This window comes from Aliivibrio sp. A6 (assembly GCF_028765505.1).
GTDB classification, from domain to species: domain Bacteria; phylum Pseudomonadota; class Gammaproteobacteria; order Enterobacterales; family Vibrionaceae; genus Aliivibrio; species Aliivibrio finisterrensis_A.
The window spans coordinates 1-57,671 of record NZ_JARACR010000023.1; the positions used below are offsets into that span (position 1 = coordinate 1).

Annotated in this window: 45 protein-coding genes, 6 tRNA genes and 1 rRNA gene (1 of these 52 running past the window's edge); 28 read left to right on the plus strand and 24 right to left on the minus strand. The window is 39.8% G+C overall.

The annotated features are described in order from the left end of the window. Window positions 1–54 precede the first annotated feature (54 nt). Together PVK70_RS13445 and rrf are read left to right on the plus strand one after the other, a co-directional pair. A tRNA-Thr gene (locus tag PVK70_RS13445) sits at window positions 55–131 on the plus strand. A 17-nt stretch (window positions 132–148) separates the two neighbouring features. Next, window positions 149–264, plus strand: a 5S ribosomal RNA gene (rrf, locus tag PVK70_RS13450). A 49-nt stretch (window positions 265–313) separates the two neighbouring features. Here the strand turns inward: rrf and ilvY are convergent. Then, complete coding sequence (ilvY, locus tag PVK70_RS13455; protein WP_130045637.1) at window positions 314–1,198, minus strand: HTH-type transcriptional activator IlvY; 885 nt, start codon at window positions 1,196–1,198, stop codon at window positions 314–316. A 127-nt stretch (window positions 1,199–1,325) separates the two neighbouring features. Here ilvY and ilvC point away from each other — a divergent pair, with 127 nt between their 5' ends. After that, window positions 1,326–2,810 (plus strand): ketol-acid reductoisomerase, encoded by a 1,485-nt coding sequence (gene ilvC / locus PVK70_RS13460; protein ID WP_130048601.1) that lies wholly within the window; start codon window positions 1,326–1,328, stop codon window positions 2,808–2,810. Window positions 2,811–2,892: 82 nt separating this feature from the next. Here the strand turns inward: ilvC and ubiK are convergent, their stop codons facing one another. The 4 genes from ubiK to PVK70_RS13480 form a co-directional block, all read right to left on the minus strand. Then, window positions 2,893–3,144, minus strand: coding sequence for a ubiquinone biosynthesis accessory factor UbiK (gene ubiK / locus PVK70_RS13465; RefSeq protein WP_130048600.1), 252 nt, complete (start codon window positions 3,142–3,144; stop codon window positions 2,893–2,895). Between the two features lie 110 nt (window positions 3,145–3,254). Continuing rightward, entirely contained in the window at window positions 3,255–6,326 is a 3,072-nt protein-coding gene (locus tag PVK70_RS13470) for a multidrug efflux RND transporter permease subunit (protein ID WP_130048599.1), read from the minus strand. An 11-nt stretch (window positions 6,327–6,337) separates the two neighbouring features. Continuing rightward, window positions 6,338–7,444, minus strand: a complete 1,107-nt coding sequence (locus PVK70_RS13475; protein WP_130045641.1) for an efflux RND transporter periplasmic adaptor subunit — start codon at window positions 7,442–7,444, stop codon at window positions 6,338–6,340. An 18-nt stretch (window positions 7,445–7,462) separates the two neighbouring features. Beyond that, window positions 7,463–8,029: a TetR/AcrR family transcriptional regulator gene (locus PVK70_RS13480; RefSeq protein WP_130048598.1), complete on the minus strand. Its 567-nt coding sequence runs from the start codon at window positions 8,027–8,029 to the stop codon at window positions 7,463–7,465. Window positions 8,030–8,215: 186 nt separating this feature from the next. Here PVK70_RS13480 and rep point away from each other — a divergent pair, with 186 nt between their 5' ends. Further along, the gene (rep, locus tag PVK70_RS13485; RefSeq protein ID WP_130048597.1) at window positions 8,216–10,231 is read left to right on the plus strand and encodes a DNA helicase Rep; all 2,016 of its coding nucleotides are present in this window, start codon (window positions 8,216–8,218) and stop codon (window positions 10,229–10,231) included. A 74-nt stretch (window positions 10,232–10,305) separates the two neighbouring features. Here the strand turns inward: rep and PVK70_RS13490 are convergent, their stop codons facing one another. Further along, the gene (locus PVK70_RS13490) at window positions 10,306–10,713 is read right to left on the minus strand and encodes a c-type cytochrome (protein WP_130048596.1); all 408 of its coding nucleotides are present in this window, start codon (window positions 10,711–10,713) and stop codon (window positions 10,306–10,308) included. A gap of 280 nt (window positions 10,714–10,993) precedes the next feature. Here PVK70_RS13490 and PVK70_RS13495 point away from each other — a divergent pair. The 10 genes from PVK70_RS13495 (at window position 10,994) to PVK70_RS13540 (ending at window position 19,438) form a co-directional block, all read left to right on the plus strand. Beyond that, window positions 10,994–11,070 (plus strand) — tRNA-Arg (locus tag PVK70_RS13495). Between the two features lie 34 nt (window positions 11,071–11,104). Next, window positions 11,105–11,180: transfer RNA gene (locus tag PVK70_RS13500), tRNA-His, on the plus strand. Window positions 11,181–11,252: 72 nt separating this feature from the next. After that, window positions 11,253–11,329, plus strand: a tRNA-Pro gene (locus PVK70_RS13505). 43 nt (window positions 11,330–11,372) lie between these two features. Beyond that, window positions 11,373–11,448, plus strand: a tRNA-His gene (locus PVK70_RS13510). Window positions 11,449–11,519: 71 nt separating this feature from the next. After that, window positions 11,520–11,596 (plus strand) — tRNA-Pro (locus PVK70_RS13515). 560 nt (window positions 11,597–12,156) lie between these two features. Continuing rightward, the gene (locus PVK70_RS13520; protein ID WP_165367208.1) at window positions 12,157–13,872 is read left to right on the plus strand and encodes a dipeptide ABC transporter ATP-binding protein; all 1,716 of its coding nucleotides are present in this window, start codon (window positions 12,157–12,159) and stop codon (window positions 13,870–13,872) included. Between the two features lie 64 nt (window positions 13,873–13,936). After that, entirely contained in the window at window positions 13,937–15,550 is a 1,614-nt protein-coding gene (locus PVK70_RS13525) for an ABC transporter substrate-binding protein (RefSeq protein WP_130048594.1), read from the plus strand. Between the two features lie 142 nt (window positions 15,551–15,692). After that, on the plus strand, window positions 15,693–16,670 hold the full coding sequence (locus PVK70_RS13530) for an ABC transporter permease (RefSeq protein WP_130045646.1): 978 nt from the start codon (window positions 15,693–15,695) through the stop codon (window positions 16,668–16,670). A gap of 2 nt (window positions 16,671–16,672) precedes the next feature. Beyond that, window positions 16,673–17,614 carry an ABC transporter permease gene (locus PVK70_RS13535; protein ID WP_130048593.1) on the plus strand — a complete coding sequence of 314 codons (942 nt, stop codon included), beginning with the start codon at window positions 16,673–16,675 and terminating at the stop codon, window positions 17,612–17,614. Between the two features lie 237 nt (window positions 17,615–17,851). Beyond that, the gene (locus PVK70_RS13540; protein WP_130048592.1) at window positions 17,852–19,438 is read left to right on the plus strand and encodes a BCCT family transporter; all 1,587 of its coding nucleotides are present in this window, start codon (window positions 17,852–17,854) and stop codon (window positions 19,436–19,438) included. A gap of 58 nt (window positions 19,439–19,496) precedes the next feature. On the opposite strand, the gene PVK70_RS13545 is transcribed toward PVK70_RS13540, so the two are convergent. Then, the gene (locus PVK70_RS13545) at window positions 19,497–20,213 is read right to left on the minus strand and encodes a 3'-5' exonuclease (RefSeq protein WP_130048606.1); all 717 of its coding nucleotides are present in this window, start codon (window positions 20,211–20,213) and stop codon (window positions 19,497–19,499) included. 9 nt (window positions 20,214–20,222) lie between these two features. Next, the gene (locus PVK70_RS13550; RefSeq protein ID WP_130048591.1) at window positions 20,223–22,103 is read right to left on the minus strand and encodes a DUF294 nucleotidyltransferase-like domain-containing protein; all 1,881 of its coding nucleotides are present in this window, start codon (window positions 22,101–22,103) and stop codon (window positions 20,223–20,225) included. 190 nt (window positions 22,104–22,293) lie between these two features. On the opposite strand from PVK70_RS13550, the gene PVK70_RS13555 reads away from it, so the two are divergent. Together PVK70_RS13555 and PVK70_RS13560 are read left to right on the plus strand one after the other, a co-directional pair. Further along, the gene (locus PVK70_RS13555; protein ID WP_130048590.1) at window positions 22,294–23,172 is read left to right on the plus strand and encodes an SPOR domain-containing protein; all 879 of its coding nucleotides are present in this window, start codon (window positions 22,294–22,296) and stop codon (window positions 23,170–23,172) included. Next, a complete protein-coding gene (locus PVK70_RS13560; protein ID WP_151655712.1) occupies window positions 23,156–23,419 on the plus strand; it encodes a hypothetical protein in 264 nt (87 codons plus the stop codon). Before PVK70_RS13555 ends, PVK70_RS13560 begins: the two co-directional genes overlap by 17 nt. Window positions 23,420–23,509: 90 nt before the next feature. Here PVK70_RS13560 and PVK70_RS13565 read toward each other — a convergent pair whose 3' ends face one another. The 7 genes from PVK70_RS13565 to PVK70_RS13595 form a co-directional block, all read right to left on the minus strand. After that, window positions 23,510–25,294, minus strand: a complete 1,785-nt coding sequence (locus PVK70_RS13565; protein WP_130048589.1) for a hypothetical protein — start codon at window positions 25,292–25,294, stop codon at window positions 23,510–23,512. A 279-nt stretch (window positions 25,295–25,573) separates the two neighbouring features. Then, a complete protein-coding gene (locus PVK70_RS13570; RefSeq protein WP_130048588.1) occupies window positions 25,574–27,778 on the minus strand; it encodes a hypothetical protein in 2,205 nt (734 codons plus the stop codon). 20 nt (window positions 27,779–27,798) lie between these two features. Next, window positions 27,799–29,322, minus strand: coding sequence for a hypothetical protein (locus tag PVK70_RS13575; RefSeq protein ID WP_130048587.1), 1,524 nt, complete (start codon window positions 29,320–29,322; stop codon window positions 27,799–27,801). A 128-nt stretch (window positions 29,323–29,450) separates the two neighbouring features. Then, window positions 29,451–30,017, minus strand: coding sequence for an ECF-type sigma factor (locus PVK70_RS13580; RefSeq protein ID WP_130048586.1), 567 nt, complete (start codon window positions 30,015–30,017; stop codon window positions 29,451–29,453). Then, entirely contained in the window at window positions 30,017–31,453 is a 1,437-nt protein-coding gene (locus PVK70_RS13585) for a chromosome partitioning protein ParA (protein WP_242504798.1), read from the minus strand. Before PVK70_RS13585 ends, PVK70_RS13580 begins: the two co-directional genes overlap by 1 nt. Before the next feature lie 3 nt (window positions 31,454–31,456). Beyond that, on the minus strand, window positions 31,457–32,797 hold the full coding sequence (locus tag PVK70_RS13590; protein WP_130048585.1) for a serine/threonine protein kinase: 1,341 nt from the start codon (window positions 32,795–32,797) through the stop codon (window positions 31,457–31,459). A gap of 22 nt (window positions 32,798–32,819) precedes the next feature. Next, window positions 32,820–33,383: an outer membrane beta-barrel protein gene (locus PVK70_RS13595; protein ID WP_130048584.1), complete on the minus strand. Its 564-nt coding sequence runs from the start codon at window positions 33,381–33,383 to the stop codon at window positions 32,820–32,822. A 238-nt stretch (window positions 33,384–33,621) separates the two neighbouring features. Between PVK70_RS13595 and PVK70_RS13600 the strand changes: the two genes are divergently transcribed. Further along, the gene (locus PVK70_RS13600) at window positions 33,622–34,212 is read left to right on the plus strand and encodes a hypothetical protein (RefSeq protein WP_130048583.1); all 591 of its coding nucleotides are present in this window, start codon (window positions 33,622–33,624) and stop codon (window positions 34,210–34,212) included. Window positions 34,213–34,298: 86 nt separating this feature from the next. Here PVK70_RS13600 and gorA read toward each other — a convergent pair whose 3' ends face one another. Then, entirely contained in the window at window positions 34,299–35,654 is a 1,356-nt protein-coding gene (gorA, locus tag PVK70_RS13605) for a glutathione-disulfide reductase (protein ID WP_130045662.1), read from the minus strand. Window positions 35,655–35,867: 213 nt separating this feature from the next. Next, window positions 35,868–36,707, minus strand: coding sequence for a 23S rRNA (adenine(2030)-N(6))-methyltransferase RlmJ (locus tag PVK70_RS13610; RefSeq protein WP_130048582.1), 840 nt, complete (start codon window positions 36,705–36,707; stop codon window positions 35,868–35,870). Window positions 36,708–36,859: 152 nt separating this feature from the next. Between PVK70_RS13610 and prlC the strand changes: the two genes are divergently transcribed. After that, window positions 36,860–38,902: an oligopeptidase A gene (gene prlC, locus PVK70_RS13615; protein WP_130048581.1), complete on the plus strand. Its 2,043-nt coding sequence runs from the start codon at window positions 36,860–36,862 to the stop codon at window positions 38,900–38,902. A gap of 134 nt (window positions 38,903–39,036) precedes the next feature. Here the strand turns inward: prlC and cyaY are convergent, their stop codons facing one another. Continuing rightward, window positions 39,037–39,351, minus strand: coding sequence for an iron donor protein CyaY (gene cyaY / locus PVK70_RS13620; protein ID WP_130048580.1), 315 nt, complete (start codon window positions 39,349–39,351; stop codon window positions 39,037–39,039). An 81-nt stretch (window positions 39,352–39,432) separates the two neighbouring features. Here cyaY and lptM point away from each other — a divergent pair, with 81 nt between their 5' ends. From lptM to xerC, 5 genes are all read left to right on the plus strand, one after another. Continuing rightward, window positions 39,433–39,552: an LPS translocon maturation chaperone LptM gene (gene lptM, locus PVK70_RS13625; protein ID WP_130045666.1), complete on the plus strand. Its 120-nt coding sequence runs from the start codon at window positions 39,433–39,435 to the stop codon at window positions 39,550–39,552. A gap of 69 nt (window positions 39,553–39,621) precedes the next feature. After that, entirely contained in the window at window positions 39,622–40,875 is a 1,254-nt protein-coding gene (gene lysA / locus PVK70_RS13630; RefSeq protein WP_130048579.1) for a diaminopimelate decarboxylase, read from the plus strand. Window positions 40,876–40,955: 80 nt separating this feature from the next. Continuing rightward, a complete protein-coding gene (gene dapF / locus PVK70_RS13635) occupies window positions 40,956–41,786 on the plus strand; it encodes a diaminopimelate epimerase (RefSeq protein WP_130048578.1) in 831 nt (276 codons plus the stop codon). Continuing rightward, window positions 41,783–42,484, plus strand: coding sequence for a DUF484 family protein (locus PVK70_RS13640; protein WP_130048577.1), 702 nt, complete (start codon window positions 41,783–41,785; stop codon window positions 42,482–42,484). The genes dapF and PVK70_RS13640 overlap by 4 nt, the downstream gene beginning before the upstream one ends. After that, a complete protein-coding gene (gene xerC / locus PVK70_RS13645) occupies window positions 42,477–43,388 on the plus strand; it encodes a tyrosine recombinase XerC (protein ID WP_130048576.1) in 912 nt (303 codons plus the stop codon). The genes PVK70_RS13640 and xerC overlap by 8 nt, the downstream gene beginning before the upstream one ends. A 54-nt stretch (window positions 43,389–43,442) precedes the next feature. Here xerC and PVK70_RS13650 read toward each other — a convergent pair whose 3' ends face one another. Then, window positions 43,443–44,240, minus strand: coding sequence for a Cof-type HAD-IIB family hydrolase (locus tag PVK70_RS13650; protein WP_130048575.1), 798 nt, complete (start codon window positions 44,238–44,240; stop codon window positions 43,443–43,445). A 120-nt stretch (window positions 44,241–44,360) separates the two neighbouring features. Next, window positions 44,361–45,338, minus strand: coding sequence for an alpha/beta fold hydrolase (locus PVK70_RS13655; RefSeq protein WP_130048574.1), 978 nt, complete (start codon window positions 45,336–45,338; stop codon window positions 44,361–44,363). Between the two features lie 340 nt (window positions 45,339–45,678). On the opposite strand from PVK70_RS13655, the gene PVK70_RS13660 reads away from it, so the two are divergent. Next, window positions 45,679–46,902, plus strand: coding sequence for an EAL and HDOD domain-containing protein (locus tag PVK70_RS13660; protein ID WP_130048573.1), 1,224 nt, complete (start codon window positions 45,679–45,681; stop codon window positions 46,900–46,902). Window positions 46,903–47,034: 132 nt separating this feature from the next. On the opposite strand, the gene PVK70_RS13665 is transcribed toward PVK70_RS13660, so the two are convergent. From PVK70_RS13665 to hslR, 4 genes are all read right to left on the minus strand, one after another. Then, window positions 47,035–49,008, minus strand: a complete 1,974-nt coding sequence (locus PVK70_RS13665) for an AsmA family protein (protein ID WP_130048572.1) — start codon at window positions 49,006–49,008, stop codon at window positions 47,035–47,037. 179 nt (window positions 49,009–49,187) lie between these two features. Beyond that, a complete protein-coding gene (pckA, locus tag PVK70_RS13670) occupies window positions 49,188–50,813 on the minus strand; it encodes a phosphoenolpyruvate carboxykinase (ATP) (RefSeq protein WP_130048571.1) in 1,626 nt (541 codons plus the stop codon). A gap of 341 nt (window positions 50,814–51,154) precedes the next feature. Then, complete coding sequence (hslO, locus tag PVK70_RS13675; RefSeq protein ID WP_130048570.1) at window positions 51,155–52,030, minus strand: Hsp33 family molecular chaperone HslO; 876 nt, start codon at window positions 52,028–52,030, stop codon at window positions 51,155–51,157. A 51-nt stretch (window positions 52,031–52,081) separates the two neighbouring features. Then, window positions 52,082–52,483, minus strand: a complete 402-nt coding sequence (gene hslR / locus PVK70_RS13680) for a ribosome-associated heat shock protein Hsp15 (RefSeq protein WP_130048569.1) — start codon at window positions 52,481–52,483, stop codon at window positions 52,082–52,084. A 276-nt stretch (window positions 52,484–52,759) separates the two neighbouring features. Here hslR and gspC point away from each other — a divergent pair, with 276 nt between their 5' ends. The 4 genes in view from gspC to gspF are tightly spaced (at most 31 nt apart) and all read left to right on the plus strand, a layout consistent with a single transcriptional unit that may run on beyond the window. Continuing rightward, window positions 52,760–53,668, plus strand: a complete 909-nt coding sequence (gene gspC, locus PVK70_RS13685; RefSeq protein WP_130048568.1) for a type II secretion system protein GspC — start codon at window positions 52,760–52,762, stop codon at window positions 53,666–53,668. A gap of 31 nt (window positions 53,669–53,699) precedes the next feature. After that, window positions 53,700–55,733: a type II secretion system secretin GspD gene (gene gspD, locus PVK70_RS13690; protein WP_165367207.1), complete on the plus strand. Its 2,034-nt coding sequence runs from the start codon at window positions 53,700–53,702 to the stop codon at window positions 55,731–55,733. Beyond that, entirely contained in the window at window positions 55,733–57,232 is a 1,500-nt protein-coding gene (gene gspE / locus PVK70_RS13695; protein ID WP_130048567.1) for a type II secretion system ATPase GspE, read from the plus strand. Before gspD ends, gspE begins: the two co-directional genes overlap by 1 nt. Beyond that, window positions 57,233–57,671, plus strand: the beginning of a protein-coding gene (gspF, locus tag PVK70_RS13700; protein ID WP_130045679.1) for a type II secretion system inner membrane protein GspF. The gene runs 779 nt beyond the window's last position; 439 of the gene's 1,218 nt are visible here — the first part of the coding sequence; the start codon lies at window positions 57,233–57,235; its stop codon lies off the right edge, out of view. It abuts the gene before it with no gap.

Below are 57,671 nucleotides of genomic sequence, written 5' to 3' on the forward strand. Positions count from 1 at the left end.
TAAAAAAGCCATCCTTTGGATGGCTTTTTTTCGATTACATAAGTAAATAGTATTGCTGATATAGCTCAGCCCGGTAGAGCGCACCCTTGGTAAGGGTGAGGTCCCCAGTTCGAGTCTGGGTATCAGCACCATTTACTAACAGATTTTGCTTAGCGACCATAGCGTTATGGACCCACCTGATCCCATGCCGAACTCAGAAGTGAAACGTAATAGCGCCGATGGTAGTGTGGGGTTTCCCCATGTGAGAGTAGGACATCGCTAGGCTCAAATTCTTAAAGGCTTCCCATTGGGAAGCCTTTTTTCGTTTTAACCATCAAATAAATGTATTTTCGGCTACTTGCCATAGCGCCTGAATGACTGAGTCATTTAATTTTGACTTCTTACAGCATAAGCCCAATTTAAAAGGCGCTATGGGTGATATGTTTAAACGCTGAACCTTATCTTTTACTGGACTGTTATTTATTACTACGTCTGGTGCTATACCAATTCCACATCCTAATGCGACCATACTAACAATTGCTTCGTGTCCTGATACTTGTGCATAAATAGTTGGTTTAATCTTTTGATCTTTAAACCATTGATTTGCTCTATTTCTTGCAGTCCCTGATTCTGGAAGGATAAATGGTAATGATTTCCAGTTTGTTGTTTCTTTATTAATTTCACTAATAAAATGATTATTGCCTATTGGAGCGATGATGGAGAGTGGAATTTCACTAATAATTTCAAAAGCGAGTTTGTTTGATAATTTTTCAGGTAGTGCAGAAATAGCAATATCAACCTCAGAGGATTCAATTTTATCAATTGCTTGAGCAGGATCTCCAGTAGATAGCTTAATATCAATGTGCGGATAGTTAACTTTAAAATCATTTAATAATTGAGGGAGGTGACTGTAGCTAGCTGTCACTGAACAGAATAAATTGAGTTGTCCCTTGAGGGTATTATTTACAATATTGGAACTTGCTTTGTAGCCACTCCATTCTGAACAGATATTCAAAGCTACTGGAATAAGTTGTTTTGCCGCAGTGGTTAATTCAACACTTCGATTATCTCTAATAAATAACGGGTGTCCAATTTCATCTTCTAGCTTTTGAACTTGCCGGCTTAATGCTGATGGACTCAGATGCATTGCTTTTGATGTCTGAGTAAAGCTATGACTTTCGCAAAGATGTAGGAATGTTTGTAAAAGTTTTATATTCATTTTGTGTTGTCAATTTTGCAATCATGTGTTGCTAATATATCACTTTTGACAATGTTAATCTTTCGTTATTATCTTTTTATACACAAGATCATCCTAATGGATTAAATGATATTTATGGAGTTTTATCATGGCTAACTACTTTAATACGCTAAATTTACGTGAACAACTGGATCAGCTAGGTCGTTGTCGCTTTATGGACCGCGAAGAATTTGCAACAGAGGCTGATTACCTTAAAGGTAAAAAGGTGGTTATTGTAGGTTGTGGTGCACAAGGTCTTAACCAAGGTCTTAATATGCGAGATTCAGGTTTAGATGTAGCTTATGCATTGCGTCAAGCTGCAATTGATGAGCAGCGCCAGTCATATAAAAACGCGAAAGAAAATAATTTTGTAGTAGATAGCTATGAAAATTTAATTCCTCAAGCCGATCTTGTTGTTAACCTAACTCCAGATAAGCAACATACAAATGTTGTTGAAACGGTTATGCCTTTAATGAAGGAAGGTGCAGCGCTAGGTTATTCTCACGGCTTTAATGTTGTTGAGGAGGGTATGCAAATCCGTAAAGACTTAACAGTAGTTATGGTTGCTCCTAAGTGTCCTGGTACAGAAGTACGTGAAGAATATAAGCGTGGCTTTGGTGTTCCAACACTAATCGCTGTTCATCCTGAAAATGACCCTAAAGGTGAAGGCTGGGATATAGCGAAAGCTTGGGCTGCTGGTACTGGTGGTCACCGTGCTGGTTGTCTTGAGTCTTCTTTTGTTGCTGAAGTTAAGTCAGACTTAATGGGTGAGCAAACTATCCTGTGTGGTATGTTACAAGCTGGCTCTATTGTATCTTATGAAAAAATGATCGCTGATGGCATTGAACCAGGCTATGCCGGTAAACTTCTTCAGTACGGTTGGGAAACAATCACTGAAGCACTAAAGTTTGGTGGCGTAACTCATATGATGGATCGTTTATCAAACCCTGCAAAAGTAAAAGCATTTGAGCTTTCAGAAGAACTAAAAGACTTAATGCGTCCTCTTTATAATAAACACATGGATGACATCATCCAAGGTGAATTTTCTCGTACAATGATGGCTGATTGGGCTAATGATGACGTAAATCTATTAGGTTGGCGTGAAGAAACAGGCCAAACAGCATTTGAAAATTACCCAGAATCGGATGTAGAAATCTCAGAGCAGGAATACTTTGATAATGGTATTCTTTTAGTTGCGATGGTTCGCGCTGGTGTTGAGCTTGCATTCGAAGCAATGACGGCTTCTGGTATCATTGATGAATCGGCTTATTATGAATCTCTACATGAGTTGCCGCTGATTGCAAATACAGTTGCACGTAAGCGTCTATATGAAATGAATGTTGTTATTTCTGATACGGCTGAATATGGTAACTATCTGTTCGCTAATGTAGCAACACCATTACTTCGTGAGAAGTTTATGCCTTCAGTTGAAACAGACGTTATTGGTCGTGGTTTAGGTGAAATATCAAACCAGGTAGATAATGCAACTCTGATTGCTGTTAACGAAGCAATTCGTAACCACCCAGTTGAATATATTGGTGAAGAGCTACGCAGCTATATGAGTGATATGAAACGCATTGCAGTTGGCGGTTAATTAGTACCAAATGAACATAAAAATGGCTTAACCTATGATGGTTAAGCCATTTTTTTATGTGTAAATTATGAACATATCAAAACTACTTTTCTGACAGTTTTTCTTCTAACTCAGCAAGCTTTTGTTCCATTACTGTTAGTTTTTGACGAGTGCGTAGTAGGACTTGAGTTTGAACATCAAATTCCTCTCTACTTACCACATCAAATTTGTTTAGTTGCCCTTGGATAACCTGACGTACTTTTTGCTCAACATCGCTGCCTAACTCTTTAACTGGTTGAGGCATTGAGTCATGAATTTGTTTTGCAACTTGCTCTAATTTTTTTGGATCAAACATCATTTACCCTTAATTGAATACTTTTCTTTATTTTAAGTAAAGCCTTGCCAATTGTCGCTAGTCAAATAAAAAAAAGGCTACCGAAGTAGCCTTTAATTTTTAAATCGTCATTAAGACTCTTTAATCTCTTTACCTTCTTCAAAAACAGGTAATGGTTTATGTTCACTTGCTAAGTAGCTGTAGATGACAGGTAGTACGAATAATGTAAATAACGTACCAATTGCTAAGCCAGCAACGATAACAATACCGATACTGAAACGTTGAGCAGCACCTGCACCTGAGGCATACATCAGTGGGATTAGACCTGCAATCATTGCCGCAGTCGTCATTAGGATTGGACGTAGACGAACTTTAGCAGCTTCAGTTACGGCTTCCATACGATTCTTGAGGTGATGGAGTTGCTCTTCTTTTGCCACTTCACAAATAAGAATACCATGCTTAGTAATCAAGCCTACAAGCGTAATCAAACCAACTTGAGAGTAGATATTCATTGTCGCGGCACCCCATGCAAGAGCGATTAAAGCACCACAAATAGCGAGTGGAACAGAAACCATGATTACCAATGGATCTCGTACTGATTCAAATTGAATAGCAAGAACCAAGAAGATGATAGCTAGTGCCAAGCCAAACGTAGCGTATAGTGCGCTACCTTCAGTTACGTATTGACGAGCTTCACCCATATAGTCATGGTTATAGCCACTTGGTAGTGTGCTAGCCGCCAAATCTTCAAACCATACAATCGCATCACCCATAGCGATACCTGGAGAGGGTACTGCACCAATAGTCGCTGAGTTTAATTGGTTGAAGTGAGGCAGTGACCTTGGTTCAGCAACAACATCAATAGAGATTAAACTGCCAAGAGGAACGGCTTCACCGCTGGTTGAACGAACATAGTAGTTGTTCATTGATTCAGGGTTAAGGCGGTATTTACGCTCTACTTGAGGGATAACCTCATACGAACGTCCGCTAAGATCGATTCGGTTAACGTAACCATCTGCCATCATTGTACTTAGTGTAATACCAATATCTTGCATGGTAATACCGTAAGCGCCAGCTTTATCTTTATCTATGTTGATCTTCATTGTTGCTGAATCAAAATTCAAATCAAGATCAGAGTAAACAAACAGTGGGCTACCTTTAACGCTTGTTAGTACTTCAGTGGCGATTTGGAATAAGCTTTCAAAACTATTTGGTGTTGTAATAACAAATTGAATTGGAAGACCAGAACCTGCACCTGGTAGTTCAGGCATTTGGAAGGCTGTTACTGCCATTCCAGGAATATCCTGTACTAACTCACCAACACGTTTAGCTACTTCAGCCTGGCTTGTTGTTCGCTCACTCCAAGGAACCATTGATGCGATACCAAACGCTTGGTTTGCATTAGGCACACCTGTAAATACTTGAGCAAAGGCAACCTCTGGTTGATTTGACAAAATTTTATTTACATCATTCATCGTATTCTGCATGTAATCAAGGTTTGCTGTTGAAGGAGCTGTACCCATCAACATGATTACCCCTTTATCTTCCGATGGTGCCAGTTCACTTGGAATGAACTTAAATAACAACGGAAGGGTAGCAAAAACAATAACAGCAAAACCAATAATTACAGGGCGGCGAGTCATGATTGTGTTTAGCATTACCTCATAACGATCACTCATCCCATCTAAAATATGATGTACTTTTTTCTCAAAGCGATTTGGCTCTTCATTTGCCACTAGCATTTTAGAACACATCATCGGAGACAGTGTTAATGCTACGATACCGGAAACAAATACCGAACCTGCTAGCGTTAGTGCAAACTCTTTAAATAGAGAGCCTGTAATACCACCCATCATTGCGATTGGAGCATATACCGCACCAAGCGTTAATGTCATTGCAATAACCGGAACCGCAATTTCACGAGTACCGATAATTGCCGCTCGGAAAGGGGTTTCGCCTAACTTGATATGACGGTCGACGTTTTCTAAAACAACGATAGCATCATCTACCACCAAGCCGATTGCAAGAACCATTGCTAATAGAGTCATCAAGTTCCAAGAGAATCCCATAGCTTGCATTACCATTGCCACACCAATAAGTGATAATGGGATGGTTACAATCGGGATAATAACTGCTCGGAAAGAACCTAAGAATAACGTAATAACGATCAGTACGATTAATGCAGCTTCAATGATGGTTTTAATTACTTCATGAATAGACTCATTAATTGCAATCGTAGAGTCATACATGATGTTCATTTTGATATTACTTGGTAAGTTCTTCTCTAATTGAGGAAGAAGCTCAAGTACATCAGCGGCAATGTTAATCGGGTTAGCACTTGGAGCGGCATTTATCGCAGCAACAACGGCTTCTTGTCCGTTAGCACTTGCACGATAAACGTCATGGCTCTTTTCAAGAGAAACTTTTGCGATATCGCTCAGGCGAACAATTTCCCCATCACTCGTTCTAATAACAAGATTTTCTAATTCTTCAACATTAGAAACTTGAGTATCAGCACTGCCGTTATAAAGAACAAATTCCCCCGTAGCTTGACCAGCAGCAGATTGAAAGTTATTGGCACTTAAAACACCCATAACATCCGTTGCCGTCATATCAATAGCAGCCATACGTGCTGGGTCTAGCCAGATACGCAGTGCATACTTCATACCACCATAAAGATCTACTTTTGAAACACCATTAACAGTAAATAGCTGAGGGTTAACAACTCGCTCTAAGTAATCGGTAATTTGACTTGATACTAACTCATCACTTGTAAAACCAATATAAAGAACAGAAGTTGTCGACCCTGTAGACATGGTTACTGTTGGATCTTCAGACTCTTTTGGTAGTTGAGATCGTACAGAGTTTGTCTTAGCCAAAATATCAGACAAGGCTGCATTTGGGTCAGTGTTTAACTTCATCGTAACCGTAATGGTTGATTGTCCCATTACCGATTGTGAGGTCATAAAGTCAATATTATCTGCTTGGGCAACCGCTTGTTCTAAGGGTTGAGTTATGAAGCCTTGAATAAGGTCAGCACTCGCACCGTAATAGCTGGTTGTTACCGTTACAACGGTATTCGTCATTTCAGGGTATTCACGAACTTGCATTTTGAAAATTGCTTGAATACCAAGCAAAGCAATCAAAAAGCTGATCGATACCGCTAAAACTGGACGTTTAATAAAAACATCAGTAAAGCGCATAGTTCCTCCGATTACAGCATTGGTGTTTCAGCAGGTGGTGTTGTCGCGTCGCTTTCCACAATACGAACTTTCGCATCATTGCTTAAACGAACTTGACCTGTAGTTACAACTACATCGCCAGGTTTAACACCTTCAAGAATATGAGCAATTGCTTCTGAACGCTCACCTACTTTTACAACGTGCTGTTGAACGCGTTTTACGCCGTCTTTTTCAGTGACAAGATAAACGTTATCACCATAAAGCGTATAGGTAATTGAAGTTTGAGGAATTACCACTTGGTTTTCTAATGTAGGTAGAATAATTTCAGCGCGAGCAAACATACCACTACGCAGTTTTCCACCGTTATTAGGGATATCAGCTTGAACTTCGATTAAACCACTTTGAATATTTACCGCAGGTTCAATAGCACTAATTGAGCCTTTGAAGATGTCCGCAGGGTAAGAATCAATTGAAATATCGATTTCTTGTCCAATATTAATGCGTGAGATGTCTGTTTGAGGAACAGTAAAGCGTAAACGCATGATACTTGTGTCTTCTAAACGAACGATGTCAGTACTTGGTTGTAAATATTGGCCAAGATATACATTACGAATACCAATTACACCGCTGAAAGGCGCTTTGATTTCACGACGATCAATAGATGCTTTCATGCCTTCAATATCAGCAGCAAGAGAGAAGTAATTTGCTTCTGCTTCATCGTATGCTTCTTTTGAAATAGAACCTTTCTTGTATAAGCCTTTATAACGTTTATATTTAGCTTCAGCTGCAGGAAGGCGCGCTTCAGTACTCTTTAAGTTTGCCTTTTCTACTTTAGAATCAAGAGAAACTAATACTTGGCCTTTTTTTACTTGGCTGCCAGAATCAAACGAAATTTTATCAATGATGCCATTAACTTCAGTTGTTAACGTGACACCTTGGTTAGGTTCAATAAAGCCGATAGCTTCAATAGTTGGAGTCCAATGAGATGAAGCAATGGTTTCAACCGTAACAGGGAACTCGGGCTCTGGTCGGTTAGCCATATACTCAGCGATTTTTTGTTGTTTAAACATGTTAAAACCAATCACACTACCGAAAAGAAGTAGTGCAAGAAGCAACATAAAGAAAGTCCACTTTTTCATTCTGATTAGAACTCCGAATTAGTGTTTGATAATGGCATCCCAGCTAGCTTCAATAGCCGCATCGAGATCATCGTTTGTTAAAGTAAAAAAACCTTGAGCATGCTTACGAGCTAAACAAACACTCGCTTCTAAGCTCAGGCCAGTTAATATTTCTACACTTAGAGGTTTAAATACGCCTTGCTCAAGTCCATCAATAAAGAGTTGGTTTACTTGGGCAAACATTTCTTCCTCTAGTTCCTTAAATTTTACTAGATCAGAAGAAGGGAGTGAGTCGTATTGATTACGATTCAAAAAAGTATTCTTCTCTGAAATAGCAAAGTGCCAAATGTTAAGCCACATAGTACGAAATCGGACTTTAATTGGGTCTGAATCTTGTACATTTTCTTGGATAGCAAATGCAACACGTCGCATAACATTCAATTTTATTTCTTCGATTAATGCTTCTTTATCATCAAAGTAGCGATATATCGTGCCAGCAGCAACACCGGCTTGGTTAGCGACCTTCTGCATGGATAAGCCACGAAACCCGTCTGTCGCTAATAATTGCTCAGCCGATTCAAGAATGAGCTGACGCTTTTCCTTCATAAACTGATCCTTATGAAATGAATGAACGTTCATTCATTATTTTAGGCTACGATGAATAAAATGTAATCTGTTTTTGTGTCAAGAAACGTAAAGATCACACTTTTTCCTCGATGGTTTACATGGTATTCCATCAACGACAGCTTTATTATAGGCGCAAATATTCATTAACGATTTAATAGGTGATTAATGAGACTTAATCCACAGCAAGATGAGGCCGTAAAGTTTGTCTCTGGACCATGTTTAGTATTGGCTGGTGCAGGCTCGGGTAAAACTCGCGTAATTACCAATAAAATTGCCTACTTAGTTCAACAGTGTGGCTATAAGGCAAGAAATATCGCTGCTGTGACGTTTACCAATAAAGCAGCTCGAGAAATGAAAGAGCGCGTAGGTCAAACCCTTAGTAAACAAGAGTCTCGTGGATTAATGGTTTCAACCTTTCACTCGCTTGGGTTGGATATTATTCGTCGTGAATACAAAATATTAGGTTTAAAAGCTGGTTTTTCATTATTTGATGATCAAGACCAGCTTGCTCTATTAAAAGAATTAACAGAAAAACAGATCGATGGAGATAAAGATTTATTACGTCAGTTATTGAGTAGTATCTCGAATTGGAAAAATGACATGTTGACACCAGCGCAAGTCAAAGGTTTTGCGCGTTCAGAGCAAGATCAGTTGTTTGCTTTTTGCTATGAAATGTACCTCACTCAAATGAAAGCGTATAACGCTCTTGATTTTGATGATTTAATTTCACTTCCTGTTCTTCTACTTCGTAATAACCAAGAGGTACGAGAGCGCTGGCAAATGAAGATCCGCTATCTTCTGGTTGATGAATATCAAGACACCAATACAAGCCAATATGAATTAGTTAAGTTATTGGTGGGTGAAAGAGGGCGATTAACCGTGGTGGGCGATGATGATCAGTCAATTTACTCATGGCGTGGAGCAAAGCCTCAAAACTTAGTACTTCTAAATGAAGATTACCCAGCTTTGCGTGTCATAAAGTTAGAGCAAAACTACCGTTCAACGAGCCGAATTTTGCGAGCGGCTAATATATTGATAGCCAATAATCCGCACGTATTTGAAAAACGTCTATTCTCTGAAATCCCAGATGGAGAGCAGATTAAGGTTTTAACCGCTAAAGATGATGAGCATGAAGCGGAGCGAGTTGTTGGTGAGTTGATAGCGCATCGCTTCTTGAATCGAACAGATTACAAAGATTATGCGGTGCTATATCGAGGTAATCATCAGTCACGTTTGATTGAAAAATCGTTAATGCAAAACCGAGTGCCCTATAAAATCTCAGGAGGCACTTCATTTTTTGCGCGTGCAGAGATTAAAGACATCATGGCTTATCTACGCTTACTGACAAACCCAGATGATGATAATGCTTTTTTACGAGTGGTGAATACGCCTCGTCGTGAAATTGGCCCTGTAACTCTAGAAAAATTGGGTACCTATGCCAATATGAGAGGAAAAAGCTTATTTGAAGCAAGTTTTGAACTGGGTTTAGAGCAAACGCTTTCTGGACGAGGTTTAGAATCTTTACGTCGATTCTCTCATTGGATAGTGTCTATTTCTGAAAATGCTGAGCGAGGTAATACAGTAGAAGCGGTGCGTTCGTTAGTAAAAGACATTCATTATGAAGATTGGTTGTATGAAACATCAACCAGTGCAAAAGCCGCTGAAATGAGAATGAAAAACGTCTCAGATCTCTATTCATGGATTGTTGCTGATTTAGAAGGTGACAATTACGATAATGAAGAGAAGACATTAAAAGAGGTGGTACAGCGCCTTACTCTTCGGGACATGATGGAGCGAGGTGAAGACGAAGATGGTGCAGATCAAGTTCAGCTAATGACCTTGCATGCCTCTAAAGGTTTGGAATTTCCATACGTTTATTTAATTGGTGCAGAAGAGGGAATTTTGCCTCACCAAGTAAGCATTGATGAAGATAATGTCGAAGAAGAGCGACGATTGGCCTATGTAGGGATCACTCGAGCCCAAAAAGAGCTCACCTTTACATTATGTAAAGAACGTCGTCAGTATGGTGAATTGATTCGACCAGAACCAAGTCGATTCTTGGAGGAGCTTCCACATGATGATCTGGATTGGGAAATGAAAAAACCAAAGCCGACTCAAGAAGAAAGAATGGAAAGAGGAAAAGCAAACATCGCTAATCTCAGAGCCATGCTTAAGAAGTAAACAGACACAAAAATACCCACTGATAATACAGTGGGCATTTTTTATGATTGATCTAAATGAAGATAATAATCAGGTTATAAGCCTTTAATTAAATGCTCAACCGCCGCAATAACTTCATCATCAGAACAATTCATACAAGAGCCGCGAGCTGGCATTGCATTAAAACCATTAAGAGCGTGGTTATTGAGTGTATCGATACCCTTAGCTATACGAGGTGCCCAATCCGCTGCATCTTGTGTTTTTGGGGCACCAGCTGCGCCAGTGGCATGACATGCAATACAAAAAGTACTGTAAACTTGCTCGCCAGAACGAGGGCCCGTTGGTTCTTCAACCACAGGCACGTCACTTGCTAGATAAACTTGACCAACTGGCTTAATTCGCTCAGCAATTGCATCGTCAGAGTTACCTGCTGCAAAAGAGGTAGTTGAAAAAGTTAATGCAGCAACCGTTGCAATAATGATGTTACGAATAGATTTTTCCATAAAGCTCACTTTACACTCCCAGTTATTATTATTGGCTTAAGCCCGTTTTATTGTATTTACCGAGCAGAAAAACGAATTTAGTTAAACAGCTTCGTTAACTTCGTGTAAATATTGAGTGATTATATCTGCTTAAATTGTTGCAATAAACCACTATACCCAAAGAAAATGAGGATAAATACCAAGGAATTGTTGAAAAAGAGACCAAACGACAAAAAAAGTAAAAAAAACACTAGACGAAGGTCACGCAGATCCGTATTATTCCTCTCCGCCGATAGGGTATACGCCCGTAGCTCAGTTGGATAGAGCGTTGGCCTCCGGAGCCAAAGGTCGAAGGTTCGAATCCTTTCGGGCGTGCCATCCGGATTACAAATTAACGGCAAAAAAAGTAGTGGTGGCTATAGCTCAGTTGGTAGAGCCCTGGATTGTGATTCCGGTGGTCGCGAGTTCGAATCTCGTTAGCCACCCCATTATTTTGGTAGCTTTTATAAGTTTCCAGTTTTGATTCAAGCAACACCCCAAGAATCGAGACGAAAACAAGTCGGTGAATAGCGCAGCTTGGTAGCGCATCTGGTTTGGGACCAGAGGGTCGGGGGTTCGAATCCCTCTTCACCGACCACTATTTCAATAATCGCGATAAGCGGTTATATAAAAAATTAGTGGTGGCTATAGCTCAGTTGGTAGAGCCCTGGATTGTGATTCCGGTGGTCGCGAGTTCGAATCTCGTTAGCCACCCCATTAATTTATTGGTAGCTTTTATAAGTTTCCAGTTTGATTTAAGTAACATCCCATAAATCAAACAAAAACATCGGTGAATAGCGCAGCTTGGTAGCGCATCTGGTTTGGGACCAGAGGGTCGGGGGTTCGAATCCCTCTTCACCGACCACATTAAAAGCCTCGTCAGAAATGACGAGGCTTTCTTCATTTCTGATAGATAGAAAATTCTCACCATCATCACATTATCGCTATATTATTTTGCTCTTCTCTTCTTCTTATTTAATACGATTAAAGTAGTTATACCATCTTCTTATGTATATAAAATCCATTATATATATCGATACCTTACATATTTGCAAAATGAATTATTGAATAGTTATCTCATATTAAAATATCACACTGTTAAAAATGTTAAGATTAATTATGTAAACCATGGTGGTTTCCTGAATATTTTATCACTGTATGAGTATTTTTATTTTTGTCATTAAGTTCTTGTTTTACTTACATCACTAATGAGTATTAAGAGTGAGATTGAATGGTTTACTTTCATGCTTCATGATTTTTTATTCATTTAATTAGCATTAAATAGGTTAAAGCTCTTTAATTGTTGCTTTTATGTGAATAATTGACTACATTGGTTTCCTAGTTAAGTTACAACATTTATTGTTGTTTCGAATGGAATCAATGTGCAGACAGGGCAGGATGCTGTCGAGTAGTCGGAGTCTGATAATGTCACTTTTAGAAGTTAAAAATTTACGTATTGAATACCCATCTCGTCATGGCGTTCATGCTGCGGTGAAGTCACTGTCATTTTCAATTGAGCGTGGTGAGATTGTTGGTGTTGTTGGTGAGTCAGGAGCCGGTAAGTCGACAGTAGGTAATGCCGTTATTGATCTACTGAGCCCCCCAGGAGTTATCGCAGGAGGAGATGTTTTTCTTGATGGCGAAAAAGTATCAGGATTAACTTCTGAAGAAATGCGTAAAGTTAGAGGCTCTAAAATTGGTTTTATTTTTCAAGACCCAATGACCTCTCTCAATCCTTTATTCACCGTTGAACAACAGTTAACCGAAACGATCCACGCAAATTTAAAAGTATCAGCAGAAGAAGCTTATGCACGTGCGCTTTCGTTAATGGAACAAGTTGGTATCCCACAACCAGAGAATCGCTTAAAACAATACCCACACCAATTTTCAGGTGGTATGCGCCAACGTGTTGTTATTGCGATAGCCTTAGCAGGTGAGCCCGATCTTATTATTGCTGATGAACCAACGACTGCACTCGATGTATCGATTCAAGATCAGATCTTAAGTCTTATCCGTGATTTATGTGTTAAGAAAAACGTAGGTTGTATGCTAGTGACCCATGATATGGGTGTCGTATCGAACGTCACTGATAAAGTCGCAGTAATGTTCCGTGGCGACTTGGTTGAGTTTGGTAAGACAGAGAAAGTTCTGGGTGATCCTGACCATTCATACACACGCAGTCTTATCTCCGCGGTTCCTCGTTCAGACATCAAATTAGATCGTTTTCCTCTTGTTAGTTATATCGAAGAGGCGATTGAGCATGAGCCGATTGATGTAAAAAACCATTGGTTAGGACAAAGCCAAGATCAGCGAGAATATACAGGCCCTCTATTAAAGGTTGAAAATGTAAACCTTCGCTTTATAACCAAAGATTCATTTTTTGAAAGCCGTCGTGAATACGTTCAGGCATCAAATAATGTCAGCTTTGAAATACATGAAGGTGAAACGTTTGGTCTTGTGGGAGAGTCTGGGTCAGGTAAATCTACCATTGCGCGTATTATCTCAGGATTATATCCGCCTAACTCTGGCTCGGTCACTTTTGAAGGGATTGATCTAACCGCATTAAAATCTGAAAAAGAACGTCGCCCAATGCGTCGTCAAATGCAGATGGTATTTCAAAACCCATACACCTCAATGAATCCACGCATGAAAATCTTCGATATCATCGCTGAGCCGATTCGCTTCCATAAATTAACGCGTTCAGAATCAGAAACGCAACAGATCGTTAATGATCTTTTGGATCACGTCGGTTTGGGTCGAATGGCGGCCTTGAAGTATCCACATGAGTTTTCAGGTGGTCAGCGCCAACGTATCTCTATTGCTCGTGCACTGGCAACACGACCGCGACTATTAATTTGTGATGAACCAACGTCAGCTTTGGATGTATCGGTACAAGCACAGATCCTCAACTTATTAAAAGATTTACAGGATGAGTTAAATCTAACCATGCTGTTTATCAGTCACGATTTACCTGTTATTCGTCAAATGTGCGATCGCGTTGGTGTGATGCAAATGGGAACCTTATTAGAAGTGGCTCCAACAGAAAACCTTTATACCAACCCTCAGCATGAATACAGCAAACAATTAATTTCACTTATGCCTGAATTTAAAGGTTTAAGAGAGAACGCAACTGCGGTGTAAACCGTCTAATAATAAGTACAAATACAACAAACTAGGGAAACATTCCCGCATAAGGAGTTATGCAATGACCATGAAAAGTAAAATAGCAGTAGCGATAGGGCTTGTGATTGCAGGTGGTGCGTATTTAGCACTTAAACCATCAGATAAAGTGGTGGAGCAAAAAGCGATAGAATTAACACCAGCTGAGCAAGATTTTGATATTACCGTTGCTTATGATGCCGATCCTGTATCGCTTGACCCGCATGAGCAATTATCCGGTGGTACGCTACAGCTTTCTCATATGGTGTTTGATCCCCTAGTTCGTTATACGCAGTCATTCGACTTTGAACCGCGTCTTGCTGAAAAGTGGGAACGTATTGACGACAAAACCTTCCGCTTCAATCTACGTAAAGGCGTTAAGTTTCATTCAGGTAATGAAATGACAGCTGATGATGTTGTTTGGACTTTTGATCGTCTAAAAGACTCGCCTGATTTTAAAGCGATTTTTGAACCGTATGAAAAGCTAGTTAAAATTGATGATTACACCGTTGAGCTTGTTTCTAAAGGCGCTTATCCGTTAGTTTTACAGACAGCAACATACCTTTTCCCAATGGATAGTAAGTTCTATTCTGGAAAAACAGAAGAGGGTAAAGATAAGTCTGAAATCGTAAAACACGGTAATTCATTCGCTTCAACGCACATCTCTGGTACCGGTCCATTTGTCGTTAAATCTCGTGAACAAGGCGTAAAAGTTGTTTTTGATCGTTTCGACGGTTACTGGGATACCAACTCACCTGGTAACGTAGATGAATTAACTCTTGTTCCAATAAAAGAAAATGCAACACGTGTTGCTGCTTTACTTTCAGGTGATGTAGATATTATCGCTCCAGTGGCTCCAAATGATCACAAACGAGTGAAAAATACCAAAGATATCGAGTTAGTTACGTTACCTGGTACTCGTATTATTACCTTCCAAATGAACCAGAACAGTAATGAAGCTCTAAAAGATGTCCGTGTTCGTCAGGCAATCGTTCATGCGATTAATAACGAAGGTATTGTGCAAAATATCATGAAAGGCTTCGCTACTACCGCTGGTCAACAAGGTCCTTCTGGTTACTCAGGTTATGATGCAGAGTTAGTGCCTCGTTATGATCTAGAAAAAGCAAAACAGTTAATGAAAGAAGCGGGTTACGAAAAAGGCTTCAAACTTAGCATGATGGCACCAAACAACCGTTATGTTAATGATGCAAAAATTGCTCAAGCAGCAGCAGCGATGCTATCGAAGATTGGTATCAAGGTTGATTTAAAAACATTACCAAAAGCGCAGTACTGGCCAGAGTTTGATTTGTGTTCTGCTGACATGATGATGATCGGTTGGCATTCAGATACTGAAGATTCAGCAAACTTCTCTGAGTTCCTAACAATGACTCGTAATGAAGAAACAGGTAAAGGTCAGTACAACTGTGGTCATTACTCAAACCCAGAAGTTGACCGTTTAGTTGAAGCGGCAAATGTGGAAACGGATCCTGCAAAACGTAGCACAATGCTAAAAACAGTAGAAGATACACTGTATAACGATGCGGCGTTTGTTCCACTGCATTGGCAAAATCTTGCGTGGGGCGCGAAATCTAATATTGATATCAAACCAATCGTAAATGCAATGGAGTACCCATACTTTGGCGATTTAGTCGTTAAGTAACTGTCTGTAAAAAGGTTGTCCTGATATTCAGGGCAACCTTTATTCGTCATAAGAGATTCATTGATAAAAAAGTAATACCAACAATTTGTTAGATATGGATATATTTTCTATATCATTTTTAGGATTAAGAAGGGGACAAGGAATGTTTACGTTTCTGGTCAAGCGCCTGTTTCAGGCACTGATAGTGATGTTTGTGATCAGTCTGGTTGCGTTTTCCATCCAAGATAATTTGGGTGACCCGTTACGTGAATTGGTTGGGCAATCCGTTTCAGAAGCTGAGCGTCAAGCTCTGAGAGACGATTTAGGGTTAAATGACCCATTTATCACAAAGTACACTCGTTTTATTACTAATGCGGTTCAAGGTGACTTGGGCACGTCATATTTTTTCAAAAAACCAGCGGTAGAAGTGATTCTTGATAAATTAGTCGCGACCCTTGAATTAGTATTAGGGGCGGCAATTATTATTATATTTCTTTCGATACCTCTTGGTGTTTATTCGGCTATTCATCCAAAAAGTATTTTCACAAAAGCGATAATGGCGTTCAGTAGTATTGGTATATCGATACCTGTGTTCCTAACGGCAATTATGTTGATGTACGTATTCTCTATCGAATTAAATTGGCTACCGTCTTATGGACGAGGTGAAACCTATAATTTATTAGGTTGGGAATCAGGCTTTTTTACCATTGATGGATTGGCTCACTTGGTATTGCCTTGTATTTCCCTTGCTTCAATCATGCTTCCTCTTTTTATTCGTTTGGTTCGCTCTGAAATGCTAGAAGTGCTGAGCTCTGAATACATTAAATTTTCTAAAGCAAAAGGCATTGCAACAAATAAAATTTATTACCAACATGCTCTTAAAAATACCATGCTGCCAGTATTAACTGTAGGTGGTGTTCAGATTGGCACTATGGTGGCTTATACCATTCTTACTGAAACCGTATTCCAGTGGCCGGGAACAGGCTTCTTATTCTTAGAGGCGATTAACCGTGTAGATACACCATTGATTACCGCTTACGTCATCTTTGTGGGCTTAATCTTTGTAGTAACAAACACCATTGTTGATTTGTTATATGGATTAATTAACCCAACGGTAGATATTACAGGGAAAGGAGCGTAATCATGGATACCACAACAAACCACGTTCCAACACGTTGGGAACGATTTAAGTCATCTGATTTTTTGTATTATTTCCTGCGCGATAAAGTCGCCATGTTTAGTTTTGCCGTCTTTTTAACTTTTGTGCTTGGGGCACTATTGTCACCTGTCATTGCGCCAACTAATCCATATGATTTAAGCGCAATTGATATTATGGATTCAGAACTTCCACCGTCTTGGATGGAGGAGGGAGATGAACGTTTTCTTCTTGGTACGGATGACCAAGGTCGTGATGTACTATCAACCATTTTATACGGTTCACGTTTATCATTGACGATTGGCTTCTTAGCGGTAGCGGTACAGTTAACTCTCGGTATTATTATTGGATTGTCTGCAGGCTATTTTGGTGGACGAATTGATAGCTTTTTAATGCGCTTTGCCGATGTGCAATTATCATTCTCGACCATGATGGTTGCGATCATTGTTTCGGCTATCTTTAAGGCAAGTTTTGGAACCGAATTCTTCAGTCAATATGCTGTGATTATGTTGGTAGTGATCATTGGTGTTGCTGAATGGCCACAGTATGCACGTACTATCCGTGCGTCGGTACTGGCAGAGAAAAAGAAAGAGTATGTAGAAGCGGCAAAAGTGATGGGTTTTCGTTCTCCTCGTATTATGTTCCGCCATATTCTACCTAACTGTTTATCACCAATTTTGGTTATTTCAACGGTACAGATTGCTAATGCGATCATGTCAGAAGCGGCACTCTCTTTCTTAGGGTTAGGTTTGCCAGTTGATCAGCCTTCGTTAGGATCATTAATCAGTATTGGATTTAACTATATTTTTTCTGGTTCGTGGTGGATTACTGCTTTTCCAGGGTTAGTTTTGGTGACGTTAGTGTTAGTTATTAACTTGCTTGGTGACTGGTTAAGAGATGTGTTTAACCCGAAAATTTACAAAGGCTAAATAGCATAAAATGAATAAAAAAGCGGTGGTTTACTCATCGCTTTTTTTTCGTCTGTAAAACACGCTTCATGTATTACATTGACGATTTTAGGCATATTTTGTTGTTTTTCTGACTAATTTGTCGCTTTTACTGGCAATAATTCACTCAGTTGTTAGGATCTAAGAGTGTGTTTAAATATTTACAGTGAGTATTTGAATTAAACCAAAACAGAGAGTATCAACTCGAAGTGAGGAATAATGAGTAGAAATAAGGACAAATACAGTATAGATAATACGGACTATACTGTTGGACAGGATAACGTTCAAAAATGGGGGTTTGATGTTCACAATCCCGTCTTCGGCATCAGTGCTGGTCTGATCGCCCTCTTCTTAATTGCCGTTGCGGTAACCGATCCTGAAGCAGCAAAAACGGTTTTAGATGGCTTTAAATGGAAAATCATCAACGCATTTGATGGTTTATTTATGTGGTCAGCAAATATCTTTGTTATTTTTTGTTTAGCATTGATCGTATCACCATTTGGTAAGATTCGTCTTGGTGGGGATAAAGCAAAACCTGACTATTCTATGGTTTCTTGGTTAGCAATGCTATTTGCTGCGGGCATGGGTATTGGGCTTATGTTCTGGGGAGTAGCAGAGCCTGTTGCTTACTTTACTGGTTGGTTTGAAACGCCATTAGGTGTTGAAGCGAATACACCTGAAGCGGCAAAGCTTGCATTAGGTGCGACTATGTTCCATTGGGGTCTTCATCCTTGGGCTATTTATGGAGTTGTTGCCTTGTCGTTAGCGTTCTTTGCTTATAACAAAGGTTTACCGCTTTCAATGCGTTCAATTTTCTATCCAATTCTTGGTGATAGAACTTGGGGTATCCCTGGGCATATCGTCGATATTTTAGCGGTATTAGCGACTTTATTTGGTCTGGCGACCTCATTAGGTTTAGGTGCTCAACAAGCAGCAAGTGGTTTCCACCATGTATTTGGTATTGATGGTGGTCTAGGGCTTCAAGTTGCGATTATTTTTGTTGTTACTTTATTAGCGGTTATCTCGGTAATGCGCGGTATTGATGGTGGCGTTAAAGTGATCAGTAACATTAATATGATCATTGCGATTGTATTGGTGGCTTTTGTTGCCCTAGTAACGTTTGCTGTTTCTATGGGTACTATCCCAACAACCATCATGGGGTATGTGGAGAATATTATTCCTCTAAGTAACCCTCATGGTCGTGAAGATGAAGCGTGGATGCACGGTTGGACTGTGTTCTACTGGGCGTGGTGGATTTCATGGTCTCCATTTGTAGGTATGTTTATCGCACGTGTATCACGTGGGCGTACTGTTCGTGAGTTTTTAACGGCAGTATTAATTGTTCCAACGATTTTCACTGTTCTTTGGATGTCAATTTTTGGCGGTGTAGCGATTGATCAAGTCGTGAATAATATCGGTACGTTGGGCTCAGAAGGGTTAACTGATGTATCTTTAGCCATGTTCCAAATGTTTGATGCTTTACCGATGGGTAATATTCTTTCGATGATTGCTGTTGTTCTTGTTTTGGTGTTCTTTATTACCTCATCAGACTCAGGCTCATTGGTTATCGATAGCATTACTGCGGGTGGTAAAGTGGATGCGCCAATTCCACAGCGTGTATTCTGGGCCTTTATGGAAGGTGCTATTGCGGTAGCTCTGTTATGGGTTGGTGGTACTCAAGCAATTCAAGCATTACAAGCAGGCGCAATCTCAACAGCTCTACCATTCACCGTTATTTTATTAGTAATGTGTGTCAGCTTACTTATGGGTATGAGAACAGAGAAGCACAACAGTTCTTCATATTAAGTAAAAACGCAATAAAAAGCCGATGAAGAATAATTGTCTTCATCGGCTTTTTTTGTGTTTATAACCACAGCTTTTTAATTGGGTCACCCGGCGAGAAGTGATAATGAACTTGTGCTTGAAACAGTTCGGCTGTTGCAATTGCATCTGTTAATGCATGATGAGGAGGGTAAGCCGGTAAGCCATAGCGTAAGCGAGTTGTTGCCAAGCGTATTGACTCTGGTCGTTTTCCTTTAAGCCAATTGATTAGGCCCTTTGATTGCTCTTGTTGGTAGTTACCTTCGATTTGCATCGTATCAACAACAGGGAAGACAATGCCCTCACCAATCAAATTTTTTAAGTTAATATCAAAGAAATCACGTTCAATTCGTCGATAATGTACCACGACGACTTTCCCAGCCAAGGCGTCGAGTACTTTAACTAAAATACGGCGTAAATCAGGGGCATCTTGTAAATCAGAATGAGTAATGCCGTGAATTACCACGGACTCTTCCTCTAAGCTATCTTGTGCTTTTACAAACCAATGTTGTGATTCACGACAACGAATACGCTTTAGGGTAAAAGGAACAAGACCAATACTAATAATACTATTTTGATTGGCATCTAATCCTGTGGTTTCAAAGTCCAGTGCCACAAAATCAATCTCATTGAGTGGCGTGTCTTCATCGTAAGTACCAGCCTTATAGAAGTTCTTCAGCCTTTTATCTTTACTAATTTGAAATTTGTGATCAAAAAAAGAAGACCAATTTAAAATTTCTTGAGGAGAATGGGGAAACATCATTAACTCCTAAAATTTATTCGCGCTATAGCGATATTTTAAAAAGTTTTGAGCATTACTCAGTACCTGAAACGCATCTTTTAAGTTTCGACGTTCAAAATCCGACATGTTTTCAGGCTCAATATTATTATCTGGCTCATTACCAGCTTCTACATCTAATGCTTGGTGTCGTAAACGGACTAACGAAATTAACTCCATGGCATGGTGAAGATCGCTGCCTTTTGATTTTGGTAAAATCCCCGCTTCAATAATATCGTCTAAACGCTCAAATGAGTTTTGAGCTTGAGACCCAATAGCCAAGGCATGAACACGGATTAAATCTGCTAGCGGAGCAGTACCACGACGTTTTAGATTGATAGAGTTATTATGACGACCATCTTTCTCCATCACAAAATCTTTAAAGAATCCTAATGGTGGTGTTCGACGCAATCCATTTCTAGCAAGACAGGCAAGGAAGCGATTATTCTTTTTCGCTCGACGAACAATAAATCCATTAAGTTGCTCTGCCCATTTTGTACGACCATAAACACCATTTAAATCAAAGAAAATAGAGCTGTTTAATAAGGCTTGAGGATCGGGGTTATCAATCCAATCAGCAAAGCACTCTTCCCATTCTGACTGAGTTTTACGCCATTCAGGGTTGGTTGCCATGATATCGCCAGTACAATAGGTGTAACCACAAGCCGCTAAGCCATCACAAACAAAAGCAGATAACGCTTTGAAGTACTCTCCATGTTCTTTTTCGTTGTAGTCATTATCTAAAATAATTGCGTTGTCTTGGTCGGTAACAATTAACTGCTCATCACGAGCCATAGATCCAAGCGCTAAGAAACAATAAGGCACTGGCGGTGGACCAAGTTCCTCTTCTGCGAGTTCTAATAATCGTTGTTTAAAGCTTCGGCCAATCTCAGACATAGCACTACCAACCATGTGTGAGTTTGCGTCTTCATTCACCATTCGGATAAAGCAATCTTTAAGCTGAGTCGATAAAATCACCAAGTCTTCAATGGTTTGTTGTTGGAAGATACTACTTACAAATAACAGGCTGTTTTGAGACTCATAGCGAACAATGTCGGACACTTCAAGAACACCAATGGGCTGTTTATTTCGCAACACAGGAAGGTGATGGACGTTGTAGCGAAGCATCATCAGCATCGCTTCAAATACATATGCATTATGATCGAGTGAGATAAGCTCTGTTGACATTACCTCAGAAACTGGTGTGTTAGAATCCAAACCACAGGCCAATACCTTGGTGCATAGATCTCGATCGGTAATAATACCGACAAAGTCATTATCTTCTTCGTCAGTATCGATTTCAGGATCGGTAATTAACACTGCGGATACATTCTCTTCCGCCATTGTTTTTGCGGCGGATTGAATGGTTTCATATTTGGTGATCATAACCGCTTCACGAGTCAGTAAGGTTTTTACTTTCGAAGTGGTTAAATCATTCGCATCATCATGGTTATTTTCTACTGCTTGTTTTAGGCGAGTTGCATCTTCAACTTCAACAAAGTCAGAGAATTCGTCATAACGTTCACAGAAATCATCAAATACCGATTCAGGGATGCAATATAATAAAGAATCGTTTAAAGCTTTCGCTGGAAAACGCACTTTATTATTCATCAATAGCCCCATTTGGCCAAAGATGCTGCCTTCATCTAATCGATTGTAGAGCTCACCATTTCGGCGGTAGACTTCGATAATGCCACTGCGAACCATGTATAAATCTTTGATCTCATCACCAAAGCCAATCACCATGCTTTCTGCACGATAATAAGAAATTTCGACACTTTGGGCCGCTTCTTTTATCGCCTCTTCAGGCAGTAAATTAAAAGGAGGGTATTGGGATAAAAAGTGTTGGATCTCTAGCAGTTCAACTTCCATGTAGGGCTCGATAGTAATATAGAAAGTAAGGATTTAGTGTAGTTTATCATCATGATGATATCTATCTGAATTGCGTTTATATTTTGAAAATAAGCGTGATTTTTAAACAAAAATACACAGTAGAATCTCAGATTTTCAACTGACTTTTTGCTAACATTAATAGATACATTTCTTTTAAGGTGCTTCCATAATGGCAATCGTTAAAAAAACAAATACGTTAGTAATGCCGTTAATGTTATTGGCGACAATATCTCAAGCCAAGGCGGCTGATGAGTTAACTCAGTATCTTGAGAGCAATAATAGTGCGCTCACTTCTGTTTGTTCCACATCGGGTTATTTGCCTGATTCTTGCCCTATTGGAGAAGCACTTTGGGGTAATCAAGGTGCAAAATTAGCACAAGGTGAGAGTGAGTTTTGGATCCAATGTGGCGTATTTAGTAAATCACTTGGCGCTAAGAAGGTGAGTAGAATCCAATCGAAAGTTGACGCACCAATAAACATGAAAGAAGAAAGTAAAGGTAAGCGGTGTTTAATCGGGCCGTATAACGATTTTTCGGTCGCTAAAAAGCAATTAAAAGCATTACAAAAAGATCCACTATTTAGGCAGTCAGCATTAAGAGAAGTCACACTCTCTTCGTTGCCTAAGATGGCGTTGAAAGCTGAAAAAAGTGAATTACCTAAAATAGCCGTTGAGCCAACACCTGATCCTGTTACTATTCGCAAACAAGTCATTATTAATGGCGAGCAATTTGCAGTGCCATTTATTCAGAGTGATGATTATGGTTTTTATATGGAAGATTCTCAACCTTGGCTGCGAGCAAGCTCAAAAGGCAGCCAAGAGATTTGTCAGCGTATAGATATGAATTTAGTATCAAAAGAACAATGGCAAATAGTGATTGATTCCAACATCATGAAAGAAGATAAATGGCCAATATTATTACCTTATTGGGGCGCTGATAATTTAGGTCTCTTTAAAGACGGTGCAACAAGAGAATTAAAAAATGCATCCATGTTGAATGTGATGTGTACGAAAAAAGCAGAGGATAAAGTCGTTGGAAATCCAATTTAAAGGTCGTTGGGACAGTAAGTCTCTGGCGGAAAATCTACAAGAAGCATTAGAAACATTAGAAGATGAGTTTGGGGTAAAAGCACTTTCAAATATAACTCTGAATATTTGCTTGGAAGATGAGCATAAAGAAGAGTTAGCGTTATTAAGTCCAACAGGACGCGCATTGGATTTTTTGGTTATCAATAATCCAAAAGATGTGAATGACGGTGAGAAGGCTCCGGTGTTGGAGTTTAAGCCACGCGGGTAGACATGGTTTTTAACCGTTTGAGTTTGTAGATAAAAGAAACCCCAGCGTGCGCTGGGGTTTTTTGTTAATCAGGTTCGATGAAATTAAGAATTAGTTAACTTTCTTCATTGTGATGGTCGATTTCTTAGTGCCATCTAAATTTAAAGTATCACGAATCAACAAGCCTTTATCCCAGTTTGCGCCAGCAGGGATATAAGTGAAGCGGTTGATTTTGATGCCGTTATCGCTATCATTCCAACGAACGGTGCTGTTTAGTTGATCAAGCGTTGCTTTTGATACGCCAGCAGCATTTGTACCAAACCACCATAAATCTTTCGGTAGGTCTTTATATGCGTAGGTTTCATTTAGGTCCTCAGAAATACTACCGCCATTACATTCTTGACCTGTCATCGTTAAGCCAGTTGTTGTGAATGTCATTTTAGCAATAGCAACATTGCTGCCACATAATTCACGAGCTTCCCATGTGCCAATGAAATCAACATAACGATCTTGGCCTGGTGCTTCTACTGGATATAGGAAAACGATAGATTCGCTGATGCGACCATTTTCGTATTTTCCATTATTATCCTCAACATCAATCTTACGGCGACTTTGGATGTAAACATCAGTGATTGGATCGTAAGAGCCGGATAAAATTTCTTTTTGCCATTTTGGCTCGTCGCCATGGTAGCCGTCGGTATTATCGTCTCGTATTACTATTTCGAATTTACTTAGAGACTGTTCAGAGCAGTTACTTGCTGTCATACACTCAAATGCACCGCCCATTTCTGCTAACTCACTCCAAGACATGTTTTCGTCTGTCTTTTGAGTGGTTGTTGGATTGGTTAGAGAGTATTGATAATTAGGATTGTATTTAGAATAATCACTAAAGCTTCCATCTGCTACGTATTCTGTGATATTGCCATCAGAACTAGTTGGAACTCGAGGTATTTCCATATCATTACAATACGGTATATCATTATCATCAATTTCACGTATAGAGTAGCTACCTTTATTATCAATAGTACAAGTTAAGTACTCAGCAGCTTTTTTCCCACTCATTGAGGTATCGTTACTACCCGCTCGGATAATTAAATTATCTTTGTTTAATGTAAGAATCATACTTGATGTTTCATCAAACGTTGCAGCTTCGTTAGTGGTATCTAAATGAATAACAGAAGACAGTACTTCACCTTCAGTACCCGCAGTTGCTCGTAATGATGAACTACGTTGTACAAATGTCCAGTTTGAACCGCGAGACCAATGAGACAGGTTAACAGCAGAACCACGCTTAATATTAGCTAACGATGCATTCATATGCGTTGTGGCGTTTTCTTCTGTTACTAATGTAGTTACAGAAGAATCTAGTGCTGTTGCGATCGCAAGCAGAGAAACTTCATTATCAAGCGTGGCTTTTTTTAATTTATCAGCGGCAGCAGAGAAATCTGTAGGTAACGTTATTGCAGTAATCAGTTCTGCTTGCCCTGAGTTAATTAAAGTACTTGTCCCTTCACCAATCGTTAGTAATAATCTCGCTAAGTTTACTGCACGCTGGTGTGTGCCTGCCGCTTCAAATGGGGTTGTGATGTGACGACCAGAAACTGAACCAATGAATAAGCCAGTTTCTTTACCACCAAGGTAGAAAGACACTTCAGGATTGCTTGGGTCAATCGTGTAGCCACCAGTTGCATCTGTTTTTTGTTCATTTAATGAACCAGAAACGTAATCTAATCCAATAACCTTAGCATCAATAAATTCGCCTTTTGTTGGTACAGCAATACTTGGTTTTTGAGCCTTAGCTGTTGTATCTGAGTCGCTATTTGAACCACCATCTGAGCCGCCACAGCCCATTAACGCGAATGCCACTGACGCTGCAAGTAAACTTATTTTTTTCATTTTCAATAATCCTTTTTGAAATGAGAACTAGCCAATTCTCACCTTTAATAATATGAATAAGCCATATAATTGACTTTTTATTTATGCGCGTGTTTTACGCTTGGCTGACTTTCATTTCAAGATACGGAAAATAGAAAAAAAACCGTAAAAATTATTAAAATTTTATTCTTAAAGTCATTGAGGGTTAATGGAGAAAGTATCAGAGGGGCGTTAGATGATAAAACAAACCCCAATATGGCATCGGGGTTTGTTATATTACAGCAATGAAGTTCGCGTAGATTAATCTTTTAAGTTATTAAAACTAAAGGATATCTCTTCATATTTTGCCGCGTATGGTGTATTTACTTCGCCATACAAAGTATGAATAGCTGAAGAGAGTCGTGATTGGCTTGAGAAATCCACATTACAATCGTCCCCTTTATCCTCATATGTAGTATCTAAATCCCACATCATCGGATTACCCGCAATGGAATAGTCAGCGGTAAATGAATAGATACTGGTTGCTTGGTCACATGTCATATTATGTAAAATTAAATTAGCATCAGCACTGCCCGTTTCGCCAGCTGGTACTCTAGAGGGAATAGAGGCCGTTACGCTTAATTGCTGTGGTTGAGCATCATCATCTAAAAAACTCACCTGACTGTTAATGTCCGTATCGAGCGGGTTAACGAGCACCGAATTAATGATTTCAGTGGATAAATAGCCAGTATTGAGGCTATACATACTCTCATTGCCCATACTTTCGCTATTATGCATCAGTAAATGTGGCTCACCATTAGTGGATATCTCTTGGGCTTGATAAGTTATTGTCATAAATTCACCATCCTCTTCTAGCTCAAAAGTAATGCGGTTTGAGGGCTGCTCTCGCGTATATTGACCATAATTCTCAAACCCATTACTTTCACTTGGGATAGTGCCGTCTGGAAAAACAGGACACTCACTATAACTTTCTAAGATGCGGGCGTAAGAATACAGGCTCGAATCAAGAGAGTTAAAGTAGCGAATTTCACACACCACGCCCGATCCAAGGTGATTTCCTGAGTCATCTCTTAACGATTCAATGGGTTTGATATAAATAAAGCGATCTTCAAGATTAGCACCGTATTCTATTTCTGGTGGTAAGTAATTTGACTTTACTTCTGGAAGAGAAAAAATGGCGTCAACATGCTCACCTTGTTTATCTACTCCTGAAATAATCAGGGCTTTCCCTGCTTCGGCCGCATATAAAGGCGTTCCCTCAATAGTCATTGATGAGGTGTTTTGGTCAAAAGAGTCAAGGCCATGAATATCAATGTGTTTTAGCTCAACATGGCTAAAGGTATCGGTTGGGTCATTAAATAATGAATCTAAAGCAAGGGTCGCACTGAAAGGCTCTTCTACAGATAATTGCCACTGATCAATGGTGTTTTGTAGTCGAGCGTAACTCTCTACATTGATGCTGATATTGTTATCGTCTTCTAAGATGGTAAATTCAAAGGTAACACTCGTTGTACTGACTTTTTCGTAGTTACTTTTGGGGTTATCAAGGGTGCCTAAATTCAGCCCAATGTCATCCATCATTAAGGTGATAAGGTGTGTTCCACCACCTGAAACGAGGTTAGTCGATGATAATTTAAGGTTGCTTCCCCATAGAATACTTGCCGTAATACCCGTCGCCGATAAGGTCGGACTATAAAGGGTGATGGGTGATGAGTTACTGTTGCTACCGAGATCGTTATCGTTATTAAATAAATCGAAAAGCGATGCATCGAATCCTTCAAAAGCTGTGCCTTGCATTGGGCTTGGTAAGCTCTGTTGTAAATGCGCTGCAAGGCTAGAGTTGATAGTAATCGGGGCGTTGCAGACTATCTCTCCCTCGGCGGTAATACTTAAAGTTTGTTCTGTGATACTGCACTTAATAGGATTATTTGCTAACTGACTTGCGGTTGATGCAATAAGTAATGAATTCTTTTCATAGGCTATTGGGTCACTGATTTTAGTTGCAGTTAAATACTCTGCAGTATCTGTGAGTTCATTATTTTGTTCATTGATAAAGTGGGAGAAAAGGGGGCTTTTTTCTGTGTTTGCGATCCCTAATTCTGATCCAACTTTATTTATTGCGTTTTGCTTTAGTATCACTTCTTCTTTGGCTGTTCTTGCTTGATTTCTCTCTTTATTCATCTCTATCACGACTAAATCCGTCAGTGATGAGATGATTTTTTCATCGTTAGGGGTGCGTAACACTAAGATACCACCTTGCGACTTAACTGCGAGGTCACCTTGTAATGTAGTGGTAGTAGATAGACGGAATCGCCCCTTGGCATCCGTTGTAGTTAATGTTGGTTCCGAGTCAATATCTTGCAATCCATTATGGTTAATATCATCAAAAATAATGGAGTTTGGCATTGCCGGCACGGTTTGATGTGCAGTATCAAGCAATAGGTCATCGTTACACCCTGTTAAGGCGAAAAGAATAGTAATGGAAAGAATGCGTTTTTTTATCATGAGTGTCTCTATTATTAGTCTTATTTATTTGGGTCGTGATAAATCAAATTTAATTTAAGCTCTTCTACCATATGAGCGTATTCAGGTTTTGGTTTGAGAATGTAGCTGTACACTTCACCTTCTACAAATTCATGGTAGTCGTCGTAATCTAAATCTAAATATGCAAAGGTTTTGTTGATGCTTGTGTCGGTTCTCATTTCACATTCAATGGGGTGGTTATTTTGAATATCGATTGAGGTCGATATAATTTCACTGAATCCCCCTTGTCCTCCCATTGTGGAACTTTGATAAAAGTAAGTGATGTCTTCACACTTCATATCATGAGTTTGAGAGTTAATGTTTAGATCAGAGTCTGCCTGATAATAGAGTGAATCAATTACCCTATTATCAAAAATGTAGATACCTGCTGTGACCGGTAAATAAGTGTATTTATTTTGTATGGGAGTACCTTGGTTATTCCGTATAGGCAAGAGATATTCAAATTTTTCCATTTGATATTGTTCCTGTCCGGTAGTGATGTTTAAGCGACTCTCCATTGCTATTTTGTCTTTTAATAGCGTATATGTTTCAACGTGTTTACCACTGGACACGGTGGTTAAATGGCTTTCTCCTTTCCCCTTTGTTGATAGGTATGAATGTTTGATATCCCAAATTAAATTGTTATCAAATACAGAGCGGTTACTAGTCACTACCAGTGTTTTTTCTTCTAAATGATAGGTGCCAATTTGTTGTAATTTTTCAGCGTCAGGGCAGGTTTGCTTTGTGGTACTTTTGGCATAATAAGCCTGATTATCGCTAAACTTAAACGCTTCACAATAAACAGTTTCATACTCAAACCCTTCATCTAAAAAGAAATAACTGCTTTCTAATCGGTACCATATTTGATCTAAAAGAGGATGTTTTTTCTCTGTGATTGGAGCGTCACCGAGTATTGGAAGATCAAAATTAACGTGAACCCAAGCCTCTTCATTATCGCCATGTTGTTCATCTCTGGCGGAGATAATAAGAGTGCTTGGTTTCTCACTTGGTTTTGGTATTCCGGTAATGAGCAGCGCTCCTCGGTTTTTTAGGCTTAAGCCCTCAGAGAAAAAAGTGACACGAGTAGTAATAAAATCTCTCTCGGCGTCAATAAATAATCCATGAAAATTAAATACATAATTTACAGGTGTTGATTCAATAAACTCCCAATGGTTTAAGTGTTCTTGAAGGCGTTGTTGTATATTTTCATTTATGTCTGGTTTTTGATTTTCTTGTGAAAAAGGTGGTTTATTTTCTAACGCTGTTGAGACCGTAGTGGATGAATTAGCATCACTTAAATACGAGGCTAGTGGCACCTTACCTGTATTGTCTTTATTTGTAGAGGTAGTAATAGGCAGTCGTGTTGATGCTTGTTGTTCTCTCTTTTTTGTCATTATATCATCAGAGCTTGAGCGTACTTGTCCTATAGTAGGCCAGCTGGAGCTTCTGGCTTCATCTTTATGATTTTCTTCATTTTTAATTGCATTAGTCTCTTGTTTTTTTTCTGTGATTGACGTCGGGCCCATATAAAAAAACAGCCGCTTGTGAGTGAAACAATGGCAAAACTAACCCAATAGATAGACGGTAATGAAAAACGAACAGCCATTTTAAAGACCTAAAAAGTAAGAGATACAATAAGAGATAAGTAATGGGTTCATGCCATTCTTGACTGTAGCCAACAACGAGAGAATTTGAGATCTTTTTCAATCAAACTAATGCTACACTCTAAGAGTGAACCAATTTCTTTATTGTGTAAGCCCATTAAATATTTGAGTTTGATGACGTTCGATTGACGAGGATATCGAATACTAAAGTTGTCTAGCACTTTATCCATGATGACAAATAACTCAAAGCGGTCATTATCTTGTTCTATAGTGGTGGTCTTTTGGCGTTTTTGGGCTTGTAAAGTACGCGCATTATCGATCAGGATTTGGCGCATAATTTTAGCAACCATGAGAAAAAACTCACGCTTTGAGCTTATACCTTCCAAATCCGAATGGGATAATTTGATGTAAGCATCATGAATTAAGGCCGTTGTGCTGTTCATGCTGTCATTGATGACATGATTATTGTCACCGTATTTTTCAGCACTACGTAGACGTTCTTCCTTGGCGATGCGGCGCAAGTGTAAATAAGCAAATTGATATAATTGATTTTCTGCTTCTTTATTTCCTGATTGCCACTGATGAATTATTTGAGTTAATTCTGATGAGTTTGCCATTATGTTCGTCCTGTTATTTTTCTAAACTCGGAGATCCGGAAAGTATTCATCTCTTCTGACCCATTAGGGTATCTGTGCTTCTCTTGTTGGTAGCGATAAAGTAAGCCTTTATCCCATGTCGCACCGGCAGGAAGGTATTCCCAGGAGGTGTACTGTGGTTTTTTTCCTTTTTCATGCCAACGAACAAGTAAATTCATTTGTTCTAATTCGGCATAAGGTTCTGGGTTTTGTACCCACCACATATCCCCATACCACTCGGTTACGTCGTTTGTATATGACGTTTTATTCGTAGAACAAATTTCTTTTTTTGATTGGGTGGTCAGTATTCTTTTATTTTCAATCAGTAGACAAGATTGCGTTATTTTTTCTCCTTCATATTGAGTCTGCTGCCAAACACCTTCGAAGGCGATAGTACTTCCTTTTGTCTTTTCATAAACAAAACCAAATGACTCGCCTTTATTTAGGTATTGAATATGTTCATTCTTTCCTAATCCTTGTGTTTTACTCATGTATAGTTGGGTTTCAGGATCAAAGTTCATAGCAACAGAACGATACTTCCAACTGTCTTCATCTTGGCGATTCTCAACACTAAATCCATTCAGGTCGCTACGAGTGCAACCTGAGACGGAACAAGCAATAAGGCCTCCCCAACCTAAAGCTTTTTGGATTGGGATTTGATCATGAGATAAGGCTTTTTCTTTTATTAACTGACAACCTTTAAAGTAATCTCCAATACTTGGATATTGTGTGAGGTATTCTGTCCCGATCGAATACTCTATTCTTCCTAATGGTGGTGAGTATTTAGGGTGATCTTTGTATTTTAAGTCGTAATAGCAACGACGGCCTCTCCAGTCTTGTTTTTGAATATAAACAGAGACTAACTGCTTATTTAAAGGGCGATAAATCACTTCGTTAGAGGTGAAGTTTTTTTCAATATAGCTTTGACTTTGATTAAGGTGATGTACCGCGTCTTTGATAGAAACGAGGTCTAAATCTAATTGTTGTGCAGACTGGTCAAGCGTAGAAAGATCTATCTGCTTTAGTTGTTGTTGAAAATCCGTATCGGATAATGCTCGACTGGCTAAGGTGATCTCATCACGGTTATTTGGTGTGCTGTCTAATGAGAGTAATAAACGTGTAAGATTAATGCTCTTACTCGGAGTGGTACTGGCAAGAGTTGGAGTAACCACTTCTTGAGCTGATAGAGTACTAATTAAATATCCAGAATTGTCTTTGCCTAAGAAAAAACGCACCACATCACCAGAGCGATAATCAAAAGCCCCCTTGCTAGTGACTCCGGAAAGATTAGAACTGGTCTCGTAATAAAGGCCTGTCACAGGTGAATCAATAAAAAAACCGGTCTTAATGCCTGAATTGGCATGACTAGAAGTCGTGATACTTAAGAGTATAAATGGCATCCATTTCATTTTTTTCATGATTTATTCTTCTAAATATGAGTGGTTGTTTTGTTTTTTACTTTGCTGTTCCATATTTTTTTTGGGGACGGGAGTCATCATTGCTAGTAACATTTTTTGTTTGATATGAGTGGGCAAATCTGGATTTGATAGAATACGGCGACGAGTCAGTTCTAAGATTGATCCCACAGAAACCTGTGCAGCTTCTGTGCCTTTTGCATGAAACAATAAACGAGTTACCTCATACATCATATTTTCGGCAACTTGTTTCTCTTGTTCTAATTTTTGGTTTTGTAAAATGAGCACTGTAGAAAAACTTAGGATTAATGCGATTAATGTCGCCGCTAAAAAAGATTGTAACGGTCGGCGTCTTAACAGGCAGCGTAAAGTGTAAAATGGTATCGATTTTTTCTCAGCGAGCGGTCGGTATTCTATGACTTTTGTAATGTCTTGGAGTAACTCAAAAACAGAAATATAGCGTGATTCCAATTTTTTTTGGGTTGCTTTGTTCTGTACAGTCAGAATATCGGAATGTGGTGGCTCATCTGGAAACAACAAGGTTAAAATCTTACCTAGAGAAAAGACATCACTCTGTTGTGTTAGATAATCTCCGGCCATTTGCTCTGGGCTGGCGTAATCAGCACTGTAAGCCAGTATCGCAGAATGCTCTGGGTTTGTATGGTGTTGCACTTTTTGTGTTAAGTTGAAATCGATCAATTTGGGTGCATGTTGTGCATCGATTAAAATATTTTCAGGCTTTAAATCCGCATGCAGTACTTGGTGTTGGTGTGCATGCTCAATCGCTTCACAAATGCATTGAAATAAGGTCAATTTTTGTTTTTTCGATGGGATGGTGTTTGCAAGATAAGCATCTAATGTGCAGCCATGAATCTTTTCCATAACCACATAGATACACTCTTCATATCGACCACCATCAAATACCTTGGCAATATAAGGATGATTCAGGCGTGCTAATAGTTGCGCTTCTTCAAAAAGCGCATGCTTACTTAATACGTTATTTAACATAGGCTGAATGAATTTAATGGCTAATTCTTGCTCAAAGGTGTCATCAGCACGATGCGCAGAATAAACCACTCCCATACCGCCACGGCCCAATTCAGTAGTAAGCTTGTATTTATCAACTACTTGATTGCTAAAATCCCAATCATTAAGATCTGTTTTTTGGATGGAAAATTGAAACAGTTCAGCTACCTGCTCTGACCCTTCTTGCTCAAGAAGGGGTAATAATTCTTGATAGAGTGCAGGGTTGGTGGTTTTAAGTTGTTGTAAATAGTCTTGCTTTTGTACAGAGTCATAATCCATTAATTGATAGAAAATATCTGTTGCTGTACTACCTAGTGCCATGTTTTTTCTTATTATTATGGTATTAAAATGAGTAGCTCATTCCGGCATAAGGGCCAGCACTGGTTAATTCAATGATCTTTTCATCGATTTTTAGTGCTTTATACCCGAGGAAGGAAGAGATCCCTGATTTGAAATCATAGCCAACTTCAATACCGTACTGATAGCCAGTGCTGCGATAGTTCATTGTTGCGTCATAGGTTTGAAAATGAGAATCCACTTTCCCTATCCCTAGTAATACCGCTGAGTAAAGTTGTGTATTTGAATTAACAAATTTAGGTTTTATATTTATAAAAGTGGCAGACCCTTTGTAAATCATTACATTTGAATGATTACTTTGTCCCAGTTGGCGATATTCTGCTTCAATACCTAAGTGTACTAATTCGTGTGTATGAAATAGAAAACCTAAATGAGCGTTGTAACCAATGTCGGAGACTTCGCTAAGAGGAACTAAAAAGCCATTTAATTTGGTTTCATTGTTGATACTAAGCTCTGCACCAAAATAAAGATGGCCGATGTCATTTGCATAGGTTGGTGTGCTTAATAATCCAATAAGGAGAGTCGCTAGCCGAAAAGCTGACTTATTCATTGAGGAAGTGTATTTTTATAAGTTTGGCATATTTTATATCTTTAGGTTACCAAGTCAATTTAAAGGTGGCTATATTGTATGAATATTGAAAGCTTGCATAATTTCTTTATTTTTAGATGGTTACCTTCATTATTACACTCACGTAATAGTCATTTGCTTTTTACTGGGATAGTCATTTTTCAAATAAAGCTTACACTTAGTCTCATCAAATCGAGTTAATGCATAGAAGGTAATCATTATGGCTGAACACAACACTCCGCAATTTCAAGTTGGACACACGTTTACAGATCACCCGTTCCAAGAAGGTGATGGTGCAATGCTTGAGTTGTTCCGTAATGATTTACCAAATATGCTTTATGTTGGTCTTGGTAATATCACCGCTGATGAACAGGCGATTTTAGGTCAAACTGGCGCGCAACTTGGTGTCATTACCTCTGATAATGGCGGTTGTTTGGTTGTGGCAAGCTTTGGTGATTTAGCGTTTGAGATGCAATTAAACTCAGCGGCTATTCCTGACGATTACTTCACATTGACTGAAGATAAAACATTGTCTGTTTCGATGATAGCAGTAGATACAGCAACCAATTTATTATGTGCAATTCGTGAATTTACGTTACCTGAAGCATTAAGCCGTCAGTTTATCGAGGTAACAAAAGCACAGCGTGAATTAGGCGATGTAGATGTCGTAAATATGGAAAACATGCAGTTAATTAATTCACTAACACCAGAAGCTCTGCAAGAAAAAATGGAGTTTCACCCCCTACAAAGTGTGATTGCTGCACCGACTTGTGGCTGTGGTCATCACCATCATCACGATCACTCGCATTAAGTTATAATACGAATTAGAGAACAAAAAAACGCCGCCAATAGTTAATATTGGCGGCGTTTTTATCGTTTAAACAGTCTAAAAATAGACTATCTCATAGTAACAAATTCTTCAGAACCTGTTGGGTGGATAGCCACAACGGCATCGAAATCAGCCTTAGTTGCGCCCATCTTCATTGCAACTGCAAAACCTTGGATCATTTCATCAACCGTGAAACCGATACCGTGTAGGCCAACAACTTTTTCATCTTCGCCCGCACATACTAGTTTCATCTTACAAGGCTGACGGTGCTTAGTTACCGCTGTGTACATCGCTGTGAAGCCTGATGTGTACACTTTTACGTTGTCTTTGCCGTATTGCTCGTCAGCTTCTTGTTCAGTAAGACCAATCGTGCCAATTGGTGGATGGCTAAACACAACAGTAGGAACTAATGAATAGTCCATTTTTGCGTTTGTTTGACCGTTGAATAGACGCTCAGACAATAAACGACCCGCTTTAACTGCGATAGGCGTTAGCTCAATGCCGCCTTCCATGATGTCACCTACACAGTAGATGCCTTTCACGTTAGTCTCTTGGTATTCATCAACCTTGATGTAACCGCGATCGTTAGTAGCTACGCCTGTTTTTTCTAGGTTGATAGCGTCAGTCGCAGGGTGGCGACCGATAGCCCAAATTAGGGTATCAACGTTTTGTGTCTCACCGTTTTCTAGGTGAAGCGTTAGGCTACCATCGGCTTCTTTAACCACTTCTTTTGGTACCGAGTGAGTATGAAGTGTTGGACCTTCAGTATTCATTACTTCAACTAACGTATCGATGATCATTGGATCAAAGCTACGAAGAGGGGATTCTTTACGACAGAACAGGTGAGTTTCAGTGCCTAGAGAGTGAAGAACACCCGCGATTTCAACGGCGATGTAACCTGCACCAATAACCGCAACACGTTTTGGTTGTTCCATCAGTTCAAAGAAACCGTTTGAATCGATACCGTGCTCAGCACCTGGAATATTTGGGATTGATGGACGGCCGCCAACAGCAATAAGGATATGATCTGCTGTGTAGTGTTCGCCATTCACTTCAACGGTGTTTGCGTCAACAAACTTTGCAAAGCCTTTAATTACATTGATTTTATTGTTACCAAGAACGCGATCGTAAGATTCATGAATACGACCAATGTACGCTTGGCGGCTTTCAATCATTTTGCCCCAGTTGAATTTTTTCAGTTCAACATCAAAGCCGTAATCTTCAGCGTATAAGTTAATCGCTTCAGCAACTTGAGCGCCGTGCCACATTACTTTTTTAGGAACACAACCTACGTTTACACACGTACCGCCAAGATCTTGTGCTTCGATAAGAGCAACTTTTGCGCCGTGCATAGCCGCACGGTTTGCTGATGCGATACCGCCAGAACCACCGCCGATACAGATATAATCAAAATGCGTAGCCATTACTTTCTCTCCAATAAATTTTTAATTCTTTTACATACTATGTATGAAATGCGACCAAATTTTTCTTTTTCAAGGTCTGCGAGGTTTCAAAAGCTATGAGAATTCAGATCGCTTCGCTTGCAGAGTTCAGAGGTGTTTGTTGAGAGTGAGCGCCTCCCGCTACCTATTCTGAACTCTTTAAGGGAGCTTGCGACCGATCTGAATTCTTAGATCTTATTCCGGAACAATCCACTCGACTTTAAAGTGACCTGTTGCTGGTGCAATTGCTTCTTTCAAGAAAGGCAAAATTTCTTTCATTTGGCTTTCTAATTTCCACGGTGGGTTAATCACGATCATGCCAGATGCTGTCATACCACGCTCGTTAGTATCCGCAGAAACCCCCAACTCAATTTGCAGAATATTACGGATGTCTAATTTTTTAAGGCCCTTAATCATATCGTCGATGTCATGACGGTTAACGACTGGATACCAAATCGCGTAAATACCTGTTGCCCAACGTTTGTGGCTTTGGCCAATAGCGTTAACTACATCGTAATATTCTTTTGCAAGCTCATAAGGTGGGTCGATTAAGACTAATCCTCTGCGCTCTTTTGGTGGAAGACTTGCTTTTAGTCGTGCAAAACCGTCTTCTTTATAAATAGACACTTGGCGATCACGATGAAACTCTTGCTCAAGCAGAGGGTGATCGGCAGGGTGAAGCTCGGTTAATACCATGCGATCTTGACGACGCAGGTGAGCACGACCAACGCGGGGTGAACCTGGGTAGTAACGCAATTCTTCACCGTCGTTTAATTCAGTGATGGCATTTAGGTAGCTTGTGATCTCTTCAGGAAGGTCAGTTTGCTCCCAAATGCGTGCGATACCTTGCTTGTATTCGCCTGTTTTTTCAGACCATTCATGCGTTAAATCGTAACGACCAACCCCTGAGTGGGTGTCGTGATAAACAAATGGCTTATCTTTTTGCGTTAATGAATTAAGGATAAGACTTTGAACAATGTGCTTAACCACATCGGCATGGTTGCCTGCATGAAAACTGTGACGATAACTTAGCATGGATGAACTCTCACTATTGGAATCACATGATTATACCCAAGTTTATCGCTCAATGTGTGTACTCTTGTACCAGCCATTGAAATTTTATCCATTAAGCACCATCTTTAAGGGATAAGCCGATCCTAAAAACGAAAAATAGAAAAGGAATGAATATGTCTAACCCGTTACTTACCTTTACTGATTTACCGCTGTTTTCTCAAATTAAGCCTGAGCATATTCAGCCTGCGGTAGAACAAGCCATTGCCGATTGTCGCGCAAAAATTGAAGAAGTATTAGCTTCTGATGCAGCTCCTACATGGGACAGCATTATTGTTCCTCTGGCTGAAACTGATGACCGTCTTAGTCGTATTTGGTCGCCAGTAAGTCATTTGAACTCAGTACAAAACAGTGAAGCACTGCGTGAAGCGTATGAAGCGTGTTTACCTGCGTTATCTGAGTACGGCACGTGGGTTGGTCAAAACAAAGGACTGTACGAGGCGTATAAATCGATTAAAGAGAGCGAGTCGTTTGCAACCCTGTCTCAAGCTCAGAAAAAAACAATCGTGGATGAGCTGCGTGATTTTGAATTATCAGGCATTGGATTACCTGCAGATCAACAAAAGCGCTACGGTGACATCAGCAAGCGTACCTCAGAATTAAGCTCAAACTTCAGCAATAACGTGCTTGATGCAACCATGGGGTGGTCAAAACACATTACTGATGAAGCGGAATTATCAGGGTTACCAGAATCAGCAATGGCAGCCGCAAAAGCCGCGGCAGAAGCGAAAGAATTAGACGGTTGGTTACTGACACTAGAAATGCCATCGTACATTCCAATCATGACTTATGCTGATAATAAACCACTGCGTCGTGAAATTTACGAAGCGTTCGTGACTCGTGCATCGGATCGCGGTCCAAACGCCGGTAAGTGGGATAACACAGATTTAATCTCTGAAGAGCTGCAACTTCGTCATGAAGTCTCGCGTCTATTAGGTTTTGCTTCTTACAGTGAAAAGTCACTAGCAACCAAAATGGCGGAAAGCCCAACGCAAGTACTGGGTTTCTTAAATGACTTAGCTGCGAAAGCAAAACCACAAGGTGAGCGTGAAGTTGAAGAGTTAAAAGCTTTTGTAAAAGAAGAGTTTGATATTGATGAGTTAGATCTGTGGGATGTGACTTATTACTCTGAAAAACTAAAACAAAAGCTGTACCAAATCTCTGATGAAGAACTACGTCCTTACTTCCCTGAATCAAAAGCCGTGTCAGGTCTATTTGAAGTATTGAACCGTGTATTTGGTATGACGGTAGTTGAGCGTGAGGGTGTTGATGTATGGCATGAGTCAGTGCGTTTCTTCGATATCTTTGATTCTACCAATACCTTACGCGGTAGTTTTTACTTAGATTTATACGCACGTGAGCACAAACGTGGTGGCGCATGGATGGACGAGTGTCGTGTGCGTCGTATTACTGAAAATGGTGAACTGCAAACGCCAGTGGCGTACTTAACCTGTAACTTCAGTAAGCCTGTTGGTGGTAAACCAGCGCTGTTTACTCATGATGAAGTCGTGACGTTATTCCACGAATTTGGTCACGGTATTCACCACATGCTAACGCAAATTGATGTGGCGTCAGTGTCTGGTATCAATGGCGTGCCTTGGGATGCGGTTGAATTGCCAAGTCAGTTCTTAGAAAACTGGTGTTATGAAGAAGAAGCATTGGCGTTTATTTCTGGTCACTATGAGACGGGTGAGCCGCTACCAAAAGAGATGCTAGATAAAATGCTTGCGGCGAAAAACTTCCAATCAGCGATGTTTATTTTGCGTCAGCTAGAGTTCGGCATGTTCGATTTCACGCTGCACACAAATTACGATCCTGATTTAGGTGCAAAAGTATTAGAAACGCTGGCTGAAGTAAAAGCGAAAGTCGCGGTATTACCAAGTGTTGAGTGGAACCGTTTTTCTCACAGCTTTAGCCATATCTTTGCAGGTGGTTACGGTGCGGGTTATTACAGCTACCTATGGGCAGAAGTATTATCAGCGGATGCGTTCTCTCGTTTTGAAGAAGAGGGTATTTTCAATACAGAAACAGGCCAAAGTTTCTTGAATAATATTCTTGAGATGGGTGGTAGTGAAGAGCCTATGGAATTATTCAAACGCTTCCGTGGCCGTGAGCCACAAGTGGATGCGATGCTGCGTCATGCGGGTATTGGAGCTTAAGGGATAAGACGCAGCAAGCTGCTTGAGGGCGGCTTCGCCTTGAGACGAGCAAAGCTCTGGAGAAGGGCTTTACTCTCAAGGGCGAAGCCCGTCTTTAGAAAATTTATTTTCTTCTTTAGCCGCAGGCGTCTTGATTAAGCCCACTCAATATCTTCGTCTGCGTGCTTCTGACACTCTTCTTTTACCATCTCGATAAATTCCATGCCCGTCTTAGAACATGTCCATTTCTCATCGGTATAAGCAAAATGGAAGCCGCCAGATTTTGACGCTAACCAGATCTCGTGCATTGGTTCTTGTTTGTTAATTACGATTTGGCTGCGGTTTTCAAACTCTAGTGTTAATACGTTTCCAGTGATAACTGGTTCAATATCAGCACCAGAATCATCGATCATATCTTCGATTAATTGCAGTTTTTCATCGACTAGTTCGTGAAATTCAGTGTTATTCATCTTGTTTATCCTATTGCTTTTCTTGGCTGTGGTGCGATTATAGAGAGCATAACCAGATATTAACACTAATGGTAAAATCTTATGCAAAAAAGAGTGATGGCGTTAATGCTATTGAGTGCCTTAACACTGGCTGGCTGTGGTCAAACAGGGGCGTTATACATGCCAGCAGATGAAGCACCAAAAACAGAAGTAGCAGAATAATTTATTTGTAGTCAGTGTATTTGAATAATCACTGGCTAATAAACACTGAACTAGACAAGGAAGATGACATTGGATTATTTCAATTATAAGGATGATGGACAACTTTGGGCTGAAGAGTTACCCGTTGCACAATTAGCAGAACAGTATGGCACGCCATTGTATGTGTATTCTCGCGCGACATTAGAGCGTCATTGGAATGCATTTGATAGCTCTGTCGGTGAGCAACCTCACCTTGTGTGCTATGCGGTTAAAGCAAACTCAAATATTGGTGTGTTGAATGCACTTGCCCGTCTAGGCTCAGGTTTTGATATTGTGTCTCAAGGTGAGCTTGAGCGCGTTGTGGCAGCCGGTGGTGACCCAAAAAAAGTCGTTTTCTCTGGTGTAGGTAAAACGGCTGACGAAATGCGTCGTGCGTTAGAACTTAATATTAAATGTTTTAATGTGGAATCAGAACCAGAGCTTGAGCGCTTAAATGCCGTTGCTACTGAAATGGGGGTTATAGCGCCGATTTCATTACGTATTAATCCCGATGTGGATGCAAAAACACACCCGTATATCTCAACAGGTTTGCGTGATAATAAATTTGGTATCGCCTTTGATCGCGCACCTGAAGTATACAAATTTGCACAAACTTTATCGAACCTAGATATCCAAGGTATTGATTGCCATATTGGTTCTCAGCTGACTGACATTGCCCCATTTATCGACGCAACCGATCGTCTACTTACCTTAATTGATGATTTAAAAGCGCAAGGTGTCAATATTCGCCATCTTGATGTGGGTGGTGGTTTAGGTGTGGTTTATCGTGATGAATTACCGCCACAACCATCAGAGTACGCAACCGCATTATTAAGTCGCTTAGCGGGTCGTGAAGATCTTGAGCTGATTTTTGAACCGGGTCGTGCCATTGCTGCAAATGCCGGTATTTTAGTGACTAAAGTTGAGTTCCTAAAACACACAGAACATAAAAACTTTGCCATCATTGATGCGGCAATGAATGACTTAATGCGTCCTGCATTATATCAAGCGTGGCAAGATATTGTGCCGGTAACGCCTCGTGAAGGTGAAGCGCAAAGCTATGATTTAGTTGGCCCTATTTGCGAAACCGGTGATTTCTTAGGTAAAGATCGTGACTTAGTTCTCGAAGCAGATGACTTACTTGCCGTTCGTTCGTCTGGAGCCTATGGTTTTGTGATGTCATCAAACTATAATACGCGTACGCGAGCAGCAGAAATTATGGTGGATGGCGAGCAAGTGCATCTTGTTCGTAAAAGAGAAGAGTTAAACTCACTCTGGGAGCTAGAATCCATCTTACCGAATTAACTTAGATTTAAAGAGCAGGGAACCTAAGGCGACTTGCTCTTTTGCTATTCAACCTAAAAGAAAAAATAAGAAGAACAACTATGCACTTTCATTTTTCTAAAATGCACGGGCTAGGCAATGACTTTATGGTTGTTGATTGCTTAACTCAAAATATTTTCTTTTCGCCAGATCTGATCCGTCGCTTAGCCGACCGTAACCGTGGTATCGGTTTTGATCAGCTCTTGGTGGTTGAAGCCCCTTATGATCCAGAAACTGATTTCCATTATCGAATTTTTAACGCGGATGGCACTGAAGTAGAACAGTGTGGCAATGGTGCGCGTTGTTTTGCTCGTTTTGTACGAATGAAAGGCTTAACCAATAAAATCAGTATTTCGGTCAGTACCAAAAAAGGCAAGATGACCTTAAAAGTGGAAGATGATGATCAAATAACGGTAAACATGGGTGAACCAGTATTTGAGCCAAATAAAATTCCATTTAAAGCGACTCAAGCTGAGAAAACCTATTTATTACGAGCAGACGATAAAACACTTTTCTGTGGAGCAGTAAGCATGGGTAATCCACACTGTGTGACGGTCGTGGATGATGTTGATAATTATGACGTTGATAAATACGGACCATTAGTTGAAGGTCATGATCGCTTCCCTGAGCGTGTGAATGCAGGCTTTATGGAAATCGTGTCACCTAATGAAGTGAAATTACGAGTTTATGAGCGCGGTGCTGGTGAAACTCAAGCGTGTGGAAGTGGTGCGTGTGGCGCGGTTGCTATTGGTATCATGCAAGAATTATTAGCTGAAGAGGTTAACGTCTCTCTGCCCGGTGGTGATTTGCAGATCTCATGGAAAGGCCCAGGTTACCCGTTGTTTATGACAGGCCCTGCAACACATGTTTATGATGGCCAATTATCAATATGAATAAAGTGACATCAATAGAGCCGCAACCAACACAAATAACGGAAGATGTTGTGGCTCAATTTTTAATGGACCACCCTGATTTTTTTCAGCAGTATCCAGAGTTACTTGGACGAATTAAAGTCGATACGCCTGAGCGTGGCGTGGTGTCTTTAGTTGAAGTTCAAGTCAGTAAATTGCGTGATCGCATTGGTGATTTAGAAGAAGAAATCACTCAACTGATGTCATTGGCTGCAAAAAACGATCGTCTATTTCATGATTTTGCCAATGTACAAAAACAATTACTGATGTGCGAAGATTTTTCTCAAGCAGCGAAAGTGATTGAGCAAAAGGCACTATCTCTTAATTTAACCGCACACATAAAAATCATTGGGCATTCTCATCCTAAATACCATATCGAGAAAATGGCACTCGATAATTTTAGTAAAAAGTTTTTGAATGGACACTCTGCGTATTTAGGGCGTTTACGCCAAGCAGAGCGTGATAAGTTATTGGCTTATGGTGGGCTTAATCATTCAAGTACCGAACTTGGTTCATTTGCTGTTCTTCCATTAGGACAATCGACGCCAATGGGGATTATTGCGTTTGCTAGCCATGATGGCGGTCACTTTGAACCAAATATGGACACGTTGTTTTTAGAGCAGCTGGTTAGTGTGTTTCATTATTTATTAACGCAATGGTCGAAATCTTCTCATGAGTGATGTATTACCTGCTCAATACTCCAAACACCTTGATGCCTTCTATGAGTTCTTACGTAACGAAAAAGGCCTAAGTATTTACACCCAACGCAGCTATAAACGCCAACTCACCACGATTGCCGAGCAATTGATTGAGCTGGGCGTTGAATCTTGGCAAGAGGTTGATGCGGGCTGGGTGCGTCAAATTACCAGTAAAGGCATGCGTGAGGGGCTAAAAGCGAGTAGCTTATCAACGCGTTTATCTTCACTACGCAGTTTTTTTGATTTTTTGGTATTACGTAATGTATTAACCGCTAACCCTGCGAAAGGCGTGTCAGCACCTCGTAAGTCACGCCCATTACCAAAAAATATCGATGTTGATGAAATGGGGCAATTACTCGAAGTAAACGAAGATGACCCATTATCGATTCGAGATCGTGCCATGATGGAATTGATGTATGGTGCCGGTTTACGTTTGGCTGAATTAGTGGGTATTGATGTTCGTGACATTCAATTACGCCAAGGTGAATTGCGAGTGATTGGTAAAGGGAATAAAGAACGTAAAGTTCCTTTTTCGGGTCAAGCGAAAGAGTGGTTAGGGCATTGGTTGCAAGTTCGAAATCAACTCGCTAAACCAGAAGAAACCGGATTATTTGTTTCTAAATTGGGTGTTCGTATTTCGCATCGAAATGTGCAAAAGCGAATGGCTGAGTGGGGAATGAAACAAGGAGTCAATAGTCATATTAGTCCGCATAAATTACGTCACTCATTTGCGACACATATGCTGGAGTCGAGTGGTAATTTACGTGCTGTTCAAGAATTACTTGGGCATGAAAATATTTCTACTACGCAAATTTATACCCATTTAGATTTTCAACATCTTGCTCAAGCGTACGACCAAGCGCATCCAAGAGCAAAGAAAAAATAAATAATAAATAATAGTTAACTACTTGGCCTATGATAGGCCAAGTAACCTGTAAGCTTATTTTAGTAGTAGATTTTCTAAGTAATGAGCAACCGCTTCATCTGCAGATGAGCCAATAACTTCATTATTTGGTAGGGCTTTTTTTACTTTTTCATGCGATGTTCCCATCACAATCCCTTTGCCTGCCATGCTTAACATTTCGTAATCGTTCATGCCATCACCAAAAGCGATGCAGTTCTCTAACGTTTTACCAAGTAACTTAGCAACCGCTTCTAATGCGGCACCTTTAGATACTTCAGCGGCCATTACTTCTAAACACCAAGGCGTAGAAAAAGCCACCATTAGCTCATCACCAAATTGTGCTTTTAGCTTGGTCTCATATTCTACCAAGTAGTCATGCTCTGGCATGGTTACAAAGATTTTTGCGATATTCTCAACAGGGGGGTTATTTGCATCAAATAAGGTGTAAGTGAATCCATTATCATGAAAATCTTTTAGGCTTTCGTCTTCTTTATGCATAAACCATTTATCGTCTGAGTACATATGAATAGATAAAGATTCATCGTCTTTTAATAGATTTAGTACTTGTGGGATAAAAGCTTCAGGAAGATTTTTACTGTAAATAAGATTGTCATCGGCATCATGAACACGAGCGCCGTTAGAAGTGATCATATAAGCCGGGATGCCGACATCTTTACGAATATTACCGACATCAATGTGATGACGGCCCGTTGCAAAAATAAAAGTAAGGTCTTGTTGGTGCAGTTTATTTAGTGTTTTTTTAGTAAAGTCTGCAATTTTATGCTCAGGTGTAAGTAGTGTGCCGTCAAGATCAGATGCAACGATAGTAATCATAAAGCCTCAGGAATAAAGAATAGATTCAAAAATAACTGAGTTCAGTTTACGTCACTTTATAAAGAAAAAAGAGGGTAAAGATAATAATATTGCTTTTCCTCTTTTTACTTTAGCTAGGCATCACACTTCTAATGGCGATCTATGTTGCTGAAAGAAGTCGAGAATATTTGAGAGCGCTTGATTTCGGCAAACATCAGATTCAAAAAGCAGTTCGTGTTTTGCATTTTTAATGGTGATTAATTGGCAATCGGGGGCATTTTTTTGAAAAGTAGTATGCGCATTATTATCCACAATACGGTCGTTTTCTCCTTGAAGTAACAACACAGGGACAGAGCAAGAAGCGGCTTGTTCTACGCAGAGTTTTGAGCCTTTTAAACTTTGATTTACCCAGTGATTACTTGGTCCACCTATCTGAAGTTCGGGTTTTAGATCGTATAACTCACGGAACCATTGATAGCGAATTTCACAGGTGGTTAATGTGTTATCTAAAAAGGGTTTTGCATGGTAGGGAGCTTGCCCTAAAGCATAAGAGGGTTGTGAGGCCCAGCGACTTAAATAACGACTTATAGGACCCGCAATGGGTTTTAACCAAGGTTGAATATGAATACCGTGCATTGGTGCGCTTAATGCTACTGCGGAATATGGGTGTGAATGAGTTTCCACATATTGAGTTACAATTGCGCCGCCCATAGAGTGGCCAAGTAAATAGCAATCTTGGTAATCTTCAGGCGCAATTAAGTGCTGAGTCATGCTGTTTAGATCAAGAATGTAATCATTAAACTCTTCAATATGACCGATATCGCGATTGGTAGTCAGTCGATCAGAAAGTCCCTGCCCACGGTGATCAAAAGAATAAATATCATAACCTTGACAAAATAGGTCATAAAACAGTTCTTGGTATTTATAAACACTTTCAATACGACCATTAACCACCATGATGGCTTTACGGTTCGCAGGGCTAGTAAAACTCACCCAATGCAGTTGCGTTTCTTTTTCGCCTTGATAAAAGCCGTGCTGACGCCTTTCCCAAAATGGTGTGACGTGCTTTTGCATTGCTTCAAGATAATGTGATTCTTGAGTAAAGGCGATTTTGTTCATTGGGCTCACAACATGACAGTAAATAAGTGGGTTGATATTATTATATACTAAGTTCTCTTGAGGAGGAGAAATGAGCACCTTACCCTTCTATTATTATTTAAGAAAAAGAGTGAATTTTCTTATTCGCTACCTTCTTATTTATTTTATCTTGTCATAATCACATATTCTGTCTATTTCTTGGGTGTTAATTAACCAAATGTATGTTTTTTCTTATGCTATTGGATTATCATGCGTATAAATAAACTTGCCATTTGTCGTTCTTTTTCTTAAGAATATGATGATTGTGCCGATAATAATCTTTATGACATTTGTACTTGTAATAGGATATTGCTTTTAAGTTATGTATGCATACGTTGCCCGACAACCGATCCTGAGTCGGAAGAAACAAACGATAGGCTACGAACTACTTTTCCGTGACGGTGAAAGTAATGCGTTTCCTAATATAGAAGCAAATCAAGCAACGAGTCGGCTACTAGTTGAAAACTTTATGTCGACAGGTTGTAACCCTGCGCTAGAATCTCCTCGTAGTTTTATAAATTTCCCCCAAGAGTCATTAATATCTTTGGTTCCGACGGCATTTCCTAAGCGAAAAATTGTTGTCGAAGTATTAGAAACCTGCATTCCTAATGATGAGCTATTTAGTGCGATTAAGCATTTGCATCGAATGGGTTATATTATTGCGTTAGATGACTTTAGTTTGGATGCCGTTTGGGATCGATTTTTACCCTATTCACACATCGTTAAGTTAGACATTATGCAATTAGGCATTGATGTGGCGTGTGAATACGTTAAACAACGTAAGCAGCAGGGATGCAAGCAACATTATTTAGCAGAAAAAGTTGAGACTAATGATGAGTTTCAACAGGTATTTGACGCCGGCTTCCATTTTTATCAGGGTTACTTTTTTAGTAAACCGGAGATCATAAAAAACCGCGTTGTAAAACCAGAAGAACTTCTTACGATGCAGCTATATCAAGAAGTGTGTCGTGAAGAAGTGGATTTTTCTCGAATAGAGCAGTTGATCGCGCAAGACGTCTCTTTATCTTATCAGTTATTGAAGTTTGTAAATACAGCATCAGTACGACTTGAAAACCCCATTTCATCATTTAAACAAGCATTAGTTTATCTTGGCGAAGAGCAAATAAAAATGTTTGTAACCTTGATTGCGACGGCGCATGCAGCGATCAATAAACCCAAGGAATTGTATAAACAATCTTTAGTGAAAGGGCGTTTTTGTGAGTTGATGATTTGCCGTATTCAAAATGGCACTCCAGGACAGCAAGCATTTATTGTTGGATTATTCTCTCTACTTGATGCCTTGCTCGATCGTAAGATTGATGATGTTTTAGAGCAGCTATCATTAGCTCGAGAAATAGAACAAGCTATCTTGCTCAGAGAAGGCTTATTGGGTTCTATGCTAGAGCTGTATGAAGGTATTGATAAAGGAGATTGGAAAAGTATTGATCAAACCAGTCGACTGCTTGGGTTCTCTCCAAAAACCGTAGAGAAAACATATCAAGATGCAGAGAAGTGGTATCAAATGATCTCATGTCAATCTAACTAGCAAGAATGATCAAATACTTATGTAGATTGGTATAAAACCTAAATTAGAATAAAAGCCCCATTAAGTGTATCGCTTACTATCGTAAGGTCAGCATTTGGTGGGGCTTTTTATTGTCAGAAGTACAGATTGTGATTACTGACAATAGTTGATGATATGGACTTCTTCAGAGAACAGTTTTTGTTTTATTTGGTGACATTCCTGAGTAATCGAAGTGATGGCTTCGCCTTGTTCTGGGTTAACCAAGTCGTAATCACCTTCAATATTGTAATTAAAGCCTTCTCCAATAATTGTGATAGGTTCAATAGATATACGACCACGGTTGGCGGTTACTGTTATTGGGTCAACGTGTATTGGGTATTGCGCGATAGCTTCTTTTTTCTTAGAACTATCAGTTGTTATTGTTGATGTGTCAGGGCGTTCGTTATCTGGAACCAATCCCAATTTATATTGCCACAGTTCTTGAGCTGTTTTAGTGGTAGTCATGTCTCTTGGAGTCATGTTTAGTTCACCATTAAAGCTATAGTTAAAGCTGTCTTGATTTACTGCTAATCCATTACCGTTAAAAGTAAACTCAGTAATACCATCAATAGGGATAGGGTTTGGAAAGAAACGGCTTAGGTAGCTGATAGGCAATCCATCACCATAGGCCTCAAACAGCCAAGGTTGGCTATCCTGAGTTAAGTGAATGCTGCCATTAAAACCAACAAGCCCTTCAGATAAAGGTAGCAGTGCTCGCTCTACTGTCCACAAACCATCTTCGGTTTTCATTTCTACTAATAATTGTTGGCTTAATAGATAATTAAAACTCGCATTAGAGGCGCTCATCGAAAGTGTGCCATCCCATAATCCCCATTGCTCTAAGCGCAGTAAATCGAGATCATGGCCTTCCATATTTACCCCTGATAATTGATATGGGTACTGGTCATTCAATTGAATTAATTGAGTATTATTAACGTCTAGCTTGGCTATTTTCACTTGCTCTAATTGATTTACGTATTGAGTTAACACACTCGCTTCTTCATTAGTTATGGCCCATTTGACTTGGTCAATACTCAACGAATTTAAATTTATGCTTGTTGGTGATAGTTTGCCAGTAAGTTGAATGTGACCATCAAAAATTTCGAATGAAAGCGTCGATATATCGGCTTTTTGACCATTAAGCGTTAAGCTAAAAATGGGGTTATTAATAGTATGTTCATTCCAGACCAAATTGTCGGCATTAAACGATATATTTGCGTTATTTTGCTGCCATAAATGGTAAGGAAGCAGTACGTTTTCAGCAGATAAACTTAAGTTATTAACCACAAATTGTGGTAGTTCAATATTGATATCTAACAGATCAATACGTTCAAATTGATAAGTGAAATTGTGTTGAGATAGCCATTCGATTGGCTTGTTAATAATGTCCGCATTACTTGATTCTAAATTAAATTTACGCAATGTGAATTGTGGAATAACCCATAATTTATTTTCTTTAAGCTCTGCTTGTGCGGTAATTGTACTGCCGCGCCAAGTAAGAGAAATACCATGAAGAGCGGTGTAGTGTTGAGTGTAATAGCCATCAACTAATACCTCATCTAGGGCTTCTCCCTGCCAATACAGTTGTTTGGCTGAGAATTGAAAATCCCCCTCAAAAGATAACGAATTTTCTTTTTGTATTGCCCAATTTTCTAATTGAATTTGAGCATCACGCAGCACTATGTCGTCATTGGCAAGATCTAAATTTGAAATACTAAATTGAGCAATAGAAATCCAATCGATACTTTGTGTATCAGGCAGTCCTTTTTGTAGACTAAGACCATCGACTTTGATGCTATCAAACGCTAATTTATTATTTTGAATTGGGTGCTGAGAGAGCCAAAAATCGACGGTTTGAATGTTTAATTCACTGTCTGTTTCAATAGCAACATCTGACAGAGTTAGGTGTAAAGGTGATTGGATTGAGTAATGAATATCTCCAAATGAGATTTTTTGATGCGTCAGTTTTTGCACCAATGGATTTAGCATTGGTTGTGCGTAAGGCGTATGTAAAAGGGATAAAAATGCGACCACAAGTAGCAGGCAAAAAGAGATAAGCCAACCAAGGCTTTTCAGTGTGGTATACATTGTTAACTCCAAAAGAAAAATAGGAACAGAAAGAGTGGAGTAAAAATCAGATGCAATCAAGTTATTGTGATGGTTTACTCAGAGGTAATCACTGTTTTGGGCTCTTGTTTGAACTGATTGCATAAAAAAGCCCTTCACAAGGGAAGGGCTTGACGTTATCGGTGGATAATCTTGCTTACTTAGTTAAGTTGAGGACCCGCTTTAACAAGTGCTTTTCCTTCGTCATTATCAGTGTATTGAGCGAAGTTTTTAATGAAGCGCTGGGCCAGATCTTCTGCTTTACTGTCCCATTGTAGTGGGTCAGTGTAAGTATCACGAGGATCTAGGATTGAAGTATCAACACCCGGTAGTGATGTTGGAACTTCTAAGTTAAAGACTGGGATATTTTTGGTTTCAGCGTGGTCAATAGAGCCATCTAAAATAGCATCAATAATTGCACGAGTATCTTGGATAGAGATACGCTTACCTGTGCCATTCCAACCCGTATTAACAATGTACGCTTCTGCGCCAACGGCTTCCATTCGTTTAACCAGTACTTCTGCATACTGTGTTGGGTGCAGTGTTAAGAACGCCGCGCCAAATGCTGCTGAGAACGTTGGTGTCGGCTCAGTAATACCACGTTCAGTGCCTGCTAACTTAGCAGTAAAACCTGAAAGGAAGTGGTACTTAGTTTGTTCTGGCGTTAGTTTTGCTACAGGAGGTAGAACACCAAATGCATCAGCCGTTAAGAAGATCACTTTATTTGCATGACCCGCTTTTGATACCGGCTTAACGATATTATCAATGTGATAAATAGGGTAAGAAACACGCGTATTTTCGGTTTTCGAACCGTCATCAAAATCAATCGTGCCATTACTACGAACAGTAACGTTTTCTAGTAGTGCATCACGGCGGATTGCGTTGTAGATATCAGGTTCAGCTTCTTTAGATAGGCGAATGGTTTTTGCGTAGCAACCCCCTTCAAAATTAAAAATACCATCATCATCCCAACCGTGCTCATCATCACCAATAAGCTGGCGTTTTGGATCGGTTGAGAGTGTGGTTTTTCCGGTTCCTGATAAACCGAAGAATACTGCTACATCGCCTTCTTCACCCACATTGGCAGAGCAGTGCATTGAAGCAATTCCTTTTAGCGGAAGAAGGTAGTTCATCATTGCGAACATGCCTTTTTTCATCTCACCGCCGTACCAAGTACCACCAATGATTTGCACTCGCTCTGTTAAGTTGAAGGCAATAAAGTTTTCTGAATTTAATCCGTGCTCTACGTAGTTAGGGTTAGTGGTTTTCGCACCGTTCATGACTACAAAATCGGGTTCAAATGTTGCAAGTTCTTCTTCTGTTGGTCGAATAAACATGTTTTTTACGAAGTGTGCTTGCCATGCTACCTCAGTAATAATACGAACACTTAATCGTGTATCTGGGTTAGCACCACAATAACCGTCGATAACAAACAGACGTTTACCAGAGAGTTGTTTTGTTACTAAGGATTTTAGATCATCCCAAACTGCAGGAGTGATGGCTTTATTGTCGTTTTTACCTTGATCTGACCACCATAATGTATCTTTGGTTGTCTCATCTTTTACGATGTATTTATCTTTTGGTGAACGACCAGTAAAAATACCAGTATCTACCGCAACTGAGCCGAGCTCTGTCATTACTCCACGCTCATAACCTTCTAAATCTGGGCGTGTTTCTTCTTCAAACAATTGTTCATAACTAGGGTTACGGAGTACTTCAGTAACATCAGTTAAGCCATGTTGAGTAAGATCAAGTTGTGCAGCCTTTTTGTGTTCCATAACAGTCATAGGTGCTCCTTAGAGGAATTTTTTGTAGGGACTTTTAATTTATTTGTAATTATTTGTGTTCTGCTAAGCATGCTAACAATGCGGTAAATTGAAAACAGGGAGATGAATCATAAAATAACCATAAAGTAGTAGTGGTTGTTTTATCGCCATCACAAAATAGCAATAGTCCTATTCTACTCTTAATGAAATCGTTTGCGCCAGATGTAATTGATTATTATTTAAGCAAAATTAAGTGTGGATAAGTGGAATAAAAAGTGTGGTTTATATCAAATTTAGTTATAAAAAAGCCAACCTAGCGGCTGGCTTTGAGACAAAATAAGAGACTTATTCTATGCGGTAAATTAATGAACGGTGTCATTACCTTTTGTTGCTTGTTCAAAAAGATTGGCAACATCAATACTGTCAAAATCGTAGCTTGTGCCACAGTAATCACAATGAAGAGAGATTTTCCCTTCAGTTTTGATGATGTCATCAACTTCTGCTTTTTCAATAGTGATGATTGCACCGCCACTGCGTTCGCGCGAACAACCACAGAAAAATTCAACCTGTTGAGGTTCAAACAGTTGTACTTTATCTTGGTTGTATAAACGATACAGAACTTCTTCGCCTTCTAAGCCAAACAGCTCTTCGTTTTTAATGGTGTCAGTTAATTGCTCTAGGTGCTCGAAGTCATCAGCAGAGCCAGTGCCATCAGGCATGACTTGTAGAAGCATACCAGCAGCATGAGGTTTACCTTCAAATTCACCAAGACGAAGCCATAAGCGCGTTTTTAGTTGCTCTGAACGCTCAAAGTAACCTTCAAAACACTGTGCTAAGTTTTCACCTTCTAGTGCAACAACACCTTGATAACGCTCACCATCTTTTGGTGTTATAGTGATAACTAGATAACCTTTACCCATTAGTTGATGCAAGGTTGCGTCTTCTGCAATATCGCCATTAAAACGAGCAACACCACGTACTTTCTGGTTGTTATCGCCATTGATAACCGCTAGGGATACTGGACCGTCACCTTGTAATTGAAGGGTAATTGAACCTTCAAATTTTAGCGTTGCAGTTAATAAAGTCGTTGCAACCAATAGCTCACCCAATAAGTTTTGAACTGGCTTAGGGTATTCCTTGCTAGAAATGATTTGTTGGTAAGCATCATCTAGTTGAACTAATTCACCACGAACAGATAAATCTTCAAATAGGTAACGATGCAGTGTGTTATTTGCCATGAAATACTCCAGCAATTGTATTAAGGGTTGTCATTACGCACAGTATAGCGGTTATTGTTGCTTGAATCTCATGATATCACGTCGCTGTTTTTTATCTGGACGCTTATCAGGGTGTGGGCTGCCAAGTGAATTAAGTTTGCGTAGTTTTGCATTCTCTTCACGCTGCTTGATGCTGATTGGAGTTTCTTTATAAAGAGTTTGTGCAACAGGTGCGCCACGACGCTGATCAGATACTATCTCTATGATCACGGTGATCTCTTCGTTGTTGCCTTGGCGAAGCTTTATTTCAGCGCCCACTTCAACCAATTTACTTGGCTTAGAGCGTTGACCGTTATATTGAACTTTTCCGCCATCAACCATGTTGCGAGCAATGGAACGGGTTTTATAAAAACGAGCTGCCCAGAGCCACTTATCGAGTCTGATGCCATCGCTAGTATTGGATTTGGAACTCATTATGTATACCTAATGTCTTACTTCTCTGCTTATTTAATGGTGTCTGGAATTTTTTTTTCAATCTTTTGAGCAGAATTAATAAAAATTCATTACCAACTAGAGTCATTAATGAGAAATAATGCTTTAATATGAGTTCTTTTCTCTGAATTACGTGATATGCCTGCGAGTAATGTAAGAAAACGGCATTATTTACAGCAATAATGCCGTGTTAATTTATAATTTTTAAAGACTTAAAACAGTTAATAGCCCTTAAAGTAAAAGGAAGATCTGGCCCTAATGATAGCTAATATGAAAATCGAAAAAATTTCTCAATATTGGTCAATATATCAATCTGCGATTTCAAAAGGGGTAACGGTTGTTTTAGTTGCGTGTTTTGCGTGGATTTGTGGCTCTCTTTTTTGGGCGATGCTCGTACCGCAAACGTCGGTTCCTCAATGGCAACCAAAGGCGGTAGTCATCACTAATAAGCAAAACAACAATGAAGGTGATTCGTTATCTGATTTATTAAATAGCCAAGTATTTGGTCACTTTAATACTGAGAAAAAAGTAGAGCAACCAAAGATAGTAGAAGTAAAGAATGCCCCAAAAACACGATTAAATTTAACCTTATCGGGTATTGTTGCTAGCTCTGACCCATCACTGAGTCTTGCGGTTATCGCTAACCGAGGAAAACAGAATACTTATGGTATCGATGAGACCATTGATGGAACGCGAGCAACCGTAAAAGCGATTAGCGTAGATCGCATTATTATTTCCAATAATGGCCGTGATGAAACGTTAATGTTGGAAGGGGTAAAATACACCAAGATATCAACAGAAAGAAATGCGACGGGTAGTTCTGGTACGGTGTTAGGAAATAATCGCCAAAATTCAAATCAAGACGAACTGGATAAGATCCGTCAAGAGATGGCTAAAAATCCACAATCAGTATTGAAATACATTCGCCTTTCTCAAGTTTCTAATAATGGGAAAATTACGGGTTATCGAGTGAATCCGGGTAAAGACCGTAAATTATTTGATTCTGTTGGCTTAAAGCCTGGAGATATCGCTACCAGTTTAAATGGGATTGATTTAACCGATCCTGCCGCAATGAGTTCATTGTGGAAAAATATGTCAGAAATGACAGAGCTTAATTTAACCGTCCAACGAGATGGACAATTACATGACATTTTTATCGGTTTATAACGGCAGATAGAAAAATGACTAAGGGTATGTTGTGAAAAAGTGGATAGGTAAGGGAGCCTTATTGCTTGCGGGTAGCATGATGTGGACATCAGCACTGGCAAATGACTTTAGCGCGAGCTTTAAAGGTACGGACATTCAAGAGTTCATCAATATTGTCGGTCGAAACTTAGAAAAGACGATTATTGTTGACCCATCTGTTCGTGGCAAAGTGGATGTGCGTAGTTATGATTTATTAAATGAAGAGCAATATTATCAGTTCTTTTTAAGTGTACTTGAAGTTTATGGATATGCGGTTGTTGAAATGGACAACGGTATTTTAAAAGTCATCAAAGATAAAGATGCAAAAACTTCAGCCGTTCCGGTATTGGGAGCAAAAGATAACATCACTGGCGATGCGGTAATTACTCGAGTTATTGCGGTTCGTAATGTATCGGTACGTGAATTATCTCCTCTACTACGTCAACTTAATGATAATGCTGGCGCGGGTAACGTTGTGCACTATGATCCTGCAAATATCATTATGATCACCGGTCGTGCAGCGGTGGTAAATCGTTTGGCTGAAATCATCGAGCGTGTTGATCAGGCGGGTGATAAAGAAGTTGAAGTGGTTGATTTAAAAAATGCTTCGGCAGCGGAAATGGTACGAATTGTTGATGCGTTAAATAAAACCACCGACGCCAAAAACACCCCTGCTTTTTTACAGCCTAAATTGGTTGCAGACGAACGCACTAACTCAATTTTAATCTCGGGTGATCCTAAAGTACGTCAACGTCTTAAAAAACTGATTAAACAACTTGATGTTGAAATGGCAACCAAGGGTAATAACCAAGTTGTTTACTTACGTTATGCCAAAGCAGAAGACTTGGTCGATGTACTTAAAGGGGTGTCGGATAACTTAACTGCTGGCAATGGCTCAAGCTCGAAAGGAAGCTCTTCGAATAACCGCAGTGATGTGATGATTTCAGCACATACAGATACCAATGCTTTAGTCATTACTGCGCCGCCTGATGTAATGCGAGCGATGCAAGACGTCATTGCTCAGTTGGATATTCGTCGTGCACAAGTATTGATTGAAGCTTTGATTGTTGAATTAGCTGAAGGTGATGGCGTTAATTTAGGCGTGCAGTGGGGTAACCTGGAAACGGGTGCAATGATCCAATACAGTAACACAGGTGCCTCAATCGGTGCCACTATGGTTGGTTTGGAAGAAGCGAAAGGCTCTACAACGACTGAAAAAATTTATGATTCAGCAGGTAAGCAAACCGGGTACAAAGATATTACAGAAGAGGGTGACTATACTGCACTTGCTTCGGCGTTAGGCGGTGTTCAAGGTGCTGCTGTTAGTATCATGATGGGTGATTGGGCTGCATTAGTAACGGCGGTATCTACTGATTCAAACTCGAATATTCTGTCATCACCGAGCATTACCGTAATGGATAATGGGGAAGCATCATTTATTGTTGGTGAAGAAGTACCGGTATTAACGGGCTCAACGTCAGGTTCTAATAATGACAATCCATTCCAAACGGTTGATCGTAAAGAAGTCGGTATCAAGCTTAAAGTGGTTCCACAGATCAATGAAGGTGATTCGGTTCGTTTAGATATAGAGCAAGAAGTGTCTAACGTATTGGGCGCTAATGGTGCGGTGGATGTGCGTTTTGCTAAACGTCAGCTAAATACCTCGGTAATGGTACAAGATGGCCAAATGTTGGTGTTAGGTGGCTTGATTGATGAACGTGCACTTGAGAGTGAATCAAAAGTTCCGTTTTTAGGGGATATCCCTATTTTAGGTTACTTATTCAAATCAACCAGTACGCAAGTTGAGAAGAAAAATCTAATGGTATTCATCAAGCCGACCATTATTCGTGATGGTATGACAGCGGATGGCATTACTCAGCGTAAATATAACTACATTCGAGCAGAGCAACTGTATAACGCAGATAAAGGCTTGAAGCTGATGGATGATGCACATATTCCAGTGCTGCCTAAATTTGGTAAAGACATTAATCATCCAGCAGAGATTCAAGCGTTTTACGAGCAGTTTAGTGAAGATAAGGAAAAATAATGGCGGATACCTTATTTCCAGATCTTCCTGTCATTCTGCGTTTGCCTTTTTCTTTTGCAAAAAGGCATTCAGTCGTTATTGAAGCAGGCTCCGAGGGTTGGGTGCTGTATTATGCTGTTACTCCTTCGCCAATGGTGTTGTGTGAAATTCGTCGAGTGTGTAAATCAGGTTTTTCGTTAATCCAATTAACCAAAGAAGCCTTTGATACTAAAGTAACTCAAGTGTACCAACGTAATTCATCAGAGGCGCAACAACTGATGGAAGATATTGGTGCCGATAATGACGACTTCTTCTCACTGGCTGAAGAGTTGCCCGATAATGATGATTTATTGGAATCAGAAGACGATGCACCCATCATTAAATTGATCAACGCCATGCTAGGCGAGGCGATCAAAGAGGGCGCATCTGATATTCATATAGAGACCTTTGAAAAAGTGCTGTCGATCCGTTTTCGTGTCGATGGCGTTTTGCGCGATGTATTGAGTCCAAGCCGTAAGTTGGCACCACTGTTAGTTTCGCGTGTAAAAGTAATGTCGAAGCTTGATATCGCAGAGAAGCGTGTTCCGCAAGATGGTCGTATTTCACTGCGCATTGGTGGCCGAGCCGTTGATGTTCGTGTCTCTACGATGCCGTCTTCTCATGGTGAGCGTGTGGTAATGCGTTTATTAGATAAAAATGCGACTCGTTTGGACTTAAACAGCTTAGGTATGTCGGCTGAGAACCATAAAAACTTCCAGCACATCATCAAACGTCCTCACGGCATTATTTTGGTTACTGGCCCAACGGGTTCAGGTAAATCAACCACGCTGTATGCCGGTTTAGGTGAATTAGACAGTTCTCAATCAAATATTTTAACCGTAGAAGATCCAATCGAATTTGATATCGATGGCATTGGGCAAACTCAAGTTAACCCAAAAGTAGACATGACGTTTGCGCGTGGGTTACGTGCCATTTTACGTCAAGATCCTGATGTGGTTATGATAGGTGAGATCCGTGATCTAGAAACCGCAGAAATCGCCGTTCAAGCGTCACTTACTGGTCACTTAGTGATGTCGACGCTTCACACCAATACAGCGGTGGGGGCGATAACACGTTTACGTGATATGGGTATAGAGCCTTTCCTAATTTCATCATCTTTACTTGGTGTACTGGCTCAGCGTCTGGTTCGTACTTTATGTAAGGAGTGTAAAACACCATATCAAGCCGATGACGAGCAGAAAAAATGCTTTAATTTATCCGCTTCGGATAGCTTAGTTCTTTATAAGCCAAATGGTTGTGATCACTGTAATGGTAAAGGATACCGTGGCCGAACAGGTATTCATGAATTACTGGTTGTGAATGAAAAAGTTCAAGAGTTGATCCACAAAGAAGCGGGCGAACAAGAAATTGAAAAAGAAGTTCGTAAGAACACTCGTGGTATTCAGCAAGATGGTTTATTAAAAGTACAGCAAGGGATCACAACACTGGAAGAGGTGATGCGAGTCACTCGGGAAGGATAAATGGCAGCCTTTGAATACAAAGCACTAGAGAAAACAGGTAAGCAAAAAAAAGGCGTCATGGAAGGCGATAATGCTCGCCAAGTTCGCCAACGGTTAAAAGAGCAAGGTCTTATTCCGGTTGAAGTGATTGAAACCAAATCAAAACAACAGAAAAGCGCTTCTCAAGGATTAAGTTTTAAGCGCGGAATTAGTGTGAATGATTTATCGCTAATTACCCGTCAATTAGCCACTTTAGTTCAAGCGGGTATGCCTTTAGAGGAGTGTTTAAAAGCCGTCGCTGAACAAGGAGAAAAAGCCCATATTCGCAGTATGATGATGGGGGTTCGCTCTAGAGTGATAGAAGGGTATCCGCTAGCAGAAAGCTTTGCCGATTATCCTCATGTTTTTGATGAACTGTTTTGCTCAATGGTAGCTGCCGGTGAAAAATCAGGCCATTTGG

What these genes read in the sequence shown, in the direction of transcription:
- ilvY (WP_130045637.1), bottom strand. Translation starts at nt 1,198, where the DNA reads ATGAATATAAAACTTTTACAAACATTCCTACATCTTTGCGAAAGTCAT.
- ilvC (WP_130048601.1), top strand. Translation starts at nt 1,326, where the DNA reads ATGGCTAACTACTTTAATACGCTAAATTTACGTGAACAACTGGATCAG.
- ubiK (WP_130048600.1), bottom strand. Translation starts at nt 3,144, where the DNA reads ATGTTTGATCCAAAAAAATTAGAGCAAGTTGCAAAACAAATTCATGAC.
- PVK70_RS13470 (WP_130048599.1), bottom strand. Translation starts at nt 6,326, where the DNA reads ATGCGCTTTACTGATGTTTTTATTAAACGTCCAGTTTTAGCGGTATCG.
- PVK70_RS13475 (WP_130045641.1), bottom strand. Translation starts at nt 7,444, where the DNA reads ATGAAAAAGTGGACTTTCTTTATGTTGCTTCTTGCACTACTTCTTTTC.
- PVK70_RS13480 (WP_130048598.1), bottom strand. Translation starts at nt 8,029, where the DNA reads ATGAAGGAAAAGCGTCAGCTCATTCTTGAATCGGCTGAGCAATTATTA.
- rep (WP_130048597.1), top strand. Translation starts at nt 8,216, where the DNA reads ATGAGACTTAATCCACAGCAAGATGAGGCCGTAAAGTTTGTCTCTGGA.
- PVK70_RS13490 (WP_130048596.1), bottom strand. Translation starts at nt 10,713, where the DNA reads ATGGAAAAATCTATTCGTAACATCATTATTGCAACGGTTGCTGCATTA.
- PVK70_RS13520 (WP_165367208.1), top strand. Translation starts at nt 12,157, where the DNA reads ATGTCACTTTTAGAAGTTAAAAATTTACGTATTGAATACCCATCTCGT.
- PVK70_RS13525 (WP_130048594.1), top strand. Translation starts at nt 13,937, where the DNA reads ATGACCATGAAAAGTAAAATAGCAGTAGCGATAGGGCTTGTGATTGCA.
- PVK70_RS13530 (WP_130045646.1), top strand. Translation starts at nt 15,693, where the DNA reads ATGTTTACGTTTCTGGTCAAGCGCCTGTTTCAGGCACTGATAGTGATG.
- PVK70_RS13535 (WP_130048593.1), top strand. Translation starts at nt 16,673, where the DNA reads ATGGATACCACAACAAACCACGTTCCAACACGTTGGGAACGATTTAAG.
- PVK70_RS13540 (WP_130048592.1), top strand. Translation starts at nt 17,852, where the DNA reads ATGAGTAGAAATAAGGACAAATACAGTATAGATAATACGGACTATACT.
- PVK70_RS13545 (WP_130048606.1), bottom strand. Translation starts at nt 20,213, where the DNA reads ATGTTTCCCCATTCTCCTCAAGAAATTTTAAATTGGTCTTCTTTTTTT.
- PVK70_RS13550 (WP_130048591.1), bottom strand. Translation starts at nt 22,103, where the DNA reads ATGGAAGTTGAACTGCTAGAGATCCAACACTTTTTATCCCAATACCCT.
- PVK70_RS13555 (WP_130048590.1), top strand. Translation starts at nt 22,294, where the DNA reads ATGGCAATCGTTAAAAAAACAAATACGTTAGTAATGCCGTTAATGTTA.
- PVK70_RS13565 (WP_130048589.1), bottom strand. Translation starts at nt 25,294, where the DNA reads ATGAAAAAAATAAGTTTACTTGCAGCGTCAGTGGCATTCGCGTTAATG.
- PVK70_RS13570 (WP_130048588.1), bottom strand. Translation starts at nt 27,778, where the DNA reads ATGATAAAAAAACGCATTCTTTCCATTACTATTCTTTTCGCCTTAACA.
- PVK70_RS13575 (WP_130048587.1), bottom strand. Translation starts at nt 29,322, where the DNA reads ATGGGCCCGACGTCAATCACAGAAAAAAAACAAGAGACTAATGCAATT.
- PVK70_RS13580 (WP_130048586.1), bottom strand. Translation starts at nt 30,017, where the DNA reads ATGGCAAACTCATCAGAATTAACTCAAATAATTCATCAGTGGCAATCA.
- PVK70_RS13585 (WP_242504798.1), bottom strand. Translation starts at nt 31,453, where the DNA reads ATGAAAAAAATGAAATGGATGCCATTTATACTCTTAAGTATCACGACT.
- PVK70_RS13590 (WP_130048585.1), bottom strand. Translation starts at nt 32,797, where the DNA reads ATGGCACTAGGTAGTACAGCAACAGATATTTTCTATCAATTAATGGAT.
- PVK70_RS13595 (WP_130048584.1), bottom strand. Translation starts at nt 33,383, where the DNA reads ATGAATAAGTCAGCTTTTCGGCTAGCGACTCTCCTTATTGGATTATTA.
- PVK70_RS13600 (WP_130048583.1), top strand. Translation starts at nt 33,622, where the DNA reads ATGGCTGAACACAACACTCCGCAATTTCAAGTTGGACACACGTTTACA.
- gorA (WP_130045662.1), bottom strand. Translation starts at nt 35,654, where the DNA reads ATGGCTACGCATTTTGATTATATCTGTATCGGCGGTGGTTCTGGCGGT.
- PVK70_RS13610 (WP_130048582.1), bottom strand. Translation starts at nt 36,707, where the DNA reads ATGCTAAGTTATCGTCACAGTTTTCATGCAGGCAACCATGCCGATGTG.
- prlC (WP_130048581.1), top strand. Translation starts at nt 36,860, where the DNA reads ATGTCTAACCCGTTACTTACCTTTACTGATTTACCGCTGTTTTCTCAA.
- cyaY (WP_130048580.1), bottom strand. Translation starts at nt 39,351, where the DNA reads ATGAATAACACTGAATTTCACGAACTAGTCGATGAAAAACTGCAATTA.
- lptM (WP_130045666.1), top strand. Translation starts at nt 39,433, where the DNA reads ATGCAAAAAAGAGTGATGGCGTTAATGCTATTGAGTGCCTTAACACTG.
- dapF (WP_130048578.1), top strand. Translation starts at nt 40,956, where the DNA reads ATGCACTTTCATTTTTCTAAAATGCACGGGCTAGGCAATGACTTTATG.
- PVK70_RS13640 (WP_130048577.1), top strand. Translation starts at nt 41,783, where the DNA reads ATGAATAAAGTGACATCAATAGAGCCGCAACCAACACAAATAACGGAA.
- xerC (WP_130048576.1), top strand. Translation starts at nt 42,477, where the DNA reads ATGAGTGATGTATTACCTGCTCAATACTCCAAACACCTTGATGCCTTC.
- PVK70_RS13650 (WP_130048575.1), bottom strand. Translation starts at nt 44,240, where the DNA reads ATGATTACTATCGTTGCATCTGATCTTGACGGCACACTACTTACACCT.
- PVK70_RS13655 (WP_130048574.1), bottom strand. Translation starts at nt 45,338, where the DNA reads ATGAACAAAATCGCCTTTACTCAAGAATCACATTATCTTGAAGCAATG.
- PVK70_RS13660 (WP_130048573.1), top strand. Translation starts at nt 45,679, where the DNA reads ATGTATGCATACGTTGCCCGACAACCGATCCTGAGTCGGAAGAAACAA.
- PVK70_RS13665 (WP_130048572.1), bottom strand. Translation starts at nt 49,008, where the DNA reads ATGTATACCACACTGAAAAGCCTTGGTTGGCTTATCTCTTTTTGCCTG.
- pckA (WP_130048571.1), bottom strand. Translation starts at nt 50,813, where the DNA reads ATGACTGTTATGGAACACAAAAAGGCTGCACAACTTGATCTTACTCAA.
- hslO (WP_130048570.1), bottom strand. Translation starts at nt 52,030, where the DNA reads ATGGCAAATAACACACTGCATCGTTACCTATTTGAAGATTTATCTGTT.
- hslR (WP_130048569.1), bottom strand. Translation starts at nt 52,483, where the DNA reads ATGAGTTCCAAATCCAATACTAGCGATGGCATCAGACTCGATAAGTGG.
- gspC (WP_130048568.1), top strand. Translation starts at nt 52,760, where the DNA reads ATGATAGCTAATATGAAAATCGAAAAAATTTCTCAATATTGGTCAATA.
- gspE (WP_130048567.1), top strand. Translation starts at nt 55,733, where the DNA reads ATGGCGGATACCTTATTTCCAGATCTTCCTGTCATTCTGCGTTTGCCT.